This is a genomic window from Streptomyces viridiviolaceus (assembly GCF_014650995.1).
Classification (GTDB): Bacteria; Actinomycetota; Actinomycetes; order Streptomycetales; family Streptomycetaceae; genus Streptomyces; species Streptomyces viridiviolaceus.
The window spans coordinates 139521-196655 of sequence record NZ_BMWA01000012.1; the positions used below are offsets into that span (position 1 = coordinate 139521).

Here is a 57135-nt window from a genome sequence, read left to right on the forward strand (position 1 = left end):
GTCCGCAGGATGCCGCACCCGCCGCGGATGCCGCACCCGACGCCGGCGCCTCCGCCGGCCCGGGCGCTGCCGATCCGCCCCACAGGTTCCGGCGCGACCGGCGGTACAAGACGCTCGCCGGCGTGTGCGCCGGTCTCGGGCGCCAGTGCGACATGGATCCGGTGATCTTCCGGATCACGCTCGCGGTGCTCTCCGCGACCGGCGGCCTCGGCCTCATCTTCTACGGCTTCGCCTGGCTCCTCGTCCCCTACGAGGACGAGGAGGAGAACGAGGTGCGCAAGCTGCTGACCGGCCGGGTGGACGGCCAGGCGCTGGCCGCCGTGCTGTTCGCCCTGGTCGGCTGCGGAGTGTTCCTGACCATGCTGAACAACGGCGGGGTGCTCACCTTCGCCGTCGTCCTCTCCCTGCTGCTCGCGGGCGCCGGGTACTGGTCACGGCAGCGCGGTGCCCCCGGGCCCGACCCGCTCGCCGCCCAGGCGGTCGCCGACGCCCCGCCGGAGGCCCAGGCTCCCCCGGTCGCCGTCACCTACCCCTCCTGGTGGCGCGACCCCATCGTCAAGGACGGCACGCACTTCGGCGGCACGGGATACCTGTGGGGCCCCGGTGACTCGTACGACCGGGACGTCGCGGCGGCCGTCGGCATCGGGCTCGGCGGGCACGGGAGCGGCCGTACGGACCCGCGCGGCCTGCGTCCCCGGGCACCGAGACCGCGCGGCCCCCGTGGCATCGGCGGCTGGGTCTTCCTGGCGGCCCTCGTCGCGGGCGGCCTCGGCACGGGGCTGACCTGGGACCAGCAGCCGCTGGGTACCAGCCTGCAGACCGGCCTGGCCTGTGCGCTCGGCGTCTTCGGGCTCGGCATCGCGGTCAGTGCCTTCCTGGGACGCACGGGAGCCGGTTCGGTCTTCCTCGCGATCATGACGGCGGGCCTGCTCGCCGCCTCGGCCGCCGTGCCGAAGGACATCGGCACCCGGTGGACGCACGGCAGCTGGGAGCCCACCACGGTGGCCGCGGTCGAGGAGCGGTACGACGTCGGCGCCGGCACCGGCACGCTGGACCTGTCCCGGCTCGATCTGGCCGGCGGACAGACCGTCAGCACCCGGGCCGAGGTGGGCGTGGGCCGAATACGGGTGATCGTGCCGCAGGACGTGACCCTCCGGCTGAACATCGAGGTGGGCGTGGGTGACATCCAACTTCCCGGAGACAGCGGTGAGGACGTGGACGTGGCACCGGGCAAGCACAAGGAGGTGACCCTGGCCCCCGCCAGGGGCGGCAAGGACACCGGCACGCTGGACCTCGACCTCCGGGTCGGCGTCGGGCAGGCGGAGGTGAGCCGTGCTGCGTCATGAGTTCCAGCCCGGACGGCTGCTGGCCGGCGCCTCCCTGGTCCTGGCGGGCGTCATCTACGCGGGCGACGCGGGGGGCCTCTGGGAGACCCCCTGGTTCGTGCTGATCCCGATCGTCACGGGTGGTCTCTGCCTCGCCGGCGCGGTGGGTGTCGTGACCGGGACCGTGCGCCGACGCCGCCGGGCGCTGCGCGCGAAAGCCGACGCGGCCCGGTCGGCGGACCTCCCGGGCTGACCGGGGAACCTAGCGGTACCCGCCCAGACGATGCCGCCGCCGGGAGCGCAGCGCCGCATCCAGCGACAGCAGGGGGGCGCCCGCGAGCACGAGCGGGATCCAGGCCATCAGGTAGACGAGGTCGTTGCCGTAGTAGTACGGATCGGAGGCCCAGCTGACGGTCAGCCACAGGCTGAGCGAGATCAGGGCCCCGCCGAGTGCCGCGAGGCGGGTCAGCAGACCCAGCAGGGTGCCGATGCCGACGGCCAGCTCGCCGAGGGCGATGGCGTATCCGAAGCCGGTCGGATTCTTCAGGGCGAGGTCGACCAGGGCCGGGACGGCGGAGGAGTCGCGGACGGCACGCATCATGTCCCCGACGGAACCGGCACCGGCGTCCTTCATGAAGGCGCTGTCGGTGAGTTTGTCCAGACCCGCGTAGACGAAGGTGATTCCCAGGAACAGCCGGAGCGGCACAAGCGCGTACCGGGTGGCACTGTCGCGCCAGTCCCGGCCGCCGTCGAGGCGGGACGTGTGTGTGTCCGTCCCCATACCGTGAGTAATCATTACCAGCCCCTCTCGCCCGCACGTGCCGAGACCCCTTCAAGAGACCATACGTATGACGCGAAGGCCGGGCTCAATCCTCATCCGGCCGCATTCTTTCGAACGGGCGTTTTTCCGGCCGGATATGCGGCAACCGGGCGTTCACGGGTTGCCCGGCGTGGGCGCGGGCCGGGGGTGGGTCGCGCGGCCCGGCGCCGACGGAATGCCGCGGCCCACCACGCAGGCGAACCGCGCTGCGCGCACCCCCACCGCACCCGCACCGGCCGCCGCAGGCACCCCGCGCAACTGCCGGAGGCACCCGCGGACGCGGTCACTCCGTCACATCGATCGCATACCCGTTCGTCTCGACCCCCGCCCCCGTGACCACCTGGACCTCCACCCGCCCCGGCTCCACGTCCGCCGGCACCGGTACCGTCAGCAAGGTGTCCGTGGGGTTGCGGAAGCCGCCCGTCACCGGGACCAAGGGCACGTGGACATGCACCGTGCCGATCCGGACGACCATCCGCGACAGGCGGTCCGCACGCTGCGCGCCCGGCGGCACGAAGCCGGCACCCCTGATCTCGATGTCGTCCCCGGTGCGGATCGGCGCGTCCAGGTCGCCGGCCTCCCGGGCACGGACCACGGACAGGATCACCGGCCGCCCGCCCTCCGCGTACTTCCCGGCCACGTACGTCGCCGCCGAGATCAGCACCACCACCGCCAGTCCCCACGGCAGATCCGGCAGCTGTTCGGGCCGCCGCGCCAGCCGGACGGCCGCGAACGCCAGGGCGACGGCGCTGATCACGACGTACTGGATGTCGGCGAAGGCCCCCCGCCCCGCGTCGTCCGTCAGCAGGTCGGCCGCCCGGGGCCGGTCCGCCCGTACCTTCTGCAGCCGCTGGCCGAGCACCCGCAGCCCGACCACCCGCCGCACCAGCACCGCGATCCCGCACACCACGGCCAGCACGGTCACGACACCGGCAGCGCGCGCGAGTTCCAGTCCGGAGATCAGCGCGTCGCGCCTGGCGTGCCCCGAGGCCGCCGCCAGCTGCCCGACCAGCACCAGCACCGCGTACGCGACGAACAGCACCCAGACCGCGGCCACGGCCCGGGACGTGGACAGGCGGTTGTCCTCGCCGATGACCGGGGCCAGCGCGCCGCCCCGCGTCCGGTGGAACCAGGACGCCGCCGTCAGCGCGCCGGCCACGACCAGCGCCGCCGCCAGTCCGGCGGTGCGGGCCGCCGTCCAGCCGGCGCCGATCGCGGTGAGGGACTGCGTGAGCAGCAACAGCACGACCGCCGCCCACACGGCACCGGCCGTGCGGCGCCACAGGCCCGCGAGCCAGGCGTCGCCCTCGGTCCGGCCGCGTTCGGCGACGAGTTCCGCGGACTGGGTCAGTTCCTCCGACACCCACTGCCGGGAGGCCGAGTCCGAGTGGGCCACCGCGGCCGGCAGCCCCTGCCCGGCCGCGAACTCGTCCCGCTTCAGCAGGAATGCGGCGACCGCACGCCGATGCCCCTCACGGGCCCCGTGCGGGCAGTCCCCGCACGTGCAACCGCCCTCGTGCGAGCCGTTGCGCAGGCCCGCGCACGCACCCCCGTCCGAGCCGCCACCGCGTCTCGCCTCCTGCACCGCCACGCCCGACGCCCGCCTTCCCGAAGCCTGCGACAACACCCGTAACTCTCTTGGGACGACAGCGAATTGTGCCGTACACCACCTCGCCCGAGCCCGTCGCCCCCGGTCCGCTCTGCTCAGCGCGGGTGACGCGCGGACCACCGTGTTGACCCGACTGCGAGAATTCCCTTATGGCCGAGATCATCCAGCGCGACGGGACCTGGGCCTTCGACGGCAGCACGGTCAGGATCACGCCGGGTCTCCACCGCTCGGTGCCGCTGTTCCGGCAGACGTACGGAGAGGTCTCCGTGCCCCTGGAGGCGATCTCGGGCATCGTCTTCGAGCCCGAACGCAAGCGCGGACGCCTCCGCCTCAGGCTGCGCGAGGGCGCCGACCCCCTCCTCCAGGCGACCGGCGGCCGGCTCCCCGACGCCGCGGACCCCTACCGGTTGACGGTGGACACCGACCGCGCGGGGGTCGCCGAGTACGTGGCCGAGGAGGTCCGCCGCGCGCTGCTGCTCGACCAGGTCCCCCAGGAACCCACCCGCGCCTACCTCCTGCCCGGTCCCCCGGTGCCGGTCTCCGTCCGGTCCTCCGACGGCACGGTCTCCTTCGACGGCACCCGGGTGCGCATCGACTGGGCCGACACCTCCGCCCGCGTCAAGCGCGCCACCGGGCCGCGGATCATCGACCTCGACGACGTGGTGCGGGTCGAGTGGCTGCCCAACTCCGGGTACGAGGACGGCTTCCTGCGCTTCGTCACCCGGGAGACGGCGTCGGCCAGGCTGCCGCCGGAGAAGGACCCGTACGCCCTGGACCTGTGGGGCAGCGCCCGCCGTGACCTGCTCACCGCGCTGGTCGCCACGGCGGTCACCGCCCGGCTGCCGCACCCGTCGACCCGCGCCGCCGTCACGTCCGACGGGTCCGCCCGGAGCCGGCCCGCCCCCGCCGTACCGCCGCAGGCCGACCACCACGACGTGCTCCTGCGCCGGCTGCGCGAGCTGGGCGAACTGCACCGCAGCGGCGTCCTCACGGACGAGGAGTTCGCGCTGACGAAGGCAGCCGTACTGCGGGGCTTCTGAGGTTCCCGACGGGGGGGTCAGCCCAGCAGGTCGGGCTCGCCGCGGCTGACCTCCTGCCACAGCGGCTGGTAGTTGATCCAGGCCACGAGGTCGCCGCCGAGCTGCTCCCGTGTGGCCACCGCCTGCTTGTGGTCGATCAGCACCGGCCGGCCCGCCGCCTTCGCGGTCAGCTGGACCTGGCAGGACCGCTCCATCGACAGGAACCACCAGGCCGCCGCGTCGACCGAGTCGCCGACCGTCAGCAGCCCGTGGTTGCGCAGCACGAGAGCCTTGCGGGAGCCGAGCGCGTTCGCGATGCGCCGGCCCTCCTCCACGTCGACGGCGACGCCGGAGTAGTACTCGTAGAGGGCGTGGTCCTCGTAGAAGGCGCAGCTCTCCTGGGTGATGGGGTCCAGCAGGTCGCCGAGGGCCGAGAGCGCGCGCCCGTGCACCGAGTGGCAGTGGGCGACCGCGACGACGTCCGGCCGGGCGGCGTGGACCTGGGAGTGCACGGTAAAGGCGGCCTGGTTGACGTGGTGGCGGCCGTCGACCACCTGACCGTCGGCGTTGGCCAGCACCAGGTCGCTCACCGTGATGTGCCTGAACGGCATGCCGAACGGGTTGACCCACAGGCAGTCGGTGAACTCGGGATCGCGTGCGGTGATGTGCCCGGACACCCCGTCCTCGAATCCGTACCGCCCGAAGATCCGCAGTGCGCCCGCCAGTCGTTCCTTGCGGTGCCGGCGCTCGTCCTCGACCGATTCGTGCATCGGCGGCATCGCGAACGTCAGCTTGTCGATGGGCAGCGGCGGGGGCGGAGTGGCCCCGGGCGTCCCGTGCATGTGTCCTCCGGCACTGGATTGCTTGACGATGCGGAAATTACCGTCGGTCAGCCCTGGGGGGCAGGACTGTTTCGTAAATCAGCGAAGAAGAGACACACCCCGAATACCGGACAGAAGCTGTCGGGTATGGCCGCCACACTGGCCGTATGACAGCGAACTGGGCCTCCCTCACCGCCGCCGAACCCGAACTGGCCGCCACCGTCGAGACGCGCTTCGGCGCGTACACGCACCACACGCTCGCGACCCTGCGCAAGGACGGCTCCCCCCGCACCACCGGCCTGGAGGTGCGCTTCCTGGACGGGGAGCTGTGGCTCGGCATGATGCCGGGTTCGCTCAAGGCGCTGGACCTGCGCCGCGACCCGCGTTTCGCGCTCCAGGCGAACCCCGGCGAGGGCACCGGCATGGGCGGCGGCGACGTGCGGATCAGCGGACGGGCGATCGAGGTCGAGGACGGGGAGAGGAAGGCCCGGTACGTGAAAGAGGTGGAACCGCCGCAGCCGTTCCACCTCTTCCGCACCGAGCTGACGGAGGTCGTACGGACCTACGTCGAGGACGACGCGTATCTCGTCGTCCAGGTCTGGAAGCCCGGAGAGCCGGTGCGCACTCTCAAGCGGACGTGACCGTCGGGACTACTCCCACTCGATCGTCCCCGGCGGCTTCGACGTCACGTCGAGGACGACCCGGTTGACGTCCTTGACCTCGTTGGTGATCCGGGTGGAGATCCGGGACAGGACGTCGTACGGCAGCCGCGACCAGTCGGCCGTCATCGCGTCCTCGCTGGAGACCGGGCGCAGCACGATCGGGTGGCCGTAGGTGCGGCCGTCGCCCTGGACGCCCACGGACCGCACGTCCGCGAGGAGGACCACCGGGCACTGCCAGATGTCGCGGTCGAGGCCGGCCGCCGTCAGCTCCTCGCGGGCGATGGCGTCGGCCTCGCGGAGCAGGTCCAGGCGCTCCTTGGTGACCTCGCCGACGATCCGGATGCCGAGGCCGGGACCCGGGAACGGCTGGCGCTGGACGATCTCCTCCGGCAGGCCCAGTTCCTGGCCGACCATCCGGACCTCGTCCTTGAACAGCTTGCGCAGCGGCTCGATCAGCTTGAACTCGAGGTCCTCCGGCAGGCCGCCCACGTTGTGGTGGGACTTGATGTTGGCGGTGCCGGTGCCGCCGCCGGACTCGACGACGTCCGGGTACAGGGTGCCCTGGACCAGGAACTCGACGGCCGGGCCCTCGTCCGCGATGATCTCGGCCTGCGCCTGCTCGAAGACGCGGATGAACTCGCGACCGATGATCTTGCGCTTCTCCTCGGGGTCGCTGACCCCGGCGAGCGCCTTCAGGAACCGCTCCTCGGCGTCGACGACCTTCAGCTGGACGCCGGTCGCGGCGACGAAGTCCTTCTCGACCTGCTCGGTCTCGCCCTTGCGCATCAGGCCGTGGTCGACGTAGACGCAGGTGAGCTGGGAGCCGATGGCCTTCTGGACCAGCGCGGCGGCGACGGCGGAGTCCACACCGCCGGACAGGCCGCAGATGGCCCGCTTGTCACCGACCAGCTCGCGGATCGCCTCGACCTGCTCCTCGATGACGTTGCCGGTCGTCCAGTTCGGCTCCAGGCCCGCGCCGCGGTACAGGAAGTGCTCCAGGACCTGCTGGCCGTGCGTGGAGTGCATGACCTCGGGGTGGTACTGGACGCCGTAGAGCTTCTTCTCGTCGTTCTCGAAGGCGGCGACCGGGACGACGTCCGTGGAGGCCGTGACGGAGAAGCCCTCGGGGGCGGCGGAACAGGCGTCGCCGTGCGACATCCACACGTCCTGCTCGGCCGGGGTGCCCTCGAAGAGGGTGGAGGACGAGCGGGAGACGTGCAGGTCGGTGCGGCCGTACTCACGGGCGCCGGTGTTGTCGACGGTGCCGCCGAGGGTCTGCGCCATCAGCTGGAAGCCGTAGCACATGCCGAAGACGGGAACGCCGGCCTCGAAGAGTCCGCGGTCGAGCTGCGGGGCACCCTCCTCGTACACCGACGAGGGGCCGCCGGAGAGGATGATGGCCGCCGGGTTCTTGGCGAGCATGTCCTCGACCGGCATGGTGCTCGGCACGATCTCGCTGTAGACCCGCGCCTCGCGGACGCGACGGGCGATGAGCTGGGCGTACTGCGCGCCGAAGTCGACGACCAGAACGGTGTCGGGGGCGGCGGCAGCGGGAGTCGCTGATGACACGGGGTGCCTTCCGGCGGTTGGGCGGGGGTCTTGTACTTCCCGATTCTACCGAGCCGGCCGTGTGGCACGTCCCGCCCAGGGCGTCGCCCCCGCGGCCTCCCTCCGGCCCCTCGCCACGTCTCACCATGCGAACCCGCTTGGACACCGTCCGTCTCCAGGGCATACTGGGCCCATGCTCACGCACTCGACCTTCCTCTTTACCTATGGCAACCGGCCCACCGGCTGCCATGGTCGTGCTGCTTGAGCAACTGACAAGCGACTTCCCAGGCGCCCCGGGCCGACAAGGTCCGGGGCGCCTGGCGTTTCCCGGGTCCTGTCGCTCCGGGGCCGCCTCCCCCGAGCCTTCAGAGGAGCCCCTCATGACCATCCCCACCGAGGAGAAGACCGGCGCCCACACCGCCGAGGCCGCCGACGTGATCACCGGCGCCCGCGAGCGCATCGACGCCCTCGACGACCGGATCATCGGCCTGATCCAGGAACGGATGGCCGTCTCCGCCGTGATCCAGGAGGCGCGGATCACGTCCGGCGGCCGGCGCGTGAACCTTTCCCGCGAGATGGAGGTCCTCGGCCACTTCAGGGAGGCGCTGGGCAAGCCGGGCACGGCGCTGGCCATGACGCTGCTGGAGCTGTGCCGGGGTCGCATCTGAGTTCGGGCGCCTTCTCACCCGTACGGCGCCGTGACCAGGCCCCGACGCGCTTCGTTGGTCCCGGTGTCCGTGCCAGCCAGGGGCGGGCCCGAACAGAACCACGCGTGGCTCGCTGGAGCGATGAGACGTACGGATCGTGCCGTGCGTCGTGGGACCTCGCTCCAGGTAAGTGACCGGACGGCAGGGGACAGCAGCCCGGTCACCAAGAGAACGGTCGGCTCCGGGGACGCCCGGGGCCGACCGGCGGAAAACACCCAAGTCCTACTCCGGGCCGGACGGTTGCGGAGGCACCTGCCGTCCAGCACGATGCGGTACGGAGCCCACCGAGTCCCCCTGTACGCGGCCCCCTCACAACTGCACGGTCAGCAGAGGCAAGCGGCGCGACCCCCCGGCGCCGCTCCCCAGGCACCGGCGCCGCCCTGACGCCGGTGCTGGCTGAAGAAGGGCCCCGCGGCTCAGGTCCCGCGGGGCCCTTCGCTTCGTTCCGGGGGCGTAGCGGGCCGTCCGGCAAGTGACGTAGGCCACATAAGAATTCTGTGAGTGCGGGGACAACCATTCACAGCTTTCACCGATCAAACGTGCTGAACCAAGGGCCACAACCGCGCCCCACACGCGGGGCCTCCCTGACTCGCACGTACTGCGCCCGCAGTACGCCGGACTACCTGAGGTCTTCATGAAGCTTCGCCGCGCCATGGCAGCAGCGGCCGCGACGGCAGTGATTGCACCGGTGGCGCTCCTCGCTGCTCCGGCCGCGTACGCGACCGGCGACACGCCGTCGTCCCCGTCGAGCAGCTCCGCCAGCGAGACCACCACGCCCGAAAGCACGCCCCCGACCGATTCGGCGTCCCCCAGCGCGTCCGCGAGCGAGACCACGACGGCCGCGCCGAGCGACTCCCCGAGCGCTTCTCCCAGCACCTCCGCCCCGGAGTCCCCGGCGCCCAGCACCTCGGCGCCCGAGTCCCCGGCGCCCAGCACCTCCGAGCCCGAGGAGACGGAGTCCCCGGAGCCCGAGCCGTCCGTGTGCGAGGACACCAAGGTCGACGTCAGCATCACGGGTCTGCCGGGCAAGATCGCGGCGGGCAGCGGCTGGCACAAGTTCTCGCTCAACGTGGCCAACAACTCCGACTCCACGCTCCAGAACCTGGAGTACCTGGCGGGTGCCTCCTCCGACCAGTACGGCGAGGACCTGTTCGAGAGCAAGCAGGTCAGCCTCCAGGCCTGGAACCCCGAGGACAAGATCTGGGAGGACCTCAACGAGTTCGGTTACGCGGTCGGCTACGTCGGCTACACCGACGAGCTGGCCCCCGACTACGAGGTCGACATCCCGATGCGCCTCAACGTGAAGGCCAGCGCCCCGGTCGGCGCCGGCTTCACGCTCGGCGCGACGATCTACGGCGACGCCGACAGCGAGTGCTTCGGCTTCGGTGACGTGGCGTACAAGTTCCAGATCGTGGCCGCCGGCTCGGACACGGACGGCACCAAGCCGCAGGAAGGCGGCAAGGCTCCCGTCACCAGCGAGAAGCCGTCCGGCAACACCCCGCAGGTCACCGGCAGCCTCGCCGAGACCGGTTCCAGCTCCGCGCTGCCCATGATCGGCCTCGCCGGCGGGCTCGCCGTCGTCGTCGGTGGCGGTGCGGTGTTCGCGGTGCGGCGGCGCAAGGCCGGCGCGGACGCGTAAGGCGGGAGACGTCGGCTGAACAAGGCTCGACGCAAGACGGGGAAGGACCTGCGCTCGGAGGGGGGCGCAGGTCCTTCTCCGTCTCTCCCGCTTCTGCGGTCTCCCTACTTCTTCGTCTCCCTACTTCTTCGTCTCCCTACTTCTTCGTCTCCCTACTTCTTCGTCTCCCTACTTCTTCGGCGGCACCGCCGGGATCCCCAGGAACGGCAGCCGCAGCGCGCCGAACGACTCCGCCGGGACCGCGGGGGACTTCGGCTCGACGGCGCCGAGGCGTTCGTACGCCGCTCCCTGTTCGGGGCGCGGGTCGGCCTCGCCCTTGTTCGGCCAGTACGACATCGCCCGCTCCGCCTGCGCCGTGATGGTCAGGGACGGGTTCACGCCGAGGTTCGCCGAGACCGCGGCACCGTCGACGACCGAGATGCCGGGGTGGCCGTACAGGCGGTGGTAGGGGTCGATCACGCCGGTCTCGCGGGAGGCGCCGATCGGGCAGCCGCCGAGGAAGTGGGCGGTGAGCGGGGTGCCCATCAGCTCGCCGACGTTGGAACCGGCGAAGCCGTTGATCTCGGCGGCGAGCGCGGAGGCGCCCTCGGTCGCGGCCTTGATCTGCTTCGGGTTGGGCGAGCCGTGGCCCTGGCGGGCGGTGAGCAGGCCCTTGCCGACGCCGGTCGGCTTCAGATACGTCGTCAGGGAGTTGTCCACCGACTGCATCACCAGGCCGATGATGGTGCGCTCCGACCAGCGGCGGTTGGACAGCGAGCGCAGGACCAGCGCCGGGTGCCTGGCGGCGTGGGCCAGGAATCCCAGGACGCGGCTCGCGCCCGAGCCGGACTCGCCGGCGTAGGGGACCTGGAGGATCGACAGTCCGCCCATCGAGTTGGAGCCCTTGCCGTAACGGACCGGCTCGATGTGGGTGTTGGCGTCGGGATGGATCGAGGACGTGATGGCGACGCCCCGCGTGAAGTCGGCCCGCGGCTGTCCGGTGAGCTTCCGGTAGCGGCGGTCGTCGGTCTGGGCGCCGACCAGGGCCTCGGAGTTGGTGCGGGTCAGCTCGCCGAGCCGGTCGGATATGTACGGCAGCTGGCCGCCCGCCTTCATGCGGTGCAGCAGTGTCTGCGTGCCGTACGTGCCGGCGGCGAGGACGACGCGGCGGGCCGTGAAGGTGCGGCCCGCGCCCTTCTTCCGCCGGTCGGTGGGGAGCGTCGCGATCGCGTATCCGCCGCGCGAGTCGTCCGTGACCGAGACGACGGTGGTCATCGGGTGCACGACGGCGCCCGCCTTCTCGGCGAGGTACAGGTAGTTCTCGTTGAGGGTGTTCTTCGCGCCGTGGCGGCAGCCGGTCATGCACTCGCCGCACTCGTTGCAGGCCCTGCGGGCCGGGCCCGCGCCGCCGAAGTAGGGGTCGGGCACCTGCTCGCCCGGCTTCGCCTTCACCGTTCCGTCCGCGTCCTGACCGTCGCCGAAGAAGACACCGACCGGTGCCATGTGGAAGGTGTCGCCGACGCCCATCCGTTCGGCGGCGGCCTTCAGGTGCACGTCGGACGGGGTCATGGTCGGGTTCAGCCGGACGCCGAGCATGCGCTGCGCCTGGTCGTAGTACGGCGCCAGCTCCTCCTGCCAGTCGGTGATGTCGCGCCACTGGGGGTCGTCGAAGAAGGGCTTCGGCGGTACGTAGAGGGTGTTGGCGTAGTTGAGGGAGCCGCCGCCGACCCCCGCACCTGCCAGGACCATGACATTCCCGAGCAGGTGGATGCGCTGGAGGCCGAACATGCCGAGCTTCGGCGCCCAGAGGTAGTTCTTCAGGTCCCAGGAGTTCTTCGGCAGCGACTCCCGGGTGAAGCGGCGGCCCGCTTCCAGGACACCGACCCTGTACCCCTTTTCCGTCAGGCGGAGGGCGGACACGGAACCGCCGAAGCCGGAGCCCACGACTAGGACGTCGTAGTCGTACCCGTTCTCGTCCCGGGTCTGGACATACTTCTCCTGCGACACGTGCTCTCCTCGTCGAGAACGGGCGTTGGTCAGGGGGTCAGCGGAAGCGGAACGCCTTCATCAGGCGCAGGCTCCGGCTCATGAACGCCGCGTACTGCTCGTCGTCCATACCGAGCGACGGGGCCATCGGCAGCAGCCGCTGGTGGGCGACCGTCTGGGCCTCGGTGTACTTGAGGATGCCCTCGGAGCCGTGCCGGCGACCGAGGCCGGAGTCCTTCATGCCGCCCATCGGGGACTGGACGCTGCCGTAGGCGGGCGCGTAGCCCTCGTTGATGTTGACGGTGCCGGTGCGCAGCCGGGCGGCGATCTCGCGGCCGCGCCGGGCGTCCTTCGTCCAGACCGAGGAGTTCAGGCCGTACGGCGTGGAGTTGGCGTGCTCGACCGCCTCGTCCTCGGTCTTGAAGCGGTGGACGGAGACGACCGGGCCGAAGGTCTCCTCGGTGCACACGGCCATCGGTGCCACAACACCGTCCAGGATGGTCGGCTCGTAGAAGTACGGGCCGACGTCCGGGCGGGCGACGCCGCCTGCGACGAGCTTCGCGCCCCGCTCGACGGCGTCCTCCACGTGCCGCTTGACCGTCTCCAGTTGCCGCTCCCCCACCAGCGAGCCCATGTCGGCGCCGTAGGCGAGGGAGGTGCCGAGGCGCATGGCCTTCGTGCGGGTGGCGAAGCGCTCCAGGAAGGCGTCGGCGACCGACTCGTGGACGTAGAGCCGCTCGATGGAGATGCAGAGCTGGCCGGCCGAGGAGAAGCACGCGCGCACGGCGCCCGCCGCGGCCTTCTCGATGTCGGCGTCCTCCAGCACCAGCATGGCGTTCTTGCCGCCGAGTTCGAGGGAGACGCCGACCAGGCGGGCGGCGGCGCCCTGGGCGACCTCGCGGCCGGTACGGGTGGAACCGGTGAAGGAGACGTAGTCGGCGTGCTTGACGACCTCGGGGCCGATGACCGGTCCGTCGCCGAGGACGACCTGGAAGACCTCGGCGGGCAGGCCGGCCTCGACGAGGAGGTCACGCGCCCACAGGGCGGTCAGGCAGGTCTCGGTGTCGGGCTTCATCACGACCGCGTTGCCCGCGACGAACGCCGGGAGCGCGTCGCCGACGGACAGCTCCAGCGGGTAGTTCCAGGGGGCGATCTGGCCGACGACACCGCGCGGGTGACGCAGTTCGGTGACCTTCGTCAGGGTCGGTACGGCACCCATGTGCCGCTTCGGCTTCAGGTACGCGGCGGCGCGGCGGCCGTAGTGCCGGGCGGCGACGGCGACGGCCTGCACCTCCTCGTGGGCGTGCAGGCGGGCCTTGCCGGTCTCCAGCTGGATGAGGTCGAGGACCTCGGCCTGGCGCTCCAGCACCAGGTCGTGGAAGCGGAGCAGGACGGCGGCGCGCTGCCGTACCGGCGTCTGCGCCCACACCGCCTGTGCCGTGCGGGCCAGCTCGAAGGCCCTGGTCACGTCCTCGGGCTTCGACTCGGGCAGGTCGGCCAGCTTCTCGCCGGTGAACGGGGTGTGGTTGGCCGTGCGCCCGGAGCCGACCACACCCTTGGTGAGCTGGGCGACCAGCTCGGGCGTCACCACGTCGGCGGCGGTGCGGGCGCCCTCGGGGGCGGGGGCGAGGGGATTCGTGCCGGTCTTTTCCGGGGCCTGCGCGTCCGTCATGAGCCGCAGGGTATGACGCGGCGGGAGCTTTGTGTACCCGTCGGTAATCGAGATTCACCGAGTGCTCACACACTGCCAGTGATCGCTGGCAACGAACGCCCTGATCAGCGCGTTGTACAAGAAGCTCCGGGCCGGTCCGGCCGTGTCAATTCTTTCCGATCCGGAGCCGGTCACGCGCTCCCTTGAACACCTCGGTGCCCTTCTTCTCGTCCGGCGTGCCCTTGGGCATGTCGACGCGCAGCTCGTACATGCGGCTGTCGTCGGTGAGGACGATCAGCTCCATGACGCGGGTCGGGGAGCCGTCGTGGCCGTAGGTGGTGTCGGCGAGAACCGCCTCGTACCCCTGGAGGCCGGTCGGGGTGTACTGCGTCCGCGCGTCGCCCATGTAGCCGTCCCAGCCCCGGTGCGCCTCCTGCGCCTGGGCCATCGGGGCGCGGGGGGCCCGGTCCCACTGGGTCAGACGGACCTGGACGGATCCGTCGCCGTCCTCGTAGACCGCGATCCTGGGCTGGTCGTCGGGGCCGCCCTCCCGGGCGAACTCGAGGTACTCGCCGGGGAGGGAGAGAACGGCGTCCATGTCCTTCTCCCGGTGGGCGACCCAGGCGTCGGCGGCGGGCGCGGGCCGGGCGGAGGAGGCAGCGGCAGTGGCGGACGGGGTGGTGCGGACCGACCCGTCCGTGACGGTCCCGCCGTCGCCGCCGTCGCCGCCGTCGAGGAGGAAAGCGACGGACACCACGGCACCGACGAGCAGCCCCGCGCCGATCAGGACGAGGGATGCGGTACGGCCCCTCCGCCGACGAGGCACGACCGGGACGGACGCGGTCCGGGGCGCCTCCGCGGGGGCGGGCGCGGTACGAGACTCCTCCGCGGGGGCGGGCGCGGTACGGGGCGCCTCCGCGGCGACAGGAGCGGGCGCGGTACGAGATCCCTCGACGGCGGCCGGGACAGACGCGGTACGGGACTCCTCCGCGGCCGCCGCGACCGGCGCGGTACGGGGCGCCTCCGCGGCGACAGGAGCGGGCGCGGTACGGGGCGCCTCCGCAGCGGCAGGAGGGAGCGCGATACGGGGAGCCTCTGCAGCGGCAGGGGCGGGGCCGGGCTGCTGAGCAGGCGCTACGGGCCGTCGGTGGGGCGCCTGCGGCGGAAGGCCGGCTCCCGTCCGGGCCGGCCGTCGCCCCTCCGGCGACGGGCCCGCGGCGGCGCCGGGCTTCTCCGGGGCGGCGGCGTCCGGCGGCAAGTTCCCGTCCCGGAGAGGGGCCACGTCCAGCGGCGAGTCCCCGTCCCGGAAAGGCGCCACGTCGGCAGCCGACCCCCCGTCCCGGACGGCGACCGCATCCGACGGCCGTTCCGCAGTGCCGGTGGCATGCGGACGTGTGTCCTCGCTTCGTGCCTCCGCGTCGGGGCCCGGGTGGGTGGACTCGGGCGTCAGGCGTACGGTGCCCGTGTCGTGTGCCGAGTCCGGCATCTCGTCGGGTCGTTGCGGCTCCGCCGGCCCGGGCTCCGGCGCCGGCCACTCCTCGGTCGCCCCGTCCAGGCCCTTGGCGACCTCCTCGGCGGACGGCCGCTGCCCGGGCTCCTTCGCCAACAGCCCCACGATCAGCGGCCCGAGCGGCCCGGCGTTCACCGGCTCGGGCGGGTCGGCGGCCAGCACGGCGGCGAGGGTGGACTCCAGCGTCGTACGGCGGAAGGGCGACCAGCCCTCGACGGCCGCATACAGCAGGACGCCCAGGGACCACAGGTCCGAGGCGGGTCCGGCGATGCGGCCCGACATCCGCTCGGGGGCGACGAACTCCAGCGAGCCGACGAACTCCCCGCTGACGGTGAGGGATTCCTCGCCCTGGACATGCGCGATGCCGAAGTCGGTGAGGACGACGCGGCCGTGCGGGCCGAGCAGGACGTTGGCCGGTTTCACGTCCCGGTGGACGATCCCCACGGCGTGGGCCGCGCGCAGCGCGCCGAGGACGGCGCGGCCGATCCCGGCGGCCTCGGCGGCCGGCAGCGGGCCGCGCCGGAGCCTGTCGTGCAGGGATTCGCCGCGGACCAGCTCCATGACGATCCACGGCAGCCCGTCCGGCCCGGGTGGCGCCGGCGATCCGTCGGGGCCGGTCGTCCCCTGGAGGCCGGGCTCCTCCACGACGACGTCGTGGATGGAGACCGCGGCCGGGTGGTCGACGCGGGCGGCGGCGCGGGCCTCCCGGTAGAGCCGGTGGGCGGCCCGCCGGTGACTCTCGTCGCCCGGCCCGCCCGGCAACCGCGGCTCCTTGACGGCGACTTCACGCTCCACGCGTTCGTCGAGCGCCCGCCACACGGTCCCCATGCCGCCCGAGCCGATGCGCTCGATCAGGCGGTACCTCCCGCCGACCAGCCGACCTTCAGAGCCCCTGCCGTCCCCGCCGTCGCTCATGCCCCATGAGTACCGTGCGGGACGCCCGCTTGTCGACGCGCTCAGAGCCGGTCGACCTCCCAGCTGCCGATCACCGTCCGGGCGATCTCGCGTCCCTCGTCGGCGAAGTAGCCCTTGCCCGGGTAGTCGATCCAGAGCCGGTACATGTCACCGTTGCCGGCGCGGTAGTAGAGGATCCGGAACTCGCGCTCGCGGGGGTTCTGGGTGTCCGCGGTGGTGTAGGTGATGGTGTTCTCGGCGGCCTTGCGGTCCTTGTACTTGGTCTCCTTGGGCTCGCCCTCGGGCGCGGGCTTGTCGGCGAAGTTCCAGGAGTACTCGCCGTCCTTGAGCACGTCCCAGTCCGCCCAGGCCTGGGCCGTCGCGGACTCGGGGATCTCGTTCGCCTCGTCGTCCTTCTTGATGTCGCGGTCCACGTAGACCGTCACCGCGCCGCTCGGGTCGGTGAACGTCTCGTTGGTGCCGTCCCAGTCGTCGGGGTGCGGCTGCTTGACGAACGTGGCCGGCACGCCGACGCCCACCCCGATCTTCCCGGCGAGTTCGTGCTGCTTCCACCCGTCCGGCAACGGTCCCGCGAACGGGTCCGTGATCACCAGGTACGCCGCCACCGCCGCGGCGACGACCGCCGCGCCGAGGCCGATCCACGCCTTGCGGCCGAGCCTGACGCCGCCCCGGCCCGGCCCGGCCACCTGGACCACCTGCGTGGGCTGCGGGGCGGGCGGGTTGGCCGCGGCGTCCAGCAGGGCGCGCACCCGGGCGGCGTTCGGGCGGCGGGCCGGGTCCTTGTCCAGCAGGCCGGTGATGACCTCCGCCAGCGGGCCCTGCGCGGAGGCGGGCGCCGCGGGCGTGGCGTTGAGCACCGACTGGAGCGTGGCGGGCGTGTTGCTGCGACGGAACGGCGAGACGCCCTCCGTCGCCGCGTACAGCACCACGCCCAGCGACCACAGGTCGCTCGCGGGGCCGGGGCGCTGGCCCAGCACCCGTTCCGGCGCGATGTACTCGGGCGAGCCGACGAAGCCGCCGGTGTCGGTCAGGTTGGTCTCGCCCTCGATCTGGGCGATGCCGAAGTCGGTGAGGACGACCCGGTCGTGCCGGCCGAGCAGCACGTTGTCGGGCTTCACGTCCCGGTGCAGGATGCCGGCGGCGTGCGCGGCCTCCAGCGCGCCGAGCACCTCCAGACCGATGCGCGCGGCCTCGCGGGCGCTCAGGGTGCCCTCCTGGAGCGCGTCGCCCAGCGAGCGGCCCCGCACCAGCTCCATGACGATCCACGGCCGGCCGTCCACCACCGCCACGTCGTGCACGCTGACCACCGAGGGGTGGTCGAGGCGGGCCGCGGCGCGGGCCTCGCGCCGCATCCGCTCGAAGGCGTTGTCCCGTTCACGTTCGGGAAGGTGGTCGGGGACGCGGGGTTCCTTGACGGCGACCTCGCGGTCCACCGTCTCGTCCTTCGCGCGCCACACCGTCCCCATGCCGCCGTGCCCGAGCTTGGCGAGCAGCCGGTAGCGGCCGGCGATGAGCCGCCCCGCACCCGGGTCCGTCGCGGATGCCAACGGTGACGTGGCGTGCGGCTGTGGGGCCGGGGACGGGGCCGGGACGTGTGCGTGCGGCGGGGACTGCGGCGGCACGACCTGGGTCGGCGCCGCGTACGGGTTGCCGGGATGCGGCACGGCGTTGGGCGGGTTCGGGTTCGGCGGTTGCAGACCAAAACTCGTCGGTTCGTCCGGCCCGTTGCGGGCTCCCCCGTTGTTGCTCATGGGGTCATGCATATCGCGCCCGGGACTTCGGGATCCACCGCGTGTGCCCCGTGGTCACAGACCCGTGACCCGCACCGCCGCTTATCTCCCGTTTGGGTGTGTTCGAGGTGCCGTGGAAGTCGCCGGGGCCGCCGGAGACGCCGGGCGGGTCACGGTGACCGTCGCGCCGGGGACCGCGGAGGAGGGCGGGGAGGCGGAGGGGGAAACGGCGGGGGAGGACGGGGCGGTGGTCGTGGGTGTCTCGGGCGCCGTGCTCGTCGGCTTGCCGTCCCCCTCGCCGTTCCCCTCCGCGAGCAGCGCCGCCGCGGAGATGCCGGCCCCCGCCGCCGCGGCGACCAGTAACACCGCCATGAGCACGCCCCGCGTGGTGTACCGGCGCTCACCGGTGCGCTGCGGCACGGGCGTCCGGCCCGTGGCGAGGAAGGCCCGCAGCATGCGTTCCGCCTCCGTCGCGTCCATCCGGCGGACGGGATCGCGTTCGAGCAGGCCCCGTACGACGGGCAGGATCGGCCCGGCCTGCGCGGGCGGGTGGATCTCCTCCGAGACCACGGCGTGCAGGACGCCGCCGAGCGAGTCGCGGTGGAACGGCGACGCGCCGCTGAGGATCGCGCACAGCAGCACGCCCAGCGACCACAGGTCGGACTCCGGCCCGGTCCCGGCACCGGACATCCGCTCGGGGGCGGTGTACTCGGGCGAGCCGACGAAGGAGCCGGTCTCGGTGAGTGTGGTGGCGCCCGCGACCTGGGCGACGCCGAAGTCGGTGAGCACGACCCGGCCGTCCTCGGCGACCAGCACGTTCGACGGTTTCACGTCCCGGTGCAGGATCCCGGCCGCGTGCGCGGTGCGCAGGGCGCCGAGCAGCGCGACGCCGATCCGGGCGGCCTCCGCCGCGTCGACCGGGCCGTGCGCGTTGACGCGGTCGGCGAGGGAACCGCCGTCGACCAGTTCCATGACCATGTACGCGCGTTCGTCGTCCTCGACGACGTCGTGCACGACGATGACGTGCGGGTGACGGAGCTGTGCGACGGCCCGGGCCTCGCGCAGGGTGCGCTCGCGACGCCGTCGCGCCTCGGCGGCGGAGAGGCTCTCGTCGAGGGGGAGCGCCTTGACGGCGACCTGCCGGCCGAGCAGTTCGTCGGTCGCCCGCCACACGATGCCCATGCCGCCGCGTCCGAGCCGCGCCTGAAGCCGGTAACGGCCCGCGATGACACGCCCGCCCGCCTCCTCGGTCACCATGCGCACCATGATGCCCCAACGGACCCACCCGCTCCGGGCTGCTGTGACGCGGGTGGCCGACAACAGGCGCCCGTACGGCCCGGCTCAGGCGGTCCTCTCCTGCCAGCTCCGCAGTACGGACCCGAACTGTTCGCGCGTGGTCGCCCAGTCCTGCGCGGGTGAGGACATGTAGATGGCGTACTCGACGCCGTCCCGCGACATGTACATCTCCTCCACGGCACGCCGTGGTCCGGGGAATTGGGTGTCCTTCGCCAGGGCGGTCCAGGTGTACTCCCACCGGGCGCTGTCCCGGTCGCGGTAGGTGGTGCGCTCCAGCGTCAGCCGCCGGTAGTCGACCAGCCGTTGGAGCTGCTGTTCCAGGTCGAGCTGGTGTGCGTACGGGTCGTCGAAGTCGGGCGCGGTGTCCACGGCTATGCGGATGAAGTGCTCGCCGCCGTCGGGGGTGTAGTCGATCTGCTGGAGGTCGCCGTCCGCGTCGAGCTCCTGCCTCTCCCAGCCCTCGGGCAGGGACAGGCTGAAACCCAGCGGGTCGTCGTGGCGGACCCAGCCGTCCGGGACCGAGTCCGCGGGGTCCTTGCCGGCCGTCGCCGTGGGCGTCGGGGCCGGGGTCGGCGTCCGGGTCGCGGCGTTGTGCTCCGCGCCCCGGCCCTCGTCCGACGCCCGCAGCAGCACCGCGGTGCCTGCGCCGACGAGGGCGGCGACGGCGACCACCAGGGCGAGGGTGCGCAGGCGGCGGCGCCGGGGGCGTACGGGGGCGCTGCCCGTGGGACCGGCCGGGGCGTACCCCGGCGCCGTCGCGCCGGTCGTCATGGACCCCGCCGCCGGCCCCATCGCCGTGGGCCCCACGGCCGTCGGCCCGGTCGCCGGCGGATACGGCGTCGACGTGGCCGGCGGACGCTGGTCGACCGGACCGGCCGGCCGGCCGGCGCCCGAGTGCTGCGTGGGCACGTACGCCTGGGCCGCGTCCGGCCGCCGTCCCTCGGCCGCCTCGGCGAGCATCTGCTCCGTCTCGGTCACGTCGGGGCGGGTGGCCGGATCCTTGCGCAGCAGGGCGCTGATGACGGGCCCGAGCGGACCGGCGTACCGCGGCTCGGGCGCCTCCTCCTCGACGACCGCCTGCATGGTGGACAGCGGTGACGTGCGGCGGAACGGCGACCTGCCCTCCACCGCCGTGTAGAGCGTCGCGCCCAGCGCCCACAGGTCGGAGGCGGGTCCCGGGTCGTGGCCGCGGACTCGCTCGGGCGCCAGGTAGTCGACCGAGCCGACGACCTCGCCCGTCCTCGTGATGGTGCTGTCGCCCTCGATCTGCGCGATGCCGAAGTCGGTGAGCAGGACGCGCCCGTCGTGGGAGAGCAGGACGTTGCCCGGCTTGACGTCGCGGTGCAGGACGCCCGCGGTGTGCGCGGCACGCAGGGCGCGCAGCACCCACAGGCCGATGCGCGCCGCCTCCCGCGGTTCGACGCGCTCCTCGTCCCTGACCGCGTCGGCCAGCGAGCGGCCCTCGACCAGCTCCATCACGATCCACGGCCGGCCGTCGTGTTCGAGCACGTCGTGCACGGTGACGACGGCCGAGTGGTTGATCCGCGCCGCGGCGCGCGCCTCACCCCGGGTGCGCGCGAGCAGTATCGCCCGGTCGCTCTCGGAGACGTAGTGCGCGGCGGTCAACTCCTTGATGGCGACGGACCGGTGCAGCACCTCGTCGTGGGCGCGCCACACCCGGCCCATGCCGCCACTGCCGATGGACTCGCCGAGCCGGTAGCGGCTCGCGACGAGCCGGCCCTGCATCTGATTCACGTTGCCCCGCAATGGTCTTGTCAGGGCCAGACTAGGGACCGGCCCCCCTCCGGGGAACCGGTGGGGCACCCTGGAGACCGCTCTGTGACGGTTGTCGCTTCCCGTGACGGGAGGCAACCACGGTGATGTCTGTACGGATTCGTCAGCCGGTGTACTGGTACGTCGCCGACGCCTGGTCGTACAGCCGGGTCACCTCGTCCCGCTCCGCCTCCGGTCCGCGCACCTGCACGACGTGGTAGCGGCCGTCGATCAGCATGGCGAGGTTGCGCACGTACAGTTCGCCCCCGTCCTCGCCGGTCCAGGTGAACTGCCCCTCCGCCATGGTCCGTCCGCCCACCTCGATGGTCTTCAGCCCGCTGGAGGTGGCCCAGCTCGACGCGCGGTACGGCTCCAACTCGCGTTCGGAATCCCGCTGGTAGGCCATGGGGTCGCCGCCGTACTCGTCCGAGCCGTCCCGGCCGGGGACCACGATGAGCTCGAAGTCGCCCTTGGCGTACACCACCTGACCGCGCCCGTTGCGCGGCGTGCGGTCCCAGCCCTCGGCGACGGCGACGCGGAATCCCTCCGGGTCCTTGCGCAGGGCGAAGCCGTCGGCGACCTCGGGGCCGGTGGTCTGCGTCTCGGCCGAACCGGCGGACTCGGTGGGGCCGGTGTCGTCCGTCGGGGAGGTGCCCTCCGGCCGGGGTTCGCGGCCGGCGTCCGGTGACCGCGCGGGCGGTGCCTGGCTCGCCTCACCGACGGCACCCGTGCGGTCCGGGCCGTCCGCGCCGCTCGTGTCGCTCTTCGGCATGAAGAGCATGGCGTACGCGATCGCCCCGGCCAGGGCGAGCAGTATCAGCACGAGCAGGAGCCGGCCGAGGCTGCGCGGGGAACGCTCCTGCTGTCTGGCCCGCTTGTGCCGCCCGTGGTGCGCGGGCAGCTGGGCACGCCGTTTGCGCACCAGCTCGCCGCGGCGGCGTACGATCGGCAGCCGGCTCGTGTCGGCGGGCGGGGCGGGGACGACGTGCAGGCCGGCCTCCGGCTCGGGTGCCGAGCGCACCAGTGAGCGCAGCCAGCCGCGCAGTTCCTCGAAGTCGATGCGTTCGGTGGGGTCCTGACGCAGCAGCGACTCCACGACCGGGCGCAGCGGCCCGCACTCCTCGGCGAAGGCCGGCGGCTCCGCGCACACGATCTGCACCAGCTCGGCGGTGGACTCCTCCGGGTAGGGCGCGTGGCCCTGTACGGCCCTGAAGAGCAGCGCGCCGAGCGCCCACAGGTCGGTCGCGGGTCCGATGGGCGGCGCGAGCTGCCAGTTCTCGTGCACCGGGCCGGCCTGCTCCGGCGCCCAGCGCTCGGTCACGGGTCCGATCACGGCCATCCGCGCCTGCCGGGCCCGCTCGGCGGCGAGTGCGGTGGCCGGGCCGCGGCGGGCGGGGCTGTGCGCGACCAGGTCGTCCCAGCGGCCGGTGGATGCGGCGGGGACGTCGGCCCTGGGCGTGGGAACGGGCGCGGTGGGCAGGGCCCGGTCGCCCGCCCGGGCGGGGACCGCGGACGGGGTCGGGGTGCCGCCGCCCGCGCGGGGCGTGGCGCCGTGCCAGGAGGCGGCGCGCACGCCGTAGGGATCGGCGATCTGCCCCGGCGGAGCGGCTTGTGCCGTGCCCTGCCCGCCCGCGTGGGCCGCATGGGCGCCGGGACCTTCGCCGGGTGCCGGGCGGCCACCGGGCGGCGCCTCGGGGCCGCTGCCGTGCGGGGCGAGGCCGTTGGCGCGGGGGGCGGGGCCGCCGTCGGGGCCCGTGCGGGCGCCCGGCAGGGCCGCGGAGGTGTTGCCCTGGGCCGCGGGGCCGTCGCCGGGTGCGGGGCGGGCGCCGGGCAGGGTGGCGCGGCCGTTCTGCGCCTCCTGGACCCGGGCCGCCGCGCGGGCTCCCGCGCGGTACGCGGCGATTGCGCCGGCCCGGGCCGCGCGGATGTCCCCGCTGGTGTCGAGCGACGTGGGGGCGAGTCCGGCCGAGGCTCCGCCCGTCCCCCCGGTTCCCGGCGCAGGCAGGCCGCCCGCCGCCCGTGCCTGGATCGCGGCTCGCCGGGCCGCCTCCGGATCGGCACCGCCGGTAACGGGCTCCCCCGCCGGAGCACCGTGCTCGGCGAAGCCCGCGGCGCCGGCCGCGTCGTCCTCCCCCTCGGGCGCGGGTACCGGGTCGTACCCGCACAGCGCCTCCTCGGCCGCCCCGACCGCCAGGCCGGTCAGCATCACGCGGCCGTCGTCGCAGACGAGCACCGTGCGCGCGGTGATGTTCCGGTGCACCCAGCCGTGGCCGTGCAGGATCCGCAGAGCCGTGAGGACGTCGGAGGCGACCTCGGCCGCCCGGTACGGCGTCAGCGGCTGCTCGGCGAGCAGCGCCGCGAGCGGCCTGGCCGACACCAGTTCGCTGACGACCCACAGCGAGCCGCCCTCGGCGAACACGTCGAAGACCTGGTCGAGCCTCGGGTGGTCGGGGATCCTGGCCGCGGCCTGCGCGGCCTCGACGGCACGCCGGACCACCGGATCGGCCGGCCGACGCGGGCCCGTGCGCGACGCCGACGACCGCTGGGCGGGGCGCCGGACGCCGCCGTCGCGGGCCGTGAAGCCTTCGGGCAGCCCTTCCGCGTCGAGCACCTCGGCCTCGACGACCTCGGGCAGCGGAACCTGCCTGATCAGGACTTCCTGCCCGCTGTAGGTGTCGAAGGCGCGGGTCTCGGTGAGTTCGTACTCGTCCGAGGGCGGCAGGGGCAGGCGGTAGCGGTCGGCGAGTACCCGTCCCGCATAGTCGTCCACGTCGCCACCCCCGGCAGCCCGTCGGTCAATTCCGTTCGCCCCGCGGCCCGTTCCGGCTGCGTACGGTCCGCAAGCACTCACGATACGTGCCGGAGGCAACCCACAAAGAGGGGATGCCAGATCTCGGGCCGGTCAAACCCGGGACCTGTCGGCTCAGGACTTGGGCTCGAACGTCTTCGTCAGCGTCCGCCACGTGTCCTTGCGCAGGTCGCCGCCCCACTCGGCGGCCTTCGCGGTGTACATCAGCGCGTATCCGAGGTGGTCGTTCACGACGAACCCCCGGTCGACGGTGCGGTACTTGGTGCCGCCGTCCGAGTAGGTGAACTCCCAGTCGGCCGCGTTCCAGCCGCGGTAGTCCACCTTCTCGATGCGGATCCTCTGGTACTGGGCGCGCACCATGTACCGCTCCTGGTTCTTCCAGTCCGCGACCGGGTCGCCCTTGGGGGTGGACGTCCAGGCGACGAGCAGCTTCTGCCCGTCCGGCCCGGTGAACCGGTCCCCCGCGGCGCCCGTCGACCGGTACTTCCAGCCCTTGGGCAGTCCGATCGCGTATCCCTGGTCGCCCTGGTGGGTGCCGGCCGCGCCGTCGTCGTCGCTCTGCCCGGAGCCGTCCGGCCCGTCCTCGGTGCCGTCGGAGGCGGTCGCACCGGAGCCCGGGGCGTCCGAGGAGGCCGGGTCCGTCGTCGCGGTGCCCTGCGCGGATCCGTCCGTCCGCGCTCCGCCGTTCTCGTCCTGCTTGGTGTCGCCGCTCGCGGTGGCGGTGGCGACCGCCTTGTCGCCGCCGCCCTTCGCGCCGTTCTCGTCGTCGCCGCCGAGGGCGAGGGCCAGCACGGTGCCGAGCACGGCGAGCGCCACGACGACCGCGATGACCACCAGCGTCCGGCGCGGCACCACGTCGGTGAGCGGCGCCCGGGGCGCCGGCCTGGGCGGCAGGTCCGGCGGCGGCATGACGGGCCAGCCGGAACTCCGGCCGGCCGCCCGGGCGTTCGCCGCCTGCCCGGCGGAGCCCGTCGCGGGTCCCGCCGCCGACGGGGACGCGGCGGTCGCCTCGGTCGTTGCGGCGGTGCCCGACGCGGCCCCGGCCGTGCCGGCGGCGGCCTTCCGCACGGAACGCAGCGCCCCGCGCAGCCGCTCCCCGGCCTCCTCGCTCCGCTTGCTCCCGGGGCCCGCCGAACCGCCCCGGCGCGCACCCTCGTCCGGCTGGGCCGGAAGCGGCACGACCTTGGTGGCGTCCACGGGCTCCGACTCGGCCGCGTGGCCGCCGGGCGCGTGGACGACCGCGTTGAGCATCGCGCGGGCGCCCGCGTCGTCGAGCCGTTTGGCGGGGTCCTTGGTGAGCAGCCCGTGGATGACGTCCCGCAACGGCCCCGCGTTCTTCGGCTCCTCCAGCGGCTCGGTCATGACCGCCGTGAGCGTCGCGATCGCGGAGCCGCGGTCGTAGGGCGGCGTTCCCTCCACGGCCGCGTACAGCAGTCCGCCCAGCGACCACAGGTCGGCGGCCGGTCCCGGCTTGTGGCCGCGGGCCCGCTCGGGGGAGATGTAGGAGGGCGCGCCGACGAGCATGCCGGTGGAGGTGATGGACGGGTCGCCCTCGACCTGGGCGATGCCGAAGTCGGTGAGCACGACGCGGCCGTCCTCGGCGATCAGCACGTTCGACGGCTTCACGTCGCGGTGCAGGATGCCCTCGCGGTGTGCGGAGCGCAGCACGTCGAGGACGGCGAGGCCGACCTCCGCGGCGCGCCGGGGCTCCAGCAGGCCGTCCTCGCGGATGACCTCGGCGAGCGACTTGCCCTCGACGAGCTCCATCACGATCCACGGCCGGTCGTCCTCGTCGACGACGTCGAAGACCGTCACGGCGCTGTTGTTGCGGATCCGCGCGATCGCCTTGGCCTCGCGCAGGGTGCGCGTGATCAGGCGCCGCTTCTCCTCCTCGTCGATGTTCCCCGGGAACCGCAGCTCCTTGACGGCGACCGTGCGCCCGAGGGTCTCGTCCTCGGCCCGCCACACCGTCCCCATGCCGCCGCGGCCGAGCACGTCTCCCAGCCGGTACCGCCCGGCGAGGAGACGTGCGCTCTTGTCCTGACGGGATGTCCCCGCCCGCTCCGCCTCCGACATGCGTCCCCTCATGCAACCCGCCCTGACAGAGCCTTCATTGTCTCTCACCCGACAAGTGCTCGACGCCCAGGGTGCCCCTCGGGGCGCCCCGCGGCCCCGCGCGCCGGAAGCGCCGGTGAACCGCACGTTCCGCCGGGGCGCGCGAGGGGTGCGGCGACGGGCCGGCGGCGGACTGACCGCATGTCACCTGCGCCGAGGCGTCCGGCTACAGCGGCACGATGTCCGGCGCACCCAGCCGGGCCGCGTCGGCCGTCAGGTCGTCCGGCTGGCGCTGCGACTCCCGCTCGGCCTCCACCCGCTTCTCGTAGTGCTGGACCTCGCGTTCGATCTGGTCCTTGTCCCAGCCCAGTACGGGTGCCATCAACTCGGCGGCGTCGCGGGCGCTGCGCGTGCCGCGGTCGAAGGTCTCGATGGAGATGCGGGTACGCCGGGTCAGTACGTCGTCGAGGTGTCGCGCCCCCTCGTGCGAGGCCGCGTACACGATCTCGGCGCGCAGGTAGTCGTCGGCGGCGTGCAGCGGTTCACCGAGGGAGGGGTCGGCGGCTATCAGCTCCAGCAGTTCCTCGGCGAGCGTGCCGTACCGGTTCAGCAGGTGCTCGACGCGCACCACGTGCAGGCCGGTGCGTGCGGCGATCCTCGCCCTGGCGTTCCACAGCGCCTGGAAGCCCTCGGCGCCCAGCAGCGGCACCTCCTCGGTGACGCAGTCGGCGACCCGCATGTCGAGCCCGTGCACCGCTTCGTCCACCGCGTCCTTGGCCATCACGCGGTACGTCGTGTACTTGCCGCCCGCCACGACCACGAGACCCGGCACCGGGTGCGCCACGGTGTGCTCGCGCGACAGCTTGCTGGTGGCGTCCGACTCGCCGGCGAGCAGCGGGCGCAGTCCCGCGTAGACGCCCTCGACGTCGTCGCGGGTGAGCGGCACGGCGAGCACCGAGTTGACGTGTTCCAGCAGGTAGTCGATGTCGGCGCTGGACGCGGCCGGGTGTGCCTTGTCGAGGTCCCAGTCGGTGTCGGTGGTGCCGATGATCCAGTGCCGGCCCCAGGGTATGACGAACAGCACGGACTTCTCGGTGCGCAGTATCAGCCCGGTGGAGGAGTTGATGCGGTCCTTGGGCACGACCAGGTGGATGCCCTTGGAGGCCCGGACGTGGAACTGTCCGCGCTCCCCCACCATCGCCTGCGTGTCGTCCGTCCACACCCCGGTGGCGTTCACGACCTGCTTGGCGCGGACCTCGTACTCCCCGCCCCCCTCGACGTCCTGGACCCGGGCGCCGACCACCCGCTCGCCCTCGCGCAGGAACCCGGTCACCCGCGCGCGGTTGGCCACGTGGGCGCCGTACGCCGCCGCCGTGCGCACCAGCGTCGCGACGAACCGGGCGTCGTCCATCTGGGCGTCGTAGTACTGCAGCGCGCCGACCAGCGCGTCCTTCTTCAACGCGGGGGCCACCCGCAGCGCGTGACGGCGGCTCAGGTGGCGGTGCAGGGGCAGGCCCCGGCCGTGCCCGCGGGCCATCGACATGGCGTCGTAGAGCGCGACGCCCGAGCCCGCGTACAGCCGCTCCCAGCCCCTGTGCTGCAGCGGGTACAGGAACGGAACCGGCTTCACCAGATGCGGCGCGAGCCGCTCCAGCAGCAGCCCGCGCTCCTTCAGCGCCTCCCGGACGAGCGCGAAGTCGAGCATCTCCAGATAGCGCAGACCGCCGTGTATCAGCTTGCTGGACCTGCTGGAGGTGCCGGACGCCCAGTCGCGTGCCTCCACCAGGCCCGTGGACAGGCCGCGGGTCACGGCGTCGAGGGCGGTGCCCGCTCCGACCACGCCCGCGCCCACCACCAGCACGTCCAGCTCGTGCTCGGCCATGGCCGCGAGCGACTCGGCGCGCTGCGCCGGCCCCAGGGTCGCTGTCCTCACTGCTGCCTCCCGCTGTCAGTCGCGTCGGCCGCACCCGTCGGGCGAAGCCCGGTTCCTGGTACCCCCCATGCCCAGATTCTGACCGGCTTGCCCGACTTCAGCCACCACGCACCCCCAGCCTGTGGACAAACCACCGGGGAACACTCCCGCCAACACTCACCGAAACATGGCGGATCAATCCCACAAGTCGGTCATATTTACTCCTAGTGTGACGTTGTGCTCGTCCATCCTGTCCACAGGGCTTGCACACCTGTCCCGCTTCGGTTCCTGAGAAGGACGGCCCACGCCATGCCCGCAGATCTCGCCGTCATCGGACTCGGCCCGTACGGCCTGCCCCTGGCCCAGGCCGCGGTCGCGGCCGGCATCCCCACGCTCGGTTACCGGACCGGCCCCGAGGCCGCCCCTCTCACCCCCGCCGAACTGCGCCGGATGCTCTCGGGGGGCTTCCGGACAGCGGCGGGCCCGGCCGAGCTGGGCCGGGTGCGCACCGCGGTCATCTGCGCACCGACCCCGCCGGCGGCGGGCGGCGGCCTCGACCTGAGCCAGGTGGAGGCCGCCGCCCACACCCTGGCCGCGCACATGCGCCCGCACACCACGGTGATCCTGGAGTCACCGGTGCACCCCGGCACGACGGAGGACTTCCTGCGCCCCGTCCTGGAGAAGGGCTCGGGGCTGCGCGCCGGCCGCGACTTCCACCTCGCCTACTCCCCCAGCCGCGCCGACCCCGGCAACCGCGAGTTCACGCCCGCCAACACCCCCAAGGTCATCGGCGGCCTCACCCCGGCCTGCACCGAGTCGGCCGCCGCCTTCTACGGCCGCCTCACCGACAAGGTGGTACGGGCGCGCGGGCCCCGTGAGGCGGAGACGGTCCAGCTGCTGGAAACCAATTTCCGCCACGTCAACATCGCCCTGGTCAACGAGATGGCCGTCCTCTGCCACGACCTGGGCGTCGACCTGTGGGACGTCGTCCGCTGCGCGGAGACCAAGCCGTTCGGCTTCCAGTCCTTCCGCCCCGGTCCCGGTGTCGGCGGCCACTCCGTCCCGCAGGACCTGGCCGGCCACGGCCCCCGCAGCCTGCGCATGGTGGAACTGGCCCGGCAGGTCAACGACCAGATGCCCCGCTACGTCGTCCAGCGCGCCGCCGCCCTGCTCAACGAGCACGGCAAGTCGGCGCGCGGCGCCCGCGTCCTCCTCCTCGGCGTCACCTACAAGGCGGACCTCGCCGACCAGCAGGCGACCCCCGCCCAGGAGATCGCGACCCGCCTGATGGAGTTCGGCGCCTCCGTCAGCTACCACGACCCGCACATCCCGTCCTGGTACGTCCTGGACCGCCCCATCCCGCGCGCCGACTCCCTGTACGAGGCCGCCGCCGACGCCGACCTGACGATCCTCCTCCAGCCCCACCGCACGTACGACCTGCAGGGCCTGTCGGTGAAGGCCCAGCTGCTGCTGGACACGCGGGGGGCCACTCCCGCGGGGGCGGCGTACCGGCTGTGAACGGCACGGTCTCGCCGCACGGGCCCGGTGAGGCCGTTCGGGGCACGGACAGCGCGAAGGGCCCGGAGCGGGCTGCTCCGGGCCCTCGACAGGCCGCAGGGACGGGACTACCGCCGGTGCTGCGAGTCCGCCACTGTCACCTCGACGCGCTGGAACTCCTTGAGCTCGCTGTAGCCGGTGGTGGCCATGGCGCGGCGCAGGGCGCCGAAGAAGTTCATCGAGCCGTCCGGGGTGTGCGACGGACCGGTGAGGATCTCCTCGATGGTGCCGACGGTGCCGAGGCCGACCTTCTTGCCCCGCGGCAGCTCCTCGTTGACGGCCTCCATGCCCCAGTGGTGGCCCTTGCCCGGCGCGTCGGTCGCCCGCGCGAGGGGCGAGCCCATCATCACCGAGTCGGCGCCGCAGGCGATCGCCTTGGGCAGGTCACCGGACCAGCCGACGCCGCCGTCCGCGATCACGTGCACGTACCGGCCGCCGGACTCGTCCATGTAGTCGCGGCGGGCCGCCGCCACGTCCGCCACGGCCGTCGCCATCGGGACCTGGATGCCCAGCACGTTGCGCGTGGTGTGCGCGGCGCCGCCGCCGAAGCCGACGAGGACGCCCGCGGCGCCGGTGCGCATCAGGTGCAGGGCCGCCGTGTAGGTGGCGCAGCCACCGACGATCACCGGCACGTCGAGCTCGTAGATGAACTGCTTCAGGTTGAGCGGCTCGTGCGAGGAGGAGACGTGCTCCGCCGAGACCGTCGTGCCGCGGATGACGAAGATGTCCACGCCCGCGTCCACGACGGCCTTGGAGAACTGCGCCGTGCGCTGCGGGGAGAGCGCGGCCGCGGTGACCACGCCCGAGTCGCGCACCTCCTTGATGCGCTGCCCGATCAGCTCCTCCTTGATGGGAGCCGCGTAGATCTCCTGCAGGCGCCGGGTCGCGGTGTCCGCGTCCAGCCCGGCGATCTCGTCGAGCAGCGGCTGCGGGTCCTCGTACCGCGTCCACAGACCCTCGAGGTTCAGCACGCCCAGGCCGCCCAGCTCGCCGATCCGGATCGCGGTGGCCGGGGAGACGACCGAGTCCATGGGGGCGGCCAGGAAGGGCAGCTCGAAGCGGTAGGCGTCGATCTGCCAGGCGATCGAGACCTCCTTCGGGTCCCGCGTACGGCGGCTGGGGACGACCGCGATGTCGTCGAAGGCGTACGCCCGGCGGCCGCGCTTGCCGCGCCCGATCTCGATCTCAGTCACGTCTGTGGCCTTTCCCTGATGCGTTTCAGCGCCTTCCAGTATCCCCGACGGGCACGGCGAGGGCGGCCCCGGTCGTTCCGGGGCCGCCCTCGGGAAGATCGCCGGCTACTTGGTGCGGCTGTAGTTCGGTGCCTCGACGGTCATCTGGATGTCGTGCGGGTGGCTCTCCTTGAGGCCGGCGGAGGTGATCCGCACGAACCGGCCGTTGCTCTGCAGCTCCGGCACGGTCCGGCCGCCGACGTAGAACATCGACTGGCGCAGGCCGCCGACCAGCTGGTGGACGACCGAGGAGAGCGGGCCGCGGTAGGGCACCTGGCCCTCGATGCCCTCGGGGACCAGCTGCTCGTCGGAGGCGACGCCCTCCTGGAAGTAACGGTCCTTGGAGAACGACTTGCGGTCGCCGCGGGTCTGCATGGCGCCCAGCGAGCCCATGCCGCGGTAGGACTTGAACTGCTTGCCGTTGATGAACATCAGCTCGCCCGGCGACTCCTCGCAGCCCGCCAGCAGCGAGCCGAGCATCACGGTGTCGGCGCCCGCGACCAGGGCCTTGGCGATGTCGCCGGAGTACTGCAGACCGCCGTCGCCGATCACCGGGACACCGGCCTCACGGGCGGCCAGCGACGCCTCGTAGATCGCCGTGACCTGCGGTACACCGACGCCGGCGACCACGCGGGTGGTGCAGATGGAGCCGGGGCCGACGCCCACCTTGATGCCGTCGGCACCCGCGTCGACCAGGGCCTTCGCGCCGTCGCGGGTGGCAATGTTGCCGCCGATGACGTCGACGCCGGAGGAGTTCGACTTGATCTTGGCGACCATGTCGCCGACCAGCCGGGAGTGGCCGTGCGCGGTGTCGACGACGATGAAGTCGACGCCCGCCTCGATCAGCGCCTGGGCGCGCTCGAAGGCGTCACCGGCGACACCGACCGCGGCGCCGACCAGCAGCCGCCCCTTGGCGTCCTTGGCGGCGTTGGGGTACTTCTCCGCCTTGACGAAGTCCTTGACCGTGATCAGGCCCTTGAGGACGCCGTTGTCGTCGACCAGCGGCAACTTCTCGATCTTGTGCCGGCGCAGCAGCTCCATGGCGTCGACGCCGGAGATGCCGACCTTGCCGGTGACCAGCGGCATCGGCGTCATGACCTCGCGCACCTGACGGGAGCGGTCGGTCTCGAAGGCCATGTCACGGTTGGTGACGATGCCGAGCAGCTTGCCGGCGCCGTCGGTGACCGGCACACCGCTGATGCGGAACTTCGCGCACAGCGCGTCGGCCTCGGCGAGGGTCGCCTCCGGGTGGATGGTGATGGGGTTGGCCACCATGCCCGACTCGGAGCGCTTGACCAGGTCGACCTGATTGGCCTGGTCCTCGATGGACAGGTTGCGGTGCAGGACACCGACGCCACCCTGGCGGGCCATCGCGATCGCCATGCGCGATTCGGTGACCTTGTCCATGGCGGCGGACAACAGCGGGATGTTGACCCGCACGTTCTTGGAGACGTACGAGGCGGTGTCGATCTCGTCGGGTGCCATGTCCGACGGGCCCGGCAGCAGCAGCACGTCGTCGTAGGTCAGCCCGAGTGTCGCGAATTTCTCGGGCACTCCGTCGACGTTGGCAGTCATGACACCTTCCCCAAATGGCCTTGATCGGTGCGGATGTCCATGCTAACGGGAAGTGGACGTGTCTCATTCCACGATCAAGGACCGCTCCGGGCTTCGTAGATTCGTACGGTGCCGGTTACGGAAACGGCCCGCCGCCCGTTCACGGCGGGCGCTACTGCTCCGCCAGTGCCCGCAGCCGGCTCAGCGCCCGGTGCTGGGCCACCCGCACGGCTCCGGGTGACATTCCCAACATCTGTCCGGTCTCCTCGGCCGTGAGCCCCACCGCGATGCGCAGCAGGAGCAGCTCCCGCTGGTTCTCGGGCAGGTTGGCCAGCAGTTTCTTGGCCCACTCGGCGTCGCTGCTGAGCAGCGCCCGCTCCTCCGGGCCGAGGGAGTCGTCCGGCCGCTCCGGCATCTCGTCGGACGGGACGGCCGTCGAACCGGGGTGCCGCATCGCCGCGCGCTGGAGGTCGGCGACCTTGTGGGCGGCGATGGCGAAGACGAACGCCTCGAAGGGACGTCCGGTGTCCTTGTAGCGGGGCAGCGCGAGGAGGACCGCGACGCAGACCTCCTGGGCGAGGTCCTCGACGAAGTGCCGGGCGTCGCCGGGCAGCCGGGACAGCCTCGTGCGGCAGTACCGCAGCGCCAGGGGATGGACATGGGCGAGCAGGTCGTGCGTGGCCTGCTCGTCCCCGTCGACGGCGCGGTGTACGAGCCCACCGACCGTCCCTTGGTCAGGGGCCGCCTCGTCGTCACGCATCGGACCATGGTGCCTTGCGGCTGTCCGATCCGTGGCACCGCGCCCGTTGTTGTGCACCGAAGCGTTATGAGCAGGTGCGCCGGAACTCATCCCCTGCGCCCTCCCCTTCCGCTCGACCGACTCGTCCCCGAGGAACTCCACACCTCAAGGATGCGGCATCCGCGGCGAAACGAGCAGCGGGCACCCGGCGGGTCGCCTTGTCACCCCCGCTCACCTCGCGGTAAGCGGGGATCGCCGCGCCCCCGTCGGGCCCTGTGGGCCTCCACCACACGGGGCTTCCCTACCGGACGAGGCCCCACCGGAAGCCGAGCGCCACCGCGTGTGCACGGTCCGAGGCGCCGAGCTTCTTGAAGAGCCGCCGGGCATGGGTCTTGACGGTGTCCTCGGAGAGGAACAGCTCACGGCCGATCTCCGCGTTGGACCGGCCGTGGCTCATGCCCTCCAGGACCTGGATCTCCCGCGCGGTCAGGGTGGGCGCGGCGCCCATCTCGGCCGAGCGCAGCCGCCGCGGGGCCAGGCGCCAGGTGGGGTCGGCGAGTGCCTGCGTGACGGTGGCGCGCAGCTCGGCGCGCGAGGCGTCCTTGTGCAGGTAGCCGCGGGCGCCGGCGGCGACCGCGAGGGCCACACCGTCCAGGTCCTCCGCGACGGTGAGCATGATGATGCGTGCGCCCGGGTCGGCGGACAGCAGCCGCCGGACGGTCTCGACGCCGCCCAGGCCGGGCATGCGTACGTCCATCAGAATCAGGTCCGAGCGGTCGGCGCCCCAGCGGCGGAGGACTTCCTCGCCGTTGGCAGCCGTCGTCACGCGCTCGACGCCGGGCACGGTCGCGACCGCGCGGCGGAGCGCCTCTCGGGCAAGCGGGGAGTCGTCGCAGACGAGGACGGAAGTCATGGCCGTCCTCCGCAGCTGATGCGCGTCACGTTGAGCCTCCAGGCTGGTTCGAAATCGTCACCTGTGCGGTCGACCGTCTCGGACGCCCGCCCGAGCGCTTGTTCCTTCAACCGCCTCCGCACTCTCAACGACGGTCACTCGAAAGAGTTACGGGGCTGTGTGTCGTCTTCGGCACTCTACGTGAGGGGACGGACACAGCGCAGACATGCGCAGCAGACCCACAATCTTTCATCACAACCTATGCCCCATTCAGCCCTTTTTCTTCCTCTTCGCTGGTGTCTGCGGCTAGATTCGCAATGAGTCATATTTTCATCTCCTTAGATCGTAGTTGTACGGTCGTGGACACCGTATCCACCCAGATCGGCTACAAGGGGTCACGCAATGGCAGATTTCTCCCGCCTTCCCGGACCGAACGCGGACCTGTGGGACTGGCAGCTCCTGGCTGCGTGCCGCGGGGTGGACAGCTCCCTCTTCTTCCATCCGGAGGGCGAGCGCGGTGCGGCCCGGAGCGCTCGCGAGAACTCGGCCAAGGAGGTCTGCATGAGGTGCCCGGTCCGCGCCGAGTGCGCGGCTCACGCGCTGGCGGTGCGCGAGCCGTACGGCGTCTGGGGCGGGCTGACCGAGGACGAGCGCGAGGAGCTCATGGGACGGGCGCGCAACCGCCTGGTGACGGCGTCACCGGCCGGCGGCGACACCGCCTCGCACCACTGAAGGGACCGAGGGACCGAATCAACTGAAGGAACGTTTCTCCAGCAGGCCTCGCACCTGTGGCAGGCCTATACGCATGCCTCGGGACCGTACGGCGCCGAGGACTGGCGGGACGCGGCCCGGGCCAGTTCGTCCAGCGTCGCCGTCACGGCCGGGACCTGGGCCAGGTCGGGGAGCGTGAGCGCGACGATCTCCCGTCGCACCGCCGGCTCCAGCGCCACCGTCCGCGCACCCCTGGGGCGTACGGACTCGACGGCGAGCTGGGGCAGCACGGCCACCCCGAGCCCCGCGCCGACCAGGCCCACGACCGCCGGGTAGTCGTCGGTCGCGAAGTCGATCCGCGGTGCGAAACCGGCCCCCTCGCACACCTCGACCAGCTGCCCGCGGCAGCGCGGGCAACCCGCGATCCACGGCTCCCCGGACAGGTCGCCGATGGCGACGGTCTCCGCGTGCGCCAGCCGATGACCCCCGGGCACCAGCGCCACCAGGCGGTCGGTCAGCAGGGGCCGTACGACGAGGTCGTCCCACTCCTCGGCGGCCGCCGCCCCCTCGTAGCGGAAGGCCAGCGCCACGTCGCAGTCGCCCTCCCGCAGCAGTTCCACGGACTTCGGCGGCTCGGCCTCCTCCAGCGAGACCCGGGTGCCGGGGTGCGCGGCGCGCAGCGCGGCGAGGGCGGTCGGCACGAGCGTGGAGCTGCCGCTGGGGAAGGAGACCAGCCGCACCCGCCCCGCCCGCAGCCCGGCGATCGCGGCGACCTCCTCCTCGGCGGCGGTCAGCCCGGCGAGGATCCCGGCGGCGTGCCGCACCAGTGCCTCTCCGGCCTGGGTGAGCCGCATCTCGCGTCCGCTGCGCACCAGCAGGGGCGTGCCGACGGATGCCTCCAGGGCCTTCATCTGCTGGCTGACGGCGGGCTGGGTGCAGCCCAGCTCGCGCCCCGCGGCGGAGAAGGAACCGGTGGACGCCACGGCACGCAGCACGCGGAGATGACGGGCCTCGATCACACATCTGAGGATAAGCGATCCTTTGACGCGGCGCCGAATAATACGTCGACGCTTTGACGGCGGGTGTCCTACCGTGCCGCCATGAAGCTTCTGTCTGTGAACCTGGGCCGTCCGAAGGCCGTGCCGTACACGGATCACCCCGAGGGCGTGACCGGCATCGACAAGCAGCCGGCCGACGGACCCGTACGGGTGACGGCGCCCGGGCCGAAGGGGGTCGGCGCGAGCGGGCTGGCCGGGGACACGGTGTGCGACACGCGCCACCACGGCGGCACGGACCAGGCCGTGTACGCGGTGGCGCGCGAGGACCTGGACGACTGGGAGCGCGAGCTGGGCCGGCCGCTGGTCAACGGCGCCTTCGGCGAGAACCTGACGACGACGGGACTGGACGTGTGCGGCGCCCGGATCGGCGAGCGCTGGCGGGTCGGGCCCGATCTGGTGCTGGAGGTCACCTCCGGCCGGATCCCCTGCCGTACCTTCCAGGGCCATCTGGGTGAGAAGCGCTGGGTGAAGCGCTTCACGGAGAAGGGGGCGCCGGGCGCCTACCTGCGGGTGATCGAACCCGGTGAGATCCGGGCGGGCGACGCGGTGGAGATCGTGCACCGGCCCGGCCACGAGGTGACGGTGGCGTTGCAGTTCCGGGCCGTGACGACCGAGCGGGAGCTGCTGCCCCGGCTGCTCGAGGCGGGCGACGCGCTGCACCCGGACGCGCTGGCCGCGGCCCGGAAGTACGTGGCCGCCCGGGAAGCCTGACACGGCCTCACGCCGACCCCCTTCACGGGTGCTTCACCGGCCGGGGAGCCGGTGAGCGAAGCGGACGGACGCGGTCCGGGTCACTAACCTTGCGCCATGACAACGGCATTGATTACGGGATCGACCGCGGGAATCGGCGCCGCGTTCGCGCGGCGGCTGGCGGCCGACGGGCACGACCTGGTGCTCGTGGCCCGCGACACCAAGCGGCTGCGCGAGCAGGCGACCGAGCTGCACGACCGGCACGGCATCGAGGCCGAGGTGCTGACGGCCGACCTCGCGACGGACGACGGCATCGAGGCGGTGGCCGCCCGGCTGGGCGAACGCAGGAAGCCCGTCGACCTGCTGATCAACAACGCCGGCTTCGGCAACAAGGGCCGTTTCCTCGACGTCCCCATGGCCGACGAGCTGACGATGCTGAAGGTGCACTGCGAGGCGGTGCTCCGGCTGACCTCGGCGGCGACGGAGGCGATGCGGGACCGGGGCCGCGGGGGTGTCGTCAACGTGGCCTCGGTCGCGGCGTTCGTGCCGCGCGGCACCTACGGGGCCTCGAAGGCATGGGTCGTGCAGTTCACGCAGGGCGTGGCACGGGACCTGGCCGGGAGCGGGGTGCGGCTGATGGCGCTCTGCCCGGGCTTCGTGCGCACCGAGTTCCACGAGCGGGCCGGGATGGGCACGGACAACATCCCGAACTGGATGTGGCTGGACGCCGACAAACTGGTCGCGGCGGCGCTGAAGGACCTGGCCCGGGGCAAGACCCTGTCGGTTCCGGACCCCCGGTACAAGACGCTGATGGGGGCGACGAAGCTGGTGCCGCGGGGGATGCTGGGCGGGATCACGTCGAAGACGGGGCGGAAGTACGGGCCGCAGTAGCGCCCGGGCGTTCCGCACACGGGGAAGGCCCCGTCTCCGTCACGGGCGTGACGGGGACGGGGCCTTCCGCTACGAGCGTGTCGCTCAGTGGGCGTGGCCGTGGCCGTGGCCCGCGGCGGCCGGCTCCTCCTCTTCCTTCTTCTCGACGACCAGGGTCTCGGTCGTGAGCAGGAGGGAGGCGATGGAGGCGGCGTTCTCCAGGGCGGAGCGGGTGACCTTCACCGGGTCGATGACGCCGGCCTTGACCAGGTCGCCGTACTCGCCGGTGGCGGCGTTGTAGCCGTTGCCCTTGTCGAGCTCCGCCACCTTGGAGACGATGACGTAGCCCTCCAGGCCGGCGTTCTCGGCGATCCAGCGCAGCGGCTCGACGGCGGCGCGGCGGACGACCGCGACACCCGTGGCCTCGTCGCCGGTCTTGCCGAGGTTGTCGTCCAGGACCTTGACGGCGTGGACCAGGGCGGAGCCACCACCGGAGACGATGCCCTCCTCGACCGCGGCGCGGGTCGCGGAGATGGCGTCCTCCAGACGGTGCTTGCGCTCCTTCAGCTCCACCTCGGTGGCGGCGCCGACCTTGATCACGCACACGCCGCCGGCCAGCTTGGCGAGGCGCTCCTGGAGCTTCTCGCGGTCCCAGTCGGAGTCGGTGGTCTCGATCTCGGCCTTGATCTGCGCGACGCGGCCCTCGACCTCGTCCTTCTTGCCGGCACCGTCGACGATGGTGGTGTCGTCCTTGGTGACGGTGATGCGGCGGGCGGTGCCGAGCACGTCCAGGCCGACCTGGTCGAGCTTGAGGCCGACCTCCTCGGAGATGACGGTGGCGCCGGTGAGGACGGCCATGTCCTGCAGCATCGCCTTGCGGCGGTCGCCGAAGCCCGGGGCCTTCACCGCGACGGCGTTGAAGGTGCCGCGGATCTTGTTCACGACGAGGGTGGAGAGGGCCTCGCCCTCGACGTCCTCGGCGATGATCAGCAGCGGCTTGGAGGCGTTGGCCTGGATGACCTTCTCCAGCAGCGGCAGCAGGTCCGCGATGGAGGAGATCTTGCCCTGGTTGATGAGGATGTACGGGTCCTCCAGGACGGCCTCCATGCGCTCCTGGTCCGTCACGAAGTACGGCGACAGGTAGCCCTTGTCGAAGGCCATGCCCTCGGTGAAGTCCAGCTCCAGGCCGAAGGTGTTGGACTCCTCGACGGTGATGACACCGTCCTTGCCGACCTTGTCCATCGCCTCGGCGATCAGCTCGCCGACCTGCTGGTCCTGGGCGGACAGCGCGGCGACGGCGGCGATGTCGGACTTCTCGTCGATCGGGCGGGCGGTCGCGAGGAGGTCCTCGGAGACGGCGGCGACGGCCGCGTCGATGCCCTTCTTCAGCAGCGCCGGGGAGGCACCGGCGGCGACGTTCTTCAGACCCTCGCGCACCAGCGCCTGGGCCAGGACGGTCGCGGTGGTCGTACCGTCACCCGCGATGTCGTTGGTCTTGGTCGCCACCTCCTTGACCAGCTGGGCGCCGAGGTTCTCGTACGGGTCCTCGATCTCGACCTCGCGGGCGATCGTGACACCGTCGTTGGTGATGGTCGGGGCGCCGAACTTCTTGTCGATGACGACGTTGCGGCCCTTGGGGCCGATCGTCACCTTCACCGTGTCGGCGAGCTTGTTGACGCCGCGCTCGAGGGCGCGACGGGCGTCCTCGTCGAACTTCAGGATCTTCGCCATGGGAGCGTGAGCCCTCTTCCGAAATCTAGGGGAAAACTGGCTGCGCCCCGGGCGCCCGGCTTCTTATGGGTCGCGGGGGCCAGGGGCGCAGCTGCTGAGCAGGAGTCGAGGTGAGTCGACTTACTTCTCGATGATCGCGAGCACGTCGCGGGCCGAGAGGACGAGGTACTCCTCGCCGTTGTACTTCACCTCGGTGCCGCCGTACTTGCTGTAGAGCACGACGTCGCCGACGGAGACGTCGAGCGGAAGACGGTTGCCGTCCTCGAAGCGGCCCGGGCCCACGGCCAGGACGACGCCCTCCTGGGGCTTCTCCTTGGCGGTGTCCGGAATGACCAGGCCCGAAGCCGTGGTCTGCTCGGCGTCGAGCGGCTGGACCACGATGCGGTCCTCGAGCGGCTTGATGGCAACCTTGGAGCTGGCGGTCGTCACGATCCGACCTCCCCCTTCGGAGATCTCACGGGGTTAACTGTCTGAGGTGGCGACCAGGTCGATCCGTCGTCGCGGGTGCCGGACCTGCCCGTCGCGTTGTTGGCACTCTCCTAGGGGGAGTGCCAGAGCCGAGACTATGACCGCGATTAGCACTCGGTCAAGCGGAGTGCCAATGCCTGCGGCGCGTCGGCCGTCGTTCACGTGTGAACGCCGGTTTCTTCAGCACCCCGGCGTGGGTGTGGGCGTCGCTGGGGGATGCCGCCCCCAGGCCCCCGCTTTCGGCCTTCGGCCTCGTCCTCAAACGCCGGACGGGCTGAGAGTGCCGGACCGGCGTCGACGGGTGCGGCCGGCAACACCCACCGCTAGAGGTAGTCCTCCAGACGGCCCACCCTCAAGCCCTGCTCCCCGATCCTCCGCAGCAGGTCCTCCGTGCGGCCCGGCGCGTCGACGGACACGATGTCGCCGGGGAGCAGGCGGGGCTCGCCGCGGGTGTAGGTCAGGTCGCCGTCGCCGTCCAGGGTCGCCCGCCACAGGACGACCGCCTTGATGCCGCAGTCGGCGGCGGCGCGCAGGGTGGTCGTGTCGTACCTGCCGTAGGGCGGGCGGAAGAGGTGGGGGCGGACGCCGAAGCGGGAGTGCAGCTTGCGTTGCTGGCCGCAGATCTCGGCGCGCTGGCCGGCGTAGGGCAGGGCCCGCAGGGAGCGGTGGTCGAGGGTGTGGTTCTGCAGGCTCGCACCGACCGAGCGCAGCCGGGCGAAGTGGCCGTACGCCGGTCCGGCGACGGTGTCGGTGAGGAACAGGGTGATCGGCAGCCTCCGTTCGCGGACCATGCCGACGAACCGCGGGTCCCGTTCGGCGGCGTCGTCGTAGGTGAGGAAGACGACGTCGTCCCGGGTGGGGACGTGGTCCACGACCGCGGGCAGGTCCCGGCCCCGCCCCTGGGCGGGCGGGGCCTTGCCCGCGGTGCGCTCGGCGGGGCCGGTGAACTGGGCGCAGCCGGCGAGCAGCACGGCCGCCAGGGCGGCCCCGGCCGGCCGGAACCGCCCCCGCCTCACAGGTAGTCCTCCAGCCGGGCCACGGCGTATCCCTCGGCGGTGACCTTGTCGAGGAACTCACGGACCATGTCGCGCATGGTGCCGCCCCAGTCGCCCGGGCCCCGGAAGTGGGTGAGGACGATGTCGCCGGGGCGGATCCTGCGGTCCCACTCGCGGTAGTCCCAGTGGTCGGCGAAGACCTCCTCGTTCCAGATCGGGGCGTATCTGATGCCGCAGGCCTTCGCGGCCCGCAGGGTGTCCCGGTTGTAGTTGCCGTAGGGCGGGCGGAAGAGGACCGGGCGCTTGCCGTAGCGCTCCTCGATCACGTCCTGCATGCCGCAGATCTCGCGCTTCTGCTCCGCGTACGACAGGCCGGGCAGGTAGGGGTGGTTGAGGGTGTGGTTGTTGAGGGTGACCCCGCGGGACTGCATGTCCTCGAAGTAGCCGTAGTCGTCCCTGACCAGGTAGTCGCTGAGGAAGGCGGTGTACGGGATCCTCAGCTCGCTCATCATGCGCAGGAACTCGGGGTCCTTCTCGGCTCCGTCGTCGATGGTGAGGAAGACGACCTTCTCCTTGGTGGGAACGGTGGTGAAGACCGGCGGCAGGCCCTCCTGCCCGGTCACCTCGAAGCCCTCGCGGGGGGTGATCACCGGCTTCTTCGCGGGGGGCGGGGGTGGCGTCAGCGGGACCCGCTCCAGGTTCCAGCGCCGGGCCGCGGCGACCCGGGCGGCGTGGGCCGCGCGCGGTTCGGACCCATAGGCGTCCGGCGCATGCGCCGAGGGCTGCTGGCCGGAGGCGGGGCGCACCCCGGAGGCGTCCTGCGCGCAGCCGGACACGAGGGCGGCCACGGCGAGGGCGGCGAGGCCGCCGCGAACCCCGGGCCCCGCGAGGTTCACCCGAAAAGCCCGTCTCTTATCGTTTTGTACGATTACTCGCATGGTGCCGGATCTTCGCAGCCCGCGGCCCCGGAACCCCGTCCGACACCGCGTCGGAGGCACACCGTCCACCGACTGGCCCACAATGAGCCGGTGAACGACCTCGACGCCCTCCTCACCCCCGAAGGCCGCGACCTCCTCGACGCGGTGCGCGGCACCGATCCCGCCCAGGAGCTGGCCGTCGCCACCCGGCTGCGGCGCGAGCACCCGGCCGAGCTGGTCTCGGCGGCGCTCGGACAGGCGCGGCTGAGGCAACGGGCGGTGGCGAAGTTCGGGGCGGAGGACGCCGGGCGGATGTTCTTCACGCCGAACGGCGTCGAGCAGTCGACGCGGGCGAGCGTGGCCGCGTACCGGGCCCGGCGGCTGACGGACCTGGGCGTGACCTCCGTCGCCGACCTGTGCTGCGGGATCGGCGGCGACGCGATCGCGCTGGCCCGCGCCGGGATCCGGGTGCTGGCCGTGGACCGGGACCCGGCGACGGTCGCGGCGGCCCGCGCCAACGCCGACGCGCTGGGGCTCGGCGACCTGATCGAGGTGCGCGAGGCGGACGTCACGGAGGTGGACACGGGCGGCTACGACGCCGTGTTCGTCGACCCGGCGCGCAGGGGCGGCCGCGGCCGGATTTTCGACCCGGAGGCCTACTCACCGCCGCTGTCCTGGGCGGTCGAGGCGGCCCGTACGGCGTCCCGCGCCGCCGCGCTGAAGATCGCGCCCGGCATTCCGCACGAGGCGGTGCCCGCCGACGCCGAGGCCGAGTGGATCTCCGACGGCGGGGACGTGAAGGAGGCGGTGCTGTGGTTCGGGACCGCGCCCGGCGCGGTACGGGCCACGCTGCTGCCGGGTCCGCGCACGCTGCTGTCCCGGGGTCTGCCCGATCCGGAGGTCCGCACCCCGGGCCGGTACCTGTACGAACCCGACGGCGCCGTCATCCGCGCCCACCTCGTCGCCGAGGTCGCCGAGCGGGTCGGCGGCGGACTGCTCGACGCGACGATCGCGTACGTCACGGCGGACGAGCTGCTGCCGACGCCGTACGCCACGGCGTACGAGATCACCGACCTGATGCCCTTCAACGTGAAGCGGCTGAAGGCGCTGCTGCGGGAACGTCAGGTCGGCACGCTGACCGTGAAGAAGCGGGGATCGGCGGTCGAGCCCGAGGAGCTGCGACGGAAGGTCAAGCCCCAGGGACCCCACTCGGCGACCGTGTTCCTGACCCGGGTCGCGGGGGCGCCGACGATGCTGATCGGCCACCCGGCCGTCGGCTAACCGCACTCCTCGGCGCGGCGGGTCAGCAGGTCGCGTTCCCGTTCGTTGCCCGCCAGCGACGCGGCGCGGGTGAACTCCGCCCGCGCCTCTGCCGTACGGCCCAGGCGCAGCAGGAGGTCGCCCCGGACGCTGGGCAGCAGGTGGTAGTCGCGCAGGGCGGGTTCGGCGGCGAGGGCGTCGACGATGTCCAGTGCCGGGGCCGGGCCCTCGGCCATCGACACGGCGACCGCGCGGTTGAGTTCGACCACCGGGGACGGGGCGCGCGCCGCGAGCAGGGCGTAGAGGGTGGCGATGCGCTGCCAGTCGGTCTCCTCGTAGCTGTACGCGAGGGCGTGGCAGGCGGCGATCGCGGCCTGGAGGACGTACGGGCCCGGGGCGCCGGCGGCGGTGGCGTCGGCGCGGCCCAGGGCGGTGACGCCGCGGGCGATCAGCATGCGGTTCCAGCGGCGGCGGTTCTGGTCCTTCAGCAGGACGGGTTCGCCGCCGGGGCCGGTGCGGGCGGCGGTGCGGGACGCCTGGAACTCCAGCAGCGCCGTCAGGCCGTGGACCTCCGGCTCCTTCGGCATCAGGGCGCAGAGCACGCGGGCCAGGCGCAGGGCGTCCTCGCAGAGGGCGGGGCGCAGCCAGTCGTCGCCGGCGGTCGCGGCGTACCCCTCGTTGAAGATCAGGTAGATGACGTCCAGGACCGAGCCGAGCCGGGCCGCGCGCTCCGGGCCGTACGGCACCTCGAACGCGACGTTCTTCGCCGCCAGCGTCCGCTTGGCGCGCACGATGCGCTGCGCGACCGTCGGCTCCGGGACGAGGAACGCGCGGGCGATCTCGGCCGTGGTCAGGCCGCCGAGCAGGCGCAGGGTCAGCGCCGTGCGGGCCTCGGCGGACAGCACCGGGTGGCAGGCGGTGAAGACGAGCCGGAGCAGGTCGTCGTCGATGTCGTCGGGGTCGGCCGGTTCCTCGGGCGGGGCGGCGGTCGACAGATCCCGGCCGATCTCGGCCAGCTTGCGGGCGTAGTTCTCCCGGCGGCGGATCAGGTCGACGGCGCGGTTGCGGGCGGTGGCCATGAGCCAGGCGCCCGGGTTGTCGGGCACGCCGTCCCGGGGCCACTGCTCCAGGGCGGCGACCAGGGCGTCCTGCGCGAGTTCCTCGGCGATGCCGACGTCCCGGACGATGCGGGCGACGCCGGCGATGACGCGGGGCGACTCCAGGCGGAAGACGGTCTCGATGGCCTCGGTCGCCCGGCCGGGGCCGGAGGTGCCGCCCGGTGCGGCGGTGGGCTGTTGTTCCACAGCCCACCATGCAACACCCTCGGGCGCCCGGGGCAAAGCGGAGGTCAGCCCTCCATGATCTCCCGCACCTCGCAGGTCACCGTCCAGTGCTCCTCGTGCACCTTCAGGAAGCGCTTGGTCCACTCGATCGCCTCGGCCTTGTCCTTGGCCTGCATGAGGGCGTAGCCGCCGATGACCTCCTTGGACTCGGTGAAGGGCCCGTCGGTGACGGACAGCTGCCCGCCCTCGTAGTGGACGCGGGTGCCCTGGGCGGTCGGGGTGAGCCCGGCGGTGTCGAGCAGGACGCCGGCCTTCGTCATCTCCTCCATCAGCTTCTCCATGCGCTGGATCAGCTCGGGGCTGGGCCCGCCGGCGAGGGTGTCGTTCTCCTCGATCCGGATCAGCGACAGGTAGCGGGGCATGGTGGCTCCTCGGGGACGGTGGCCGGGTCCTTCCCGGCCTCTCACCCCTGCGTCGAACGGGGCGCCGCCGGATCGACACGCTCGCCGGAACTCCCCGGAGTTTTTTTCCGGCGTCAGCGCAGCGACTCCCACAACTCGCGGGCGTCCGGTTCGCGGGCCACCACCCGGTTGGTGTCCCAGGGCGCCGGCACGACCGGCATCGTCACCGTCGTCACGTCGTCCGCCGACAGGCCCGCGAGGCTCTGGCCGAGGCGCATCAGCTCGCCGAGCGAGTCCAGGCCGGTGTCGGTGGTGAGGCTGCCGGTGACCGCGTCGGCGACCCGGTACAGCTGCGCCGGGTCGGTGAGCAGGTCGGTGGCGGAGATCTGCTCCAGCAGCGCCTTGACCAGTTTCTGCTGGAGTTCTATGCGGGCCAGGTCGCTGCCGCCGGCCAGTCCGTACCGGGTGCGGGCCAGCCCGAGCGCCTGGGTGCCGTCGAGGTGATGGGTGCCCGCCGGAAGGCGCAGGTGGCTCTTGTCGTCGTCGATGTCCACGTCGGTGGTGACGGTGACGCCGCCGAGTGCGTCGACCAGCTTCGCGAAGCCGGCGAAGTCGATCTCGATGTAGTGGTCCATGCGGACGCCGGTGACCGACTCGGCCGTCTTCACCGCGCACACCGGCCCGCCCAGGGCGTACGCGGTGTTGAACATCGCGCCGGACGCCTCCCGGGTTGTGCCGCCGGACGGCAGCGGGCAGGAGGGACGGGTGACGAGGGTGTCGCGCGGGATGCTGACGACGGTGGCGCCGGCCCGGCCGGGGTCGACGTGGACGACCATCGCCGTGTCGGAGCGGGCGCCCTCGCTGTCGCCGCCGCCGAGTTCCCGGTTCTCCTCGCCGCTGCGCGAGTCCGAGCCGAGGACCAGGATGTTCAGGGCGCCGGTGGGCAGCGGGTCGGCGGCGTCCGAGGCCGAGGGGGCGGTGACCGGCCTGGCGGGGCGGTCGTCACCGAGCGCGCCGTCGATGTCGACGCTGCGGATGTTGCCGCTCAGGTGCCAGTACGCCCAGCCCGCGGCGGCGATGCCCAGCAGCAGGGCGCCCGCCAGGGCGAGGCCGGCGGCCCTCAGTACGTTGGAGCGCCCACCCCGCCCGCCCATGCGTCCGCCCCCGTCCCGGTCCGTCGCGTGCCCACGCGAGTGCCCACCGGGAGGAACGTAAGTCCGAATTGTTGCGAGCAGGGGCCCGCGGCCGACATTCTGCGGAAATTCTCAGACTTCATCGGGAGCGGCCCGGGACGCTGCACCGGCAGGCGGCCGACGAAAGTTTCGATCGACCGTCCGACTGACTTCGTCAGGACGTCGGGGGCGCCCCCGTGCTGCTGCGGACCTCCAGGCTGGTGGCCAGTTCCACCCGGGTCGCCGCCGCGGAGCCGTCGTCGCGTCCCAGCTCCAGGACCAGCCGGGCCGCCGCCTCGGCCATCTCCGTCAGCGGCTGCCGCACGGTCGTCAGCGGCGGCCCCACCCAGCGCGCCACCGGCAGGTCGTCGAACCCGACCACGCTCAGGTCCTGCGGGATGCGCAGGCCCAGTTCGCGGGCGGCCTCGTACAGGCCGAGGGCCTGCAGGTCGTTGCCGGCGAAGACCGCCGTGGGCCGGTCGGGCCGGCGCAGCAGCTCCAGGCCCCGGCGGTAGCCGGCCTCGTGGTGGAAGTCACCGGTCACGATCAGCTCCGGGTCCACCGGCAGCCCGGCCGTCTCCAGGGCGGCGCGGTAGCCGTCGATCCGGGCGCGGCTGCACATCATCCGGGTGGGTCCGCTGATCGCGCCGATGCGGGTGTGCCCCAGATCGATCAGGTGCCGGGTGGCGGCGAGCCCGCCCTGCCAGTTGGTCGCGCCGATGGACGGCACGTCGGCGCCCGGGTCGCCGGCCGGGTCCATCACCACGAACGGGACGGAGCGGCTGGTCAGCAGCGCGCGCTGGGACTCGTCGAGCCCGGAGAGCACCAGGATCACGCCGTGCGGGCGGCGGGCGGCGACCTGGTCGGCCCAGGTCCGGCCGGGTGTGAGGCGCCCCGCGCTCTCGGAGAGCACGACGCTGAGCCCCGCGTCCCGCGCCACGTTCTCCACCCCCCGGATGACCTCCATCGCCCATGCGCTCTCCAGCTCGTGGAAGACCAGGTCGATCAGGGGCGAGCGGGTCGCCTCCGCGCGGCGGCGCCGGTAGCCGTGGGCGCGCAGCAGCTCCTCCACGCGGGCCCGGGTGGTGGGGGCGACGTCGGCTCGGCCGTTGAGAACCTTCGAAACAGTCGGCGCCGACACACCGGCCTCGCGGGCGATCTCGGCGAGCGTCGCGGTCTGTGCGGACCGCGTTTGCGTCCGGGTTTCAGCGGGCTGGGGGGATGTCATGGCGGCGATCGTATCCCCGCTGACCCTCTTGACGAAGCCTTCGGGGCGCCAATAGGTTTCCGGAACATTCGATGGAGCTGTCGAAACATTCGCTTACCCGTCCGTGAGAGGGCCGTCCGTCCACCCCGACAGGAGTTCCATGACCACCGCGCCCTGGCGTGACCCCGCCCTGCCCGCCGCCGCCCGCGTCGACGACCTCCTGGCCCGGATGACCCTGGAGGAGAAGACCGCCCAGCTGTACGGCGTGTGGGTGGGCGCCGCCACGGACGGCGACGGCGTCGCCCCGCTGCAGCACGAAATGACCGCCGACCACGACTGGGACGAGCTGATCGCCCACGGCCTCGGCCAGCTCACGCGGCCCTTCGGCACCGCCCCCGTCGACCCGGCCCTCGGCGCCCGGGCGCTGGCCCTCGCCCAGCGCCGGATCACCGCGGCCGGCCGATTCGGCATCCCGGCCCTCGCCCACGAGGAGTGCCTGGCCGGCTTCACCGCCTGGCGGGCCACCGCCTATCCGGTGCCGCTCGCCTGGGGCGCCACCTTCGACCCCGGCCTGGTGGAGGAGATGGCCCGGCACATCGGCCGCGACCTGCGCTCGGTCGGCGTCCACCAGGGCCTCGCCCCCGTCCTGGACGTCGTACGGGACGCCCGGTGGGGCCGGGTGGAGGAGACGATCGGCGAGGACCCGTACCTGGTCGGCACCATCGGCACCGCCTACGTACGAGGCCTGGAGTCGGCCGGGATCGTCGCCACGCTCAAGCACTTCGCCGGGTACGCCTCCTCGGCCGGCGCCCGCAATCTGGCCCCGGTGCGGGCGGGCGTGCGCGAGTTCGCCGACGTGACCCTCCCCCCGTTCGAGATGGCGTTGCGCGAGGGCGGAGCCCGCTCGGTGATGGCGGCGTACACCGAGACGGACGGCGTCCCCGCCTCGGCGGACCCGGCGCTGCTGACCGGCCTCCTGCGCGACGAGTGGGGCTTCACCGGCACGGTGGTCGCCGACTACTTCGGCATCGGCTTCCTCGAGTCCCTGCACCGCGTCGCCGGCACCCCCGCCGAGGCGGCGCACCAGGCCCTCGCGGCCGGCATCGACGTGGAGCTCCCCACCCTCAAGTGCTACGGCAAGCCGCTGCTGGACGCGGTGCGGGAGGGCCGGGTCGCCGAGGAACTGGTCGACCTCGCGGCCCGCCGCGTGCTGCTCCAGAAGTGCGAACTGGGCCTGCTGGACGAGGACTGGACCGCCGAGGCGCCCGGCGGGACCGGCCCGGTCGACCTGGACTCCCCCGCCAACCGCGCCCTGGCCCGCCGCCTGGCCGAGGAGTCGGTGGTCCTCCTGGACAACCCCGACGGCCTGCTGCCGCTCGCCCCCGACACCCGCATCGCCGTGGTCGGGCCCCGGGCGGCCGACGCGCTGGCGATGCTCGGCTGCTACTCCTTCCCCTCCCACGTCCTGCCCCACCACCCCGAGGTGCCGGCGGGCATAGACATCCCGACCGTGCTGGACGCCCTGCGCGCCGAACTGCCCGACGCCAAGGTGACGTTCGCCGAGGGCTGCGACACCTCCGACCCGGACACCTCGGGCTTCGAGGAGGCGGTGGCCCGTGCTGCGGAGGCGGACGTGTGCGTGGCGGTGCTGGGCGACCGGGCGGGCCTGTTCGGCCGGGGCACCTCGGGAGAGGGCTGCGACGCGAGCGACCTCAGGCTGCCCGGCGTCCAGGGCGCCCTGCTGGACGCGCTGGTCGCGACGGGCGTGCCCGTGGTCCTGGTGCTGCTCACCGGCCGGCCCTACGCGCTCGGGCGCTGGCACGGGCGGCTCGGCGCGGCCGTGCAGGCGTTCTTCCCGGGCGAGGAGGGCGGCCCGGCGGTCGCGGGTGTGCTGTCGGGCCGCGTCACCCCCTCCGGCCGCCTCCCGGTGAGCGTCCCGCGCCTGCCCGGCGGCCAGCCCTGGACCTACCTCCAGCCCCCGCTGGGCCTGGCCGGCGAGGTCAGCAACCTCGACCCGACGCCGCTGTACGCCTTCGGGCACGGCCGCTCGTACACGACGTTCGCGTGGGAGGACTTCACGGGCGACGCCGACGCCGGGACGGAGATCGCCACGGACGGCTCCTACGACCTGTCCGTGACCGTCCGCAACACCGGAGACCGCCCGGGCGCCGAGGTCGTCCAGCTCTACCTGCACGACCCGGTCGCGAGCGTGACGCGCCCGGACCTGCGGCTGGTCGGCTACCAGCGCGTGGCGCTGGCGCCGGGACAGGCCCGGCGGGTGACGTTCCGCTTCCACGCGGACCTCGCGGCCTTCACCGACCGCGCCGGGCGCCGCGTCGTCGAACCGGGCGACCTGGAACTGCGGGTGGCGGCCTCCAGCGCGGACGTGCGCCACACGGCACGGCTGACACTGAACGGTCCGCGCCGGGAGCCCGGTCCGGAGCGCCGGCTGCGGTGCGGCACGGAGGTGTCCGAGGCGCCCTGAACCCGTCGGGTCAGTCCCCCCGCGTCACCAGTTCGGCCAGCCGCAGGAACGCCTCCGTCGTGGCCGGGCGCAGCCGGTGCAGCCACCGGTCGGGGGACTGCAGGGCCGCGTCGAAGGGCACGTGCACCACCTGCTCGGGCTCGACGCGCAGCCGCCGGGCGAACGTCTCCGGCAGCCCCCGTCCCGAGGGTCCGTCGAGGTCGGTGGCGACGACGAGGCCCGACGCACCAGTTCCTCCCGGCCGGCGGCACCCCGGAGGACGGCGAGGGTGCGCACGGCCGCCTCCAGGAACCACTCCGCGGTGCCGCAGCACAGGATCAGCCGGTCGGTGTGGTCGAGGACGACGTCGGCCGACCGGTGCATTCCGTACCGGATCAGTCACCGAGCGACTCGAACCTCCACCGATGCACCGCCCGTGTGATCAGGTTCCCGTCCGGCTCGGGCAGTTCGGGCAGCTCGGCGTCGTAGGCGGCGTCCCACCAGGTGATGACGAGGACCCGGTCCTGCGGGGCGCGGAAGGTCTCCCGGCGCAGCGGCCGGGCGGGCAGTTCCTGCCGCCGTGCCCAGGCCAGCAGTTCCTCGCCCCGGCCGGACACGGCCCGCGCCTCCCACATCAGCGCGACGGTCACGAGTACAGGTTCTCCTTGCTGACCTCGTGCACGTGGTCGTGGTCGTGCGAGTGCCCCGGCACGTGCGGGTCCGTCACCGGCAGCGACGAGTCCGCCGACAGGTCCCAGTCCGAGGCGGACCGGTTTCGGGCCACCATCTCGGCGCCCAGCGCGGCCACCATCGCCCCGTTGTCCGTGCACAGCTTGGGCCGCGGCACCCGCAGCCGGATCCCGGCCGCCTCGCAGCGGTCCTGGGCCAGCGCCCGCAGCCGGGAGTTGGCGGCCACCCCGCCGCCGATCATCAGGTGGTCGACGCCCTGGTCCTTGCAGGCACGCACCGCCTTGCGGGTCAGCACGTCCACGACCGCCTCCTGGAAGGAGGCCGCCACGTCACGCACCGGCACCTCCTCCCCCGCCGCCCGCTTGGCCTCGATCCAGCGGGCCACGGCCGTCTTCAGCCCGGAGAAGGAGAAGTCGTACGCCGGGTCGCGCGGCCCGGTCAGCCCGCGCGGGAACGCGATCGCCTCCGGGTCGCCCTCGCGCGCGTACCGGTCGATGACCGGGCCGCCGGGGAAGCCGAGGTTCAGCACGCGGGCGATCTTGTCGAAGGCCTCGCCGGCCGCGTCGTCGATGGTGGCGCCCATCGGGCGGACGTCGGAGGTGATGTCCGTGGACAGCAGCAGCGAGGAGTGCCCGCCGGAGACCAGCAGCGCCATCGTCGGCTCGGGCAGCGGGCCGTGCTCCAGCTGGTCGACGCAGATGTGCGAGGCGAGGTGGTTGACGCCGTACAGGGGCTTGCCCAGCGCGTAGGCGTACGCCTTCGCCGCCGAGACGCCGACCAGCAGGGCACCGGCGAGGCCGGGTCCGGCGGTGACGGCGATGCCGTCGAGGTCGCGGGCGGTGACCCCGGCTTCCTTCAGGGCGCGGTCGATGGTGGGGACCATCGCCTCCAGGTGGGCGCGGCTCGCCACCTCCGGGACGACGCCGCCGAAGCGGGCGTGCTCGTCGACGCTGGAGGCGACGGCGTCGGCCAGCAGGGTGGTGCCGCGGACGACGCCGACGCCGGTCTCGTCGCAGGAGGTCTCGATCCCCAGGACCAGGGGTTCGTCAGCCATGGTTGTCGGTTCCTTGTACGGAGTCGGCGCCCGCGGCGGAGCCGCTGTCGGGCGCTGTGGTCAGGCGCATCACCAGGGCATCCACGTTGCCCGGCTGGTAGTAGCCGCGCCGGAAGCCGATGGGCTCGAAGCCGAAGCGCTCGTAGAGCTTCCGCGCGCGGACGTTGTCCACCCGGCACTCCAGCAGCACTTCGGCGCACTCGAAGGCGGTCGCCGCCCGCAGCAGCTCGGCCAGCAGGCGCCCGCCGAGTCCGGTGCCCCAGTGGTCGCGGGCGACGGCGATGGTCTGGACGTCGGCCTGGTCCCCGGAGGCCACCAGTCCGGCGTAGCCGACGATCCGGCCGCCGTCCTCGGCCACGAGGTACCGGCGGGTCGCCTCGGGTCCGCGCGAGTGGGCCAGCTCGGACCAGAACATCCCGCGCGACCAGGCGTCCTCCGGGAACAGCTCCCGTTCCAGTGCGAGCACGGGGTCGATGTCCCACCAGCGCATCTCGCGCAGCACGGCAGTCACTGGCCCGCTCACTTGGGTGTGACCACCTTGTAGTTCTTGGGGACCTGGGCATCGGGCCGGCGCAGGTACAGCGGGCGGGGCGCGGGCAGTTCCTCGCCCGCGGCCAGCCTCTCGGCGGCCAGACACGCCAGGGCGGCGGCGGAGACGTGCTCGGGCTCGTGCGCCTTCGGGAAGGTGTCCGGGTACAGCAGTGCGCCCGCGCCCACGGCCGGCAGGCCCTCGACCTGGCCTGCGATGTCGGCGGGCCGGTCGACGGCCGGGTCGGTGACGCGGGTGCGCGAGTCGGCGTACCGCGCCCAGTAGACCTCCTTGCGGCGGGCGTCGGTCGCCACCACGAAGGGGCCCTCGAGGTCGGAGGCGTACGCCAGTCCGTCCAGCGTGCACACACCGTGCACGGGCACGCCGAGCGCGAGCCCGAAGGTGTCGGCGGTCATCAGTCCGACGCGCAGGCCCGTGTAGGGGCCGGGGCCGATGCCGGCGACGATGCCGGTGACGGCGTCGAGCCGGAGACCGGCCTCGGTGAGCACGTGGTCGACGGCGGGCAGCAGCAGCTCACCGTGCCGGCGTGCGTCCACCTGGCTCGACGAGGCGATGACGTCCGTACCGTCGTGCAGCGCGACGGTGACGGCGGGCGTGGCGGTATCCAGAGCGAGCAAGAGCACGCAAACAGCCTACGGCGCTCCGGGGGCCGTGTCGGACGCCTCGGTCGGGCGGTCACCTGCATTACCGTCGCCACGGAGCACGACGTACGACGACGAGGTGGTCGCCCGTGGCAAGCAGCAGCGCCGGAGTCGTGGCCGCGCTCACCGCGGCGGCCCTGGTGACGATCGGCTTCCTCGCCCACCAGTCCTCGGCGACCCTCCCGGCCGAACTGGCCAGGCGCCAGGCGGGCGGCACGGCCGCCGACGCACCCAAGGCGCCCCGCGACAAGCGGAACCCCGCCGCTCTGCCCGGCAACTCCGGATCGGGTGAACGGGTGGTGTACTCGGTGGACGACGACCGGGTGTGGCTGGTCGGCCCGGACAACAGGGTGCAGCGCACGTTCCGGGTCGCCCCGAGCACGGTCGACCCGCCCCCGGGCACCTACACGGTCACCTCCCGGTCCAAGAGGATCACCGGATCCGACGGCGTCCCGGTCGAGCACGTCGTGCGCTTCACCGACGTCGACGGTGTGGTCGTCGGATTCAGCGCGGCCGTGAACGGTTCGCCGGCGAAGCCCGACCCGAACGTGCGCACCGGCGGCATCCGGGAGACCCGCGCGGACGGCGACGCGATGTGGCGGTTCGCCACGACCGGTCTGCCGGTCGTCGTCATCCGCTGAGGCCGGACCCGGTCCGGCGGGGTCAGGCGGCCTCGCGGTGGTTCTCGGCCACCGGGTGCGCCTGCGGTTCCGGCGCACGCGGCGGCGTCGAGATCACCCTGGCCGCGGCGCAGGCCGCGAGCAGATCGTGCATGGACACCCCGGCGGCGGCGTGCGGCTGCTGCGGCTGGGCCTCGGTCTCCGGCATGGACGCCTCCTGAAGGTCGGGGGCGGAGCGTAGTTAGGCATGCCTAACTACGAGCTGGATACCATGTGACCACGCGCGGGGCACCGAACGCAACATCTTGCCGACGGCCTGTCGGAATGTCGTCCGGTGCGCGACCCGGATCGGGGCGGTAGGAGCGGGGCGTTCGGGCCGTCGGCCCGCCGCGTCGGCTCAGGCGGCGAGCACGCTCAGGTCGACCGCGGCCCAGCGCTCGCCGATCCCGGTCAGCGTCACGTGCCGCACCTCGTCGGTGGTGTCGCCCACGGCACGGTGGATCACCACCTGGAGCCGGTCGTCGGTCAGCTCCTCGACCTTGCCCTCGCCCCACTCCACGACGACCACGGAATCGGGCAGCGAGACGTCCAGGTCGAGGTCCTCCATCTCGTCCAGGCCGCCGGAGAGCCGGTAGGCGTCGACGTGCACCAGCGGCGGGCCGTCGCCGAGCGAGGGATGCACGCGGGCGATCACGAAGGTGGGCGAGGTGACGGCACCCCGCACGCCGAGGCCCTCGCCGAGCCCCCGGGTAAGCGTCGTCTTGCCCGCGCCCAGCTCCCCGCTGAGCATCACCAGGTCGCCGGCCCGCAACAGCTTGGCCAGCCTGCGGCCCAGTTCCCGCATCTGCTCGGGGGAGGTGACGGTGATCTCGACGTCGGGGGTGGGCTCAGCCGGGACCTGCGTCTTTGAGGTTTCTTCCATCGTCACTCACTCGCAGTAGTACATTGATCACGCCCTGCAAGGGACCGGTCCGGGCTGGACCGCAGCCGGAAGGCTGGAAGCCGCTTCCGTCAGGAAGAGGCGGAGTCACAGCCATCCACGGTAGTGGAGCAAGTGGACGGCATCGCCCCCACACGGGCGAGCAGATCAGCGAGGCGGTCGGTGACGACTGTCGGGTGCTCCAGCATGACCAGGTGCCCGGCATCCGGTACCAGTACCAACTCGGCACCCGGCAAGAAGTCGGCGATCGCCTCGCTGTGCTCGCTCGGCGTGACCAGGTCCTGCACCCCGGCCAGCACGAGCACCGGCAGCTCCGCGAAGCGGGCGAGGGCCTCGGTCTTGTCGTGGTCGTTGAAGGCCGGGTAGTACTCGGCGACCACGTCGATGGGCGTCGACTCGATCATCCGCTCGGCGAACCGGGCCACGGCCGGATCGATGTCCCGGGACGCGAACGAGTACCGCTTGATGATCCCGGCGAACAGGTCCGCGGTCGCCCGCCGTCCCTTCTCCACCAGTGCGGCCTGCTGCCCGAGCGCCTTCAGCACTCCGGGGAGTACGCGCCGCACCGCGTTGACGCCGGCGACGGGGAGTCCGAAGTTGACCTCGCCGAGCCTCCCGGACGACGTGCCGACGAGGGCCACGGCGACCACGCGCTCGCGGACCAGCTCGGGGAACTGGTCGGCCAGGGCCATCACGGTCATGCCGCCCATGGAGTGTCCGACCAGCACGATCGGCCCCTCGGGCACGGCCGCGTCGATGACGGCCTTGAGGTCACGGCCCAGCTCGTCGATGGTGATCGGCGCTCCGTCACGCACCTGGGACACGCCGCGCCCGGACCGGCCGTGGCTGCGCTGGTCCCAGTGCACGGTCCGTACGACACCGCGGAGCGCCGCGCGCTGGAAGTGCCAGGAGTCCTGGTTGAGGCAGTAGCCGTGGCTGAAGACGACCGTCACGGGGGCCGGGGCCTTGCGGCCGAAGAGCCGGCGGCGCCGGGGGCGCGCGGACTCGGCCTCGGGATCGACGTCGTCCACCTCGTAGTACAGCTCGGTGCCGTCATCGGCGTACGCCTTGCCCGGGGTGCCGCGCAGCGCGCCGTACGGTCCCGCCGAGTCGAGGGCGAGCCGCGCCTTGCGGCGCATGTCGCGGCCGACGGTCAGCCGCTCTATCGCCACGCCGGTCGCGGCTCCCGCCGCGAGCACGCCTATCGCGATGCCCGCGAGGCCGGTCGTCCGGCGCCACCCTCCGGCGGCCGCGGCGACGACCTCCGCGCTGCTCTCGCTCACCTACCGCTCCCTTGGGGTTTCTGGTTCAGCTGACCGCGTCCGTCATGGACAAGGACGCATGCGGACCCGTCACTCGTTCACATAGACGCGGGGAACGCGCGTCCCGATCCGGGTGACGATCTCGTACGCGATGGTGCCCGCGGCCTGCGCCCAGTCCTCGGCGGTGGGCTCGCCCCGGTCGCCGGGCCCGAACAGCACCGCCCGGGCGCCCGGTTCGGGCCGGTCCCCGCCGAGGTCGACGACGAACTGGTCCATCGCCACCCGCCCCGCGACCGTCCGCCACTTGCCGTCGACCAGGACCGGGCCGGTGGAGGAGGCGTGGCGGGGGATGCCGTCCGCGTAGCCGAGGGGGACGAGGCCGAGGGTGGTGGCGCCGGGCGTGGTGTAGTGGTGCCCGTAGCTGACGCCGTGTCCGCCGGGGACCTGCTTGACCAGGGCCAGGGAGGCGGACAGCGTCATCACCGGGCGCAGCCCGAAGTCGGCGGGGGTGCCGACCTCGGGGCTGGGCGAGACGCCGTACACGGCGATTCCGCACCGTACGAGGTCGAAGTGGGCCTCGGGGAGCGTGAGCGTGGCCGGCGAGTTGGCGATGTGCCGCACGTCGGGGCGGACGCCCTGCTGCTCGGCGTACTCGGTCATCTCCCGGAAGCGGGCGAGCTGGACGGCGATGGAGGGGTGGCCGGGCTCGTCGGCGCAGGCGAAGTGGGACCAGAGCCCGGTGACGCGCAGGAGCCCCTCGCGCTCCGCGCGCAGGGCCTCGCGGACGAGTTCGGCCCAGTCCTCGCCCGGCTGGCAGCCGTTCCGCCCGAGCCCGGTGTCGGCCTTGAGCTGCACGCGGGCGGGGCGGCCGGTGCGCCGTGCCGCCTCGCCGACCTCCTTCAGGGCCCACATGGCGCTGACGGACACGTCGAGATCCGCCTCGATCGCCTCCCGCCAGGGCCCGCCCGGCGTCCACAGCCAGCACATGATCCGCACGTCGTCCGGCAGCCCCGCCGCGCGCAGCGCAAGGGCCTCCTGCGGCGTGGCGGTGCCCAGCCAGGTCGCGCCGGCCGCGACGGCCGCGCGGGCGCACGGGATCGCGCCGTGGCCGTAGGCATCGGACTTCACCACGGCCATGAGGGCAGCGCCGGGAGCCCGCTCGCGCAGCGCGCGCACGTTGGCCCCCAGGGCGACCAGGTCGATCTCGGCGCGGGCCCGCCGGGTGGCGGCCCACTGGGCAGCTGTCTCACTCATCGTGGCCCCAGTCTCTCAGAGCCCCGAAACCCGACACCGCCACCCGGGACCCCCGGGGCAACGCCCCGGCCGCGCGCAGCCCTGCCACTGGGGCGCCACGGGCGAGACGACCACTGCCGCAGCTGCGGGCAGCCCTGCCGCCGGAGCGGCACGGTGAGCGCAGCGGCACCCCACGACGCCGGGCCGCGCACCTCCCCGCCCACAGCAACGCCGAACGCCCGCTCGCCGAACGCCCGCAGCCGCGAGGCCGCTGCCGCGGCACCCCGCGACGTCGGGCCGCGCACCCTCCCGCCCACAGCAACACCGAACGCCCGCTCACCCCACCCCCCTCACGTCCCGCCACGCTCCGGGAACCGCGTCGGCCACGTCATGCGCCCCCACCGGCGCCCCCTCCGCCGCGAACCGCCCCGCGAGCCCGTGCACGTACGCCCCCGCACTCCCCGCGTCCACCACCGAGAGCCCCGCCGCCAGCAACGACCCCACGAGCCCCGACAGCACATCCCCGCTCCCGGCGGTGGCCAGCCACGACGTCCCCGTCGCGTTGACCCGGACGGGCCCGCCGCCCGGCCCGGCGACCAGCGTCGTCGACCCCTTCAGCAGCACCGCCGCCCCGTACCGCCCCGCCAGCTCCCGCACCGAGGCCAGCCGCGCCCCCTCGACCTCCTCCCGGCTCACCCCGAGCAGCGCCGCCGCCTCCCCGGCGTGCGGGGTCATCAGCGTCGGTGCCGTCCGCGCCCGCACCGCCCCGGCGTCGGCCAGCCGCAACCCGTCCGCGTCGATCAGCACCGGCACCTGTGCCGCCAGCACCTCCGCCACGGTCGCGGCGTCGTCGCCGGCCCCCGGCCCCACGACCCACGCCTGCACCCGCCCCGCCCGCTTCGGGCCCAGGTCCGACACGAGCGTCTCGGGGAAGCGGGCGATCACCGCGTCCCCGGCCGGACCGACGTACCGCACGGCCCCGGCCCCGCCCCGCAGCGCCCCCGACACGGCGAGCACGGCCGCGCCCGGGTAGCGGGCCGACCCGGCGGCGACGCCTACCACCCCGCGCCGGTACTTGTCGCTCTCGACGCCGGGCACGGGCAGCAGCCGGGCCACGTCCGCGTGCTGCAGGGCCTCCAGTTCGGCCGCGTCGTCGGGCAGCGACAGCCCGATGTCCA

At 73.0% G+C, this 57135-nt stretch carries 48 protein-coding genes (2 of these 48 running past the window's edge); 13 read left to right on the forward strand and 35 right to left on the reverse strand.

Going from position 1 to position 57135, the window contains the following annotated elements; translation table 11 throughout:
* Window positions 1-1346: the 3' portion of a PspC domain-containing protein gene (locus tag IE260_RS19250; RefSeq protein ID WP_189873516.1), read on the forward strand. The gene continues 70 nt to the left of window position 1, outside the view; 1346 of the gene's 1416 nt are visible here — the last part of the coding sequence; its start codon lies off the left edge, out of view; the stop codon is at window positions 1344-1346.
* On the forward strand, window positions 1333-1578 hold the full coding sequence (locus IE260_RS19255; RefSeq protein WP_189873518.1) for a hypothetical protein: 246 nt from the start codon (window positions 1333-1335) through the stop codon (window positions 1576-1578). Before IE260_RS19250 ends, IE260_RS19255 begins: the two co-directional genes overlap by 14 nt.
* 9 nt (window positions 1579-1587) lie before the next feature.
* On the opposite strand, the gene IE260_RS19260 is transcribed toward IE260_RS19255, so the two are convergent.
* Window positions 1588-2106 carry a DoxX family membrane protein gene (locus tag IE260_RS19260; RefSeq protein WP_189873520.1) on the reverse strand — a complete coding sequence of 173 codons (519 nt, stop codon included), beginning with the start codon at window positions 2104-2106 and terminating at the stop codon, window positions 1588-1590.
* Between the two features lie 322 nt (window positions 2107-2428).
* Window positions 2429-3736, reverse strand: coding sequence for a hypothetical protein (locus tag IE260_RS19265; RefSeq protein ID WP_189873523.1), 1308 nt, complete (start codon window positions 3734-3736; stop codon window positions 2429-2431).
* 167 nt (window positions 3737-3903) lie between these two features.
* Here IE260_RS19265 and IE260_RS19270 point away from each other — a divergent pair, with 167 nt between their 5' ends.
* Complete coding sequence (locus IE260_RS19270) at window positions 3904-4794, forward strand: DUF4429 domain-containing protein (protein ID WP_189873525.1); 891 nt, start codon at window positions 3904-3906, stop codon at window positions 4792-4794.
* 17 nt (window positions 4795-4811) lie between these two features.
* On the opposite strand, the gene IE260_RS19275 is transcribed toward IE260_RS19270, so the two are convergent.
* Window positions 4812-5615 (reverse strand): class II aldolase/adducin family protein, encoded by an 804-nt coding sequence (locus IE260_RS19275; RefSeq protein WP_189873527.1) that lies wholly within the window; start codon window positions 5613-5615, stop codon window positions 4812-4814.
* A gap of 146 nt (window positions 5616-5761) precedes the next feature.
* On the opposite strand from IE260_RS19275, the gene IE260_RS19280 reads away from it, so the two are divergent.
* Complete coding sequence (locus IE260_RS19280; protein ID WP_189873529.1) at window positions 5762-6235, forward strand: pyridoxamine 5'-phosphate oxidase family protein; 474 nt, start codon at window positions 5762-5764, stop codon at window positions 6233-6235.
* Window positions 6236-6244: 9 nt separating this feature from the next.
* On the opposite strand, the gene guaA is transcribed toward IE260_RS19280, so the two are convergent.
* The gene (gene guaA / locus IE260_RS19285; protein ID WP_189873531.1) at window positions 6245-7825 is read right to left on the reverse strand and encodes a glutamine-hydrolyzing GMP synthase; all 1581 of its coding nucleotides are present in this window, start codon (window positions 7823-7825) and stop codon (window positions 6245-6247) included.
* A 227-nt stretch (window positions 7826-8052) separates the two neighbouring features.
* Here guaA and IE260_RS19290 point away from each other — a divergent pair, with 227 nt between their 5' ends.
* Both IE260_RS19290 and IE260_RS19295 read left to right on the forward strand, forming a co-directional pair.
* A complete protein-coding gene (locus IE260_RS19290) occupies window positions 8053-8472 on the forward strand; it encodes a chorismate mutase (RefSeq protein WP_268254927.1) in 420 nt (139 codons plus the stop codon).
* 673 nt (window positions 8473-9145) lie between these two features.
* Complete coding sequence (locus IE260_RS19295; protein WP_189873535.1) at window positions 9146-10150, forward strand: LAETG motif-containing sortase-dependent surface protein; 1005 nt, start codon at window positions 9146-9148, stop codon at window positions 10148-10150.
* Window positions 10151-10318: 168 nt separating this feature from the next.
* Here IE260_RS19295 and IE260_RS19300 read toward each other — a convergent pair whose 3' ends face one another.
* From IE260_RS19300 to IE260_RS19340, 9 genes are all read right to left on the reverse strand, one after another.
* Window positions 10319-12136, reverse strand: a complete 1818-nt coding sequence (locus IE260_RS19300) for a GMC oxidoreductase (protein ID WP_189873537.1) — start codon at window positions 12134-12136, stop codon at window positions 10319-10321.
* 37 nt (window positions 12137-12173) lie between these two features.
* A complete protein-coding gene (locus IE260_RS19305) occupies window positions 12174-13787 on the reverse strand; it encodes a succinic semialdehyde dehydrogenase (RefSeq protein WP_189873539.1) in 1614 nt (537 codons plus the stop codon).
* A 145-nt stretch (window positions 13788-13932) separates the two neighbouring features.
* On the reverse strand, window positions 13933-16191 hold the full coding sequence (locus tag IE260_RS43080; RefSeq protein ID WP_373303363.1) for a serine/threonine-protein kinase: 2259 nt from the start codon (window positions 16189-16191) through the stop codon (window positions 13933-13935).
* A 41-nt stretch (window positions 16192-16232) separates the two neighbouring features.
* The gene (locus tag IE260_RS19315) at window positions 16233-17942 is read right to left on the reverse strand and encodes a serine/threonine-protein kinase (RefSeq protein ID WP_189873541.1); all 1710 of its coding nucleotides are present in this window, start codon (window positions 17940-17942) and stop codon (window positions 16233-16235) included.
* Window positions 17943-18023: 81 nt separating this feature from the next.
* Window positions 18024-19187 (reverse strand): serine/threonine-protein kinase, encoded by a 1164-nt coding sequence (locus IE260_RS19320; RefSeq protein WP_189873543.1) that lies wholly within the window; start codon window positions 19185-19187, stop codon window positions 18024-18026.
* A 75-nt stretch (window positions 19188-19262) separates the two neighbouring features.
* Window positions 19263-20963, reverse strand: a complete 1701-nt coding sequence (locus IE260_RS19325; protein WP_189873684.1) for a serine/threonine-protein kinase — start codon at window positions 20961-20963, stop codon at window positions 19263-19265.
* A 151-nt stretch (window positions 20964-21114) separates the two neighbouring features.
* On the reverse strand, window positions 21115-23760 hold the full coding sequence (locus IE260_RS19330; RefSeq protein ID WP_189873545.1) for a serine/threonine kinase C-terminal domain-containing protein: 2646 nt from the start codon (window positions 23758-23760) through the stop codon (window positions 21115-21117).
* Window positions 23761-23913: 153 nt separating this feature from the next.
* A complete protein-coding gene (locus IE260_RS19335; RefSeq protein WP_189873686.1) occupies window positions 23914-25875 on the reverse strand; it encodes a serine/threonine-protein kinase in 1962 nt (653 codons plus the stop codon).
* A 205-nt stretch (window positions 25876-26080) separates the two neighbouring features.
* Window positions 26081-27787 (reverse strand): glycerol-3-phosphate dehydrogenase/oxidase, encoded by a 1707-nt coding sequence (locus IE260_RS19340; protein ID WP_189873547.1) that lies wholly within the window; start codon window positions 27785-27787, stop codon window positions 26081-26083.
* Between the two features lie 288 nt (window positions 27788-28075).
* Between IE260_RS19340 and IE260_RS19345 the strand changes: the two genes are divergently transcribed.
* A complete protein-coding gene (locus tag IE260_RS19345) occupies window positions 28076-29284 on the forward strand; it encodes a nucleotide sugar dehydrogenase (RefSeq protein WP_189873549.1) in 1209 nt (402 codons plus the stop codon).
* Window positions 29285-29391: 107 nt separating this feature from the next.
* Here IE260_RS19345 and IE260_RS19350 read toward each other — a convergent pair whose 3' ends face one another.
* The 4 genes from IE260_RS19350 to IE260_RS19365 all read right to left on the reverse strand — a co-directional run bounded on the left by IE260_RS19350 (window position 29392) and on the right by IE260_RS19365 (window position 33761).
* Window positions 29392-30516 (reverse strand): GuaB3 family IMP dehydrogenase-related protein, encoded by a 1125-nt coding sequence (locus IE260_RS19350; protein ID WP_189873551.1) that lies wholly within the window; start codon window positions 30514-30516, stop codon window positions 29392-29394.
* A gap of 105 nt (window positions 30517-30621) precedes the next feature.
* Window positions 30622-32130: an IMP dehydrogenase gene (gene guaB, locus IE260_RS19355; RefSeq protein WP_189873553.1), complete on the reverse strand. Its 1509-nt coding sequence runs from the start codon at window positions 32128-32130 to the stop codon at window positions 30622-30624.
* Between the two features lie 151 nt (window positions 32131-32281).
* Complete coding sequence (locus IE260_RS19360; RefSeq protein WP_188184014.1) at window positions 32282-32869, reverse strand: sigma-70 family RNA polymerase sigma factor; 588 nt, start codon at window positions 32867-32869, stop codon at window positions 32282-32284.
* 280 nt (window positions 32870-33149) lie between these two features.
* A complete protein-coding gene (locus IE260_RS19365) occupies window positions 33150-33761 on the reverse strand; it encodes a response regulator transcription factor (protein WP_003948568.1) in 612 nt (203 codons plus the stop codon).
* 381 nt (window positions 33762-34142) lie between these two features.
* On the opposite strand from IE260_RS19365, the gene IE260_RS19370 reads away from it, so the two are divergent.
* Window positions 34143-34472 (forward strand): WhiB family transcriptional regulator, encoded by a 330-nt coding sequence (locus IE260_RS19370; RefSeq protein ID WP_189873555.1) that lies wholly within the window; start codon window positions 34143-34145, stop codon window positions 34470-34472.
* A gap of 65 nt (window positions 34473-34537) precedes the next feature.
* On the opposite strand, the gene IE260_RS19375 is transcribed toward IE260_RS19370, so the two are convergent.
* Window positions 34538-35470 carry a LysR family transcriptional regulator gene (locus IE260_RS19375; RefSeq protein WP_189873557.1) on the reverse strand — a complete coding sequence of 311 codons (933 nt, stop codon included), beginning with the start codon at window positions 35468-35470 and terminating at the stop codon, window positions 34538-34540.
* Between the two features lie 81 nt (window positions 35471-35551).
* Between IE260_RS19375 and IE260_RS19380 the strand changes: the two genes are divergently transcribed.
* Entirely contained in the window at window positions 35552-36220 is a 669-nt protein-coding gene (locus IE260_RS19380; protein ID WP_189873559.1) for an MOSC domain-containing protein, read from the forward strand.
* A gap of 96 nt (window positions 36221-36316) precedes the next feature.
* Complete coding sequence (locus tag IE260_RS19385) at window positions 36317-37090, forward strand: SDR family NAD(P)-dependent oxidoreductase (RefSeq protein WP_189873561.1); 774 nt, start codon at window positions 36317-36319, stop codon at window positions 37088-37090.
* 84 nt (window positions 37091-37174) lie between these two features.
* On the opposite strand, the gene groL is transcribed toward IE260_RS19385, so the two are convergent.
* The 4 genes from groL to IE260_RS19405 all read right to left on the reverse strand — a co-directional run bounded on the left by groL (window position 37175) and on the right by IE260_RS19405 (window position 41201).
* The gene (groL, locus tag IE260_RS19390) at window positions 37175-38800 is read right to left on the reverse strand and encodes a chaperonin GroEL (protein ID WP_189873563.1); all 1626 of its coding nucleotides are present in this window, start codon (window positions 38798-38800) and stop codon (window positions 37175-37177) included.
* Window positions 38801-38920: 120 nt separating this feature from the next.
* Window positions 38921-39229, reverse strand: coding sequence for a co-chaperone GroES (groES, locus tag IE260_RS19395; protein ID WP_014178834.1), 309 nt, complete (start codon window positions 39227-39229; stop codon window positions 38921-38923).
* A gap of 362 nt (window positions 39230-39591) precedes the next feature.
* Window positions 39592-40284, reverse strand: coding sequence for a polysaccharide deacetylase family protein (locus IE260_RS19400; protein ID WP_189873565.1), 693 nt, complete (start codon window positions 40282-40284; stop codon window positions 39592-39594).
* The gene (locus IE260_RS19405; protein ID WP_189873567.1) at window positions 40281-41201 is read right to left on the reverse strand and encodes a polysaccharide deacetylase family protein; all 921 of its coding nucleotides are present in this window, start codon (window positions 41199-41201) and stop codon (window positions 40281-40283) included. The genes IE260_RS19400 and IE260_RS19405 overlap by 4 nt, the downstream gene beginning before the upstream one ends.
* A gap of 90 nt (window positions 41202-41291) precedes the next feature.
* On the opposite strand from IE260_RS19405, the gene IE260_RS19410 reads away from it, so the two are divergent.
* Window positions 41292-42461 carry a THUMP-like domain-containing protein gene (locus IE260_RS19410; RefSeq protein WP_229880891.1) on the forward strand — a complete coding sequence of 390 codons (1170 nt, stop codon included), beginning with the start codon at window positions 41292-41294 and terminating at the stop codon, window positions 42459-42461.
* On the opposite strand, the gene IE260_RS19415 is transcribed toward IE260_RS19410, so the two are convergent.
* The 4 genes from IE260_RS19415 to IE260_RS19430 form a co-directional block, all read right to left on the reverse strand.
* A complete protein-coding gene (locus IE260_RS19415) occupies window positions 42458-43744 on the reverse strand; it encodes an RNA polymerase sigma factor (RefSeq protein ID WP_189873571.1) in 1287 nt (428 codons plus the stop codon). The two genes, IE260_RS19410 and IE260_RS19415, sit on opposite strands and share 4 nt — an antisense overlap.
* Window positions 43745-43788: 44 nt before the next feature.
* Complete coding sequence (locus tag IE260_RS19420) at window positions 43789-44145, reverse strand: YciI family protein (protein ID WP_189873573.1); 357 nt, start codon at window positions 44143-44145, stop codon at window positions 43789-43791.
* Window positions 44146-44258: 113 nt separating this feature from the next.
* Window positions 44259-45278 carry an LCP family protein gene (locus tag IE260_RS19425; protein WP_189873575.1) on the reverse strand — a complete coding sequence of 340 codons (1020 nt, stop codon included), beginning with the start codon at window positions 45276-45278 and terminating at the stop codon, window positions 44259-44261.
* 193 nt (window positions 45279-45471) lie between these two features.
* Window positions 45472-46524, reverse strand: a complete 1053-nt coding sequence (locus IE260_RS19430) for a LacI family DNA-binding transcriptional regulator (RefSeq protein WP_189873577.1) — start codon at window positions 46522-46524, stop codon at window positions 45472-45474.
* A gap of 139 nt (window positions 46525-46663) precedes the next feature.
* Between IE260_RS19430 and IE260_RS19435 the strand changes: the two genes are divergently transcribed.
* On the forward strand, window positions 46664-48988 hold the full coding sequence (locus IE260_RS19435) for a beta-xylosidase/alpha-l-arabinosidase (RefSeq protein ID WP_189873579.1): 2325 nt from the start codon (window positions 46664-46666) through the stop codon (window positions 48986-48988).
* Between the two features lie 374 nt (window positions 48989-49362).
* Here IE260_RS19435 and IE260_RS19440 read toward each other — a convergent pair whose 3' ends face one another.
* The 4 genes from IE260_RS19440 to tsaB are packed head-to-tail and all read right to left on the reverse strand — an operon-like array spanning window position 49363 to window position 51884.
* Window positions 49363-49617 (reverse strand): hypothetical protein, encoded by a 255-nt coding sequence (locus IE260_RS19440; protein WP_189873581.1) that lies wholly within the window; start codon window positions 49615-49617, stop codon window positions 49363-49365.
* On the reverse strand, window positions 49614-50711 hold the full coding sequence (tsaD, locus tag IE260_RS19445; protein WP_189873583.1) for a tRNA (adenosine(37)-N6)-threonylcarbamoyltransferase complex transferase subunit TsaD: 1098 nt from the start codon (window positions 50709-50711) through the stop codon (window positions 49614-49616). Before tsaD ends, IE260_RS19440 begins: the two co-directional genes overlap by 4 nt.
* Entirely contained in the window at window positions 50704-51201 is a 498-nt protein-coding gene (gene rimI, locus IE260_RS19450; protein WP_189873688.1) for a ribosomal protein S18-alanine N-acetyltransferase, read from the reverse strand. The genes tsaD and rimI overlap by 8 nt, the downstream gene beginning before the upstream one ends.
* Before the next feature lie 29 nt (window positions 51202-51230).
* Complete coding sequence (gene tsaB / locus IE260_RS19455; protein ID WP_189873585.1) at window positions 51231-51884, reverse strand: tRNA (adenosine(37)-N6)-threonylcarbamoyltransferase complex dimerization subunit type 1 TsaB; 654 nt, start codon at window positions 51882-51884, stop codon at window positions 51231-51233.
* Between the two features lie 107 nt (window positions 51885-51991).
* On the opposite strand from tsaB, the gene IE260_RS19460 reads away from it, so the two are divergent.
* On the forward strand, window positions 51992-52543 hold the full coding sequence (locus IE260_RS19460; RefSeq protein WP_189873587.1) for a hypothetical protein: 552 nt from the start codon (window positions 51992-51994) through the stop codon (window positions 52541-52543).
* Between the two features lie 22 nt (window positions 52544-52565).
* Here IE260_RS19460 and IE260_RS19465 read toward each other — a convergent pair whose 3' ends face one another.
* The 5 genes from IE260_RS19465 to IE260_RS19485 form a co-directional block, all read right to left on the reverse strand.
* On the reverse strand, window positions 52566-52730 hold the full coding sequence (locus tag IE260_RS19465; protein WP_189873589.1) for a hypothetical protein: 165 nt from the start codon (window positions 52728-52730) through the stop codon (window positions 52566-52568).
* Between the two features lie 189 nt (window positions 52731-52919).
* The gene (gene tsaE, locus IE260_RS19470; protein ID WP_189873591.1) at window positions 52920-53444 is read right to left on the reverse strand and encodes a tRNA (adenosine(37)-N6)-threonylcarbamoyltransferase complex ATPase subunit type 1 TsaE; all 525 of its coding nucleotides are present in this window, start codon (window positions 53442-53444) and stop codon (window positions 52920-52922) included.
* An 89-nt stretch (window positions 53445-53533) separates the two neighbouring features.
* Window positions 53534-54745, reverse strand: coding sequence for an alpha/beta fold hydrolase (locus IE260_RS19475; RefSeq protein ID WP_189873593.1), 1212 nt, complete (start codon window positions 54743-54745; stop codon window positions 53534-53536).
* Between the two features lie 69 nt (window positions 54746-54814).
* Entirely contained in the window at window positions 54815-55978 is a 1164-nt protein-coding gene (gene alr, locus IE260_RS19480) for an alanine racemase (protein ID WP_189873595.1), read from the reverse strand.
* Window positions 55979-56293: 315 nt separating this feature from the next.
* Window positions 56294-57135, reverse strand: partial view of an NAD(P)H-hydrate dehydratase gene (locus tag IE260_RS19485; protein ID WP_189873597.1) — the 3' portion only. It continues 610 nt past the right edge of the window; 842 of the gene's 1452 nt are visible here — the last part of the coding sequence; its start codon lies off the right edge, out of view — the gene reads right to left on this strand; its stop codon occupies window positions 56294-56296.

What these genes read in the sequence shown, in the direction of transcription:
- IE260_RS19260 (WP_189873520.1), bottom strand. Translation starts at nt 2,106, where the DNA reads ATGGGGACGGACACACACACGTCCCGCCTCGACGGCGGCCGGGACTGG.
- IE260_RS19270 (WP_189873525.1), top strand. Translation starts at nt 3,904, where the DNA reads ATGGCCGAGATCATCCAGCGCGACGGGACCTGGGCCTTCGACGGCAGC.
- IE260_RS19275 (WP_189873527.1), bottom strand. Translation starts at nt 5,615, where the DNA reads ATGCACGGGACGCCCGGGGCCACTCCGCCCCCGCCGCTGCCCATCGAC.
- IE260_RS19280 (WP_189873529.1), top strand. Translation starts at nt 5,762, where the DNA reads ATGACAGCGAACTGGGCCTCCCTCACCGCCGCCGAACCCGAACTGGCC.
- IE260_RS19290 (WP_268254927.1), top strand. Translation starts at nt 8,053, where the DNA reads ATGGTCGTGCTGCTTGAGCAACTGACAAGCGACTTCCCAGGCGCCCCG.
- IE260_RS19295 (WP_189873535.1), top strand. Translation starts at nt 9,146, where the DNA reads ATGAAGCTTCGCCGCGCCATGGCAGCAGCGGCCGCGACGGCAGTGATT.
- IE260_RS19305 (WP_189873539.1), bottom strand. Translation starts at nt 13,787, where the DNA reads ATGACGGACGCGCAGGCCCCGGAAAAGACCGGCACGAATCCCCTCGCC.
- IE260_RS43080 (WP_373303363.1), bottom strand. Translation starts at nt 16,191, where the DNA reads ATGAGCGACGGCGGGGACGGCAGGGGCTCTGAAGGTCGGCTGGTCGGC.
- IE260_RS19315 (WP_189873541.1), bottom strand. Translation starts at nt 17,942, where the DNA reads ATGAGCAACAACGGGGGAGCCCGCAACGGGCCGGACGAACCGACGAGT.
- IE260_RS19320 (WP_189873543.1), bottom strand. Translation starts at nt 19,187, where the DNA reads ATGGTGCGCATGGTGACCGAGGAGGCGGGCGGGCGTGTCATCGCGGGC.
- IE260_RS19325 (WP_189873684.1), bottom strand. Translation starts at nt 20,963, where the DNA reads ATGCAGGGCCGGCTCGTCGCGAGCCGCTACCGGCTCGGCGAGTCCATC.
- IE260_RS19335 (WP_189873686.1), bottom strand. Translation starts at nt 25,875, where the DNA reads ATGTCGGAGGCGGAGCGGGCGGGGACATCCCGTCAGGACAAGAGCGCA.
- IE260_RS19345 (WP_189873549.1), top strand. Translation starts at nt 28,076, where the DNA reads ATGCCCGCAGATCTCGCCGTCATCGGACTCGGCCCGTACGGCCTGCCC.
- guaB (WP_189873553.1), bottom strand. Translation starts at nt 32,130, where the DNA reads ATGACTGCCAACGTCGACGGAGTGCCCGAGAAATTCGCGACACTCGGG.
- IE260_RS19360 (WP_188184014.1), bottom strand. Translation starts at nt 32,869, where the DNA reads ATGCGTGACGACGAGGCGGCCCCTGACCAAGGGACGGTCGGTGGGCTC.
- IE260_RS19365 (WP_003948568.1), bottom strand. Translation starts at nt 33,761, where the DNA reads ATGACTTCCGTCCTCGTCTGCGACGACTCCCCGCTTGCCCGAGAGGCG.
- IE260_RS19370 (WP_189873555.1), top strand. Translation starts at nt 34,143, where the DNA reads ATGGCAGATTTCTCCCGCCTTCCCGGACCGAACGCGGACCTGTGGGAC.
- IE260_RS19380 (WP_189873559.1), top strand. Translation starts at nt 35,552, where the DNA reads ATGAAGCTTCTGTCTGTGAACCTGGGCCGTCCGAAGGCCGTGCCGTAC.
- IE260_RS19385 (WP_189873561.1), top strand. Translation starts at nt 36,317, where the DNA reads ATGACAACGGCATTGATTACGGGATCGACCGCGGGAATCGGCGCCGCG.
- groL (WP_189873563.1), bottom strand. Translation starts at nt 38,800, where the DNA reads ATGGCGAAGATCCTGAAGTTCGACGAGGACGCCCGTCGCGCCCTCGAG.
- IE260_RS19405 (WP_189873567.1), bottom strand. Translation starts at nt 41,201, where the DNA reads ATGCGAGTAATCGTACAAAACGATAAGAGACGGGCTTTTCGGGTGAAC.
- IE260_RS19420 (WP_189873573.1), bottom strand. Translation starts at nt 44,145, where the DNA reads ATGCCCCGCTACCTGTCGCTGATCCGGATCGAGGAGAACGACACCCTC.
- IE260_RS19425 (WP_189873575.1), bottom strand. Translation starts at nt 45,278, where the DNA reads ATGGGCGGGCGGGGTGGGCGCTCCAACGTACTGAGGGCCGCCGGCCTC.
- IE260_RS19430 (WP_189873577.1), bottom strand. Translation starts at nt 46,524, where the DNA reads ATGACATCCCCCCAGCCCGCTGAAACCCGGACGCAAACGCGGTCCGCA.
- IE260_RS19435 (WP_189873579.1), top strand. Translation starts at nt 46,664, where the DNA reads ATGACCACCGCGCCCTGGCGTGACCCCGCCCTGCCCGCCGCCGCCCGC.
- tsaD (WP_189873583.1), bottom strand. Translation starts at nt 50,711, where the DNA reads ATGGCTGACGAACCCCTGGTCCTGGGGATCGAGACCTCCTGCGACGAG.
- rimI (WP_189873688.1), bottom strand. Translation starts at nt 51,201, where the DNA reads ATGCGCTGGTGGGACATCGACCCCGTGCTCGCACTGGAACGGGAGCTG.
- IE260_RS19465 (WP_189873589.1), bottom strand. Translation starts at nt 52,730, where the DNA reads ATGCCGGAGACCGAGGCCCAGCCGCAGCAGCCGCACGCCGCCGCCGGG.
- tsaE (WP_189873591.1), bottom strand. Translation starts at nt 53,444, where the DNA reads ATGGAAGAAACCTCAAAGACGCAGGTCCCGGCTGAGCCCACCCCCGAC.
- alr (WP_189873595.1), bottom strand. Translation starts at nt 55,978, where the DNA reads ATGAGTGAGACAGCTGCCCAGTGGGCCGCCACCCGGCGGGCCCGCGCC.